The 55,174-nt window shown below is 63.7% G+C and carries 58 protein-coding genes and 1 pseudogene (2 of these 59 running past the window's edge); 22 read left to right on the top strand and 37 right to left on the bottom strand.

What is annotated here, in order from left to right; genetic code table 11:
* The 23 genes and pseudogenes from tatB to ACWHXP_RS24320 all read right to left on the bottom strand — a co-directional run.
* Window positions 1-384 carry the 5' portion of a Sec-independent protein translocase protein TatB gene (tatB, locus tag ACWHXP_RS24430; RefSeq protein WP_134136891.1) on the bottom strand. It extends 141 nt beyond the left edge of the window, so only the first 384 of its 525 coding nucleotides appear in the window; the start codon lies at window positions 382-384; its stop codon lies off the left edge, out of view.
* 122 nt (window positions 385-506) lie between these two features.
* Window positions 507-716: a Sec-independent protein translocase subunit TatA gene (tatA, locus tag ACWHXP_RS24425; RefSeq protein ID WP_039783860.1), complete on the bottom strand. Its 210-nt coding sequence runs from the start codon at window positions 714-716 to the stop codon at window positions 507-509.
* A 71-nt stretch (window positions 717-787) separates the two neighbouring features.
* Window positions 788-1,168, bottom strand: a complete 381-nt coding sequence (locus tag ACWHXP_RS24420) for a histidine triad nucleotide-binding protein (RefSeq protein ID WP_134223463.1) — start codon at window positions 1,166-1,168, stop codon at window positions 788-790.
* 45 nt (window positions 1,169-1,213) lie between these two features.
* Window positions 1,214-1,552, bottom strand: coding sequence for a phosphoribosyl-ATP diphosphatase (locus tag ACWHXP_RS24415; protein ID WP_069374928.1), 339 nt, complete (start codon window positions 1,550-1,552; stop codon window positions 1,214-1,216).
* A gap of 116 nt (window positions 1,553-1,668) precedes the next feature.
* A pseudogene (gene hisI, locus ACWHXP_RS24410) lies at window positions 1,669-2,052 on the bottom strand (phosphoribosyl-AMP cyclohydrolase); the annotation flags it as partial.
* The gene (hisF, locus tag ACWHXP_RS24405; RefSeq protein ID WP_034330780.1) at window positions 2,049-2,813 is read right to left on the bottom strand and encodes an imidazole glycerol phosphate synthase subunit HisF; all 765 of its coding nucleotides are present in this window, start codon (window positions 2,811-2,813) and stop codon (window positions 2,049-2,051) included. The pseudogene hisI and the gene hisF, both read right to left, overlap by 4 nt.
* 1 nt (window position 2,814) lies before the next feature.
* Window positions 2,815-3,612 carry a 1-(5-phosphoribosyl)-5-[(5-phosphoribosylamino)methylideneamino]imidazole-4-carboxamide isomerase gene (gene hisA, locus ACWHXP_RS24400; RefSeq protein ID WP_039783854.1) on the bottom strand — a complete coding sequence of 266 codons (798 nt, stop codon included), beginning with the start codon at window positions 3,610-3,612 and terminating at the stop codon, window positions 2,815-2,817.
* Between the two features lie 78 nt (window positions 3,613-3,690).
* A complete protein-coding gene (hisH, locus tag ACWHXP_RS24395; protein WP_034330775.1) occupies window positions 3,691-4,329 on the bottom strand; it encodes an imidazole glycerol phosphate synthase subunit HisH in 639 nt (212 codons plus the stop codon).
* A 61-nt stretch (window positions 4,330-4,390) separates the two neighbouring features.
* Window positions 4,391-4,987, bottom strand: coding sequence for an imidazoleglycerol-phosphate dehydratase HisB (gene hisB, locus ACWHXP_RS24390; protein WP_013235995.1), 597 nt, complete (start codon window positions 4,985-4,987; stop codon window positions 4,391-4,393).
* 72 nt (window positions 4,988-5,059) lie between these two features.
* On the bottom strand, window positions 5,060-6,166 hold the full coding sequence (hisC, locus tag ACWHXP_RS24385; protein WP_489635827.1) for a histidinol-phosphate transaminase: 1,107 nt from the start codon (window positions 6,164-6,166) through the stop codon (window positions 5,060-5,062).
* Window positions 6,147-6,980 (bottom strand): DNA-methyltransferase, encoded by an 834-nt coding sequence (locus ACWHXP_RS24380; protein WP_489634848.1) that lies wholly within the window; start codon window positions 6,978-6,980, stop codon window positions 6,147-6,149. The genes hisC and ACWHXP_RS24380 overlap by 20 nt, the downstream gene beginning before the upstream one ends.
* 4 nt (window positions 6,981-6,984) lie before the next feature.
* Window positions 6,985-8,301, bottom strand: a complete 1,317-nt coding sequence (gene hisD / locus ACWHXP_RS24375; RefSeq protein WP_220405708.1) for a histidinol dehydrogenase — start codon at window positions 8,299-8,301, stop codon at window positions 6,985-6,987.
* 39 nt (window positions 8,302-8,340) lie between these two features.
* Window positions 8,341-8,991: an ATP phosphoribosyltransferase gene (gene hisG, locus ACWHXP_RS24370; RefSeq protein WP_008332468.1), complete on the bottom strand. Its 651-nt coding sequence runs from the start codon at window positions 8,989-8,991 to the stop codon at window positions 8,341-8,343.
* Between the two features lie 30 nt (window positions 8,992-9,021).
* Complete coding sequence (murA, locus tag ACWHXP_RS24365; RefSeq protein ID WP_489634849.1) at window positions 9,022-10,272, bottom strand: UDP-N-acetylglucosamine 1-carboxyvinyltransferase; 1,251 nt, start codon at window positions 10,270-10,272, stop codon at window positions 9,022-9,024.
* A 9-nt stretch (window positions 10,273-10,281) separates the two neighbouring features.
* Window positions 10,282-10,518, bottom strand: coding sequence for a BolA family protein (locus tag ACWHXP_RS24360; protein WP_039783960.1), 237 nt, complete (start codon window positions 10,516-10,518; stop codon window positions 10,282-10,284).
* Between the two features lie 47 nt (window positions 10,519-10,565).
* The gene (locus ACWHXP_RS24355; protein ID WP_034330737.1) at window positions 10,566-11,330 is read right to left on the bottom strand and encodes an ABC transporter permease; all 765 of its coding nucleotides are present in this window, start codon (window positions 11,328-11,330) and stop codon (window positions 10,566-10,568) included.
* A complete protein-coding gene (locus tag ACWHXP_RS24350) occupies window positions 11,327-12,247 on the bottom strand; it encodes an ABC transporter ATP-binding protein (RefSeq protein WP_039783846.1) in 921 nt (306 codons plus the stop codon). Before ACWHXP_RS24350 ends, ACWHXP_RS24355 begins: the two co-directional genes overlap by 4 nt.
* Before the next feature lie 326 nt (window positions 12,248-12,573).
* The gene (locus ACWHXP_RS24345; RefSeq protein ID WP_034330732.1) at window positions 12,574-12,867 is read right to left on the bottom strand and encodes an STAS domain-containing protein; all 294 of its coding nucleotides are present in this window, start codon (window positions 12,865-12,867) and stop codon (window positions 12,574-12,576) included.
* A 45-nt stretch (window positions 12,868-12,912) separates the two neighbouring features.
* Entirely contained in the window at window positions 12,913-13,554 is a 642-nt protein-coding gene (locus ACWHXP_RS24340) for an MlaC/ttg2D family ABC transporter substrate-binding protein (RefSeq protein ID WP_209532728.1), read from the bottom strand.
* 293 nt (window positions 13,555-13,847) lie between these two features.
* Window positions 13,848-14,585, bottom strand: a complete 738-nt coding sequence (locus tag ACWHXP_RS24335) for an MlaA family lipoprotein (protein ID WP_121040429.1) — start codon at window positions 14,583-14,585, stop codon at window positions 13,848-13,850.
* A gap of 5 nt (window positions 14,586-14,590) precedes the next feature.
* Entirely contained in the window at window positions 14,591-15,067 is a 477-nt protein-coding gene (gene mlaD / locus ACWHXP_RS24330; RefSeq protein WP_034330727.1) for an outer membrane lipid asymmetry maintenance protein MlaD, read from the bottom strand.
* A gap of 73 nt (window positions 15,068-15,140) precedes the next feature.
* Window positions 15,141-15,920 (bottom strand): lipid asymmetry maintenance ABC transporter permease subunit MlaE, encoded by a 780-nt coding sequence (gene mlaE, locus ACWHXP_RS24325; protein ID WP_121040431.1) that lies wholly within the window; start codon window positions 15,918-15,920, stop codon window positions 15,141-15,143.
* Window positions 15,917-16,720: an ABC transporter ATP-binding protein gene (locus tag ACWHXP_RS24320; RefSeq protein WP_204727065.1), complete on the bottom strand. Its 804-nt coding sequence runs from the start codon at window positions 16,718-16,720 to the stop codon at window positions 15,917-15,919. The genes mlaE and ACWHXP_RS24320 overlap by 4 nt, the downstream gene beginning before the upstream one ends.
* A 410-nt stretch (window positions 16,721-17,130) precedes the next feature.
* Here ACWHXP_RS24320 and ychF point away from each other — a divergent pair, with 410 nt between their 5' ends.
* Entirely contained in the window at window positions 17,131-18,222 is a 1,092-nt protein-coding gene (gene ychF / locus ACWHXP_RS24315) for a redox-regulated ATPase YchF (protein ID WP_088756877.1), read from the top strand.
* Window positions 18,223-18,686: 464 nt separating this feature from the next.
* On the opposite strand, the gene ACWHXP_RS24310 is transcribed toward ychF, so the two are convergent.
* Window positions 18,687-19,604 (bottom strand): LysR family transcriptional regulator, encoded by a 918-nt coding sequence (locus ACWHXP_RS24310; protein WP_039786340.1) that lies wholly within the window; start codon window positions 19,602-19,604, stop codon window positions 18,687-18,689.
* A 129-nt stretch (window positions 19,605-19,733) separates the two neighbouring features.
* On the opposite strand from ACWHXP_RS24310, the gene ACWHXP_RS24305 reads away from it, so the two are divergent.
* From ACWHXP_RS24305 to ACWHXP_RS24275, 7 genes are all read left to right on the top strand, one after another.
* On the top strand, window positions 19,734-20,492 hold the full coding sequence (locus ACWHXP_RS24305; RefSeq protein ID WP_489634850.1) for a 5-oxoprolinase subunit PxpA: 759 nt from the start codon (window positions 19,734-19,736) through the stop codon (window positions 20,490-20,492).
* Between the two features lie 30 nt (window positions 20,493-20,522).
* Window positions 20,523-20,771 (top strand): acetyl-CoA carboxylase, encoded by a 249-nt coding sequence (locus ACWHXP_RS24300; RefSeq protein ID WP_039786338.1) that lies wholly within the window; start codon window positions 20,523-20,525, stop codon window positions 20,769-20,771.
* A gap of 10 nt (window positions 20,772-20,781) precedes the next feature.
* Window positions 20,782-22,170, top strand: a complete 1,389-nt coding sequence (locus ACWHXP_RS24295; RefSeq protein WP_489634851.1) for an acetyl-CoA carboxylase biotin carboxylase subunit — start codon at window positions 20,782-20,784, stop codon at window positions 22,168-22,170.
* Between the two features lies 1 nt (window position 22,171).
* Entirely contained in the window at window positions 22,172-23,071 is a 900-nt protein-coding gene (locus ACWHXP_RS24290) for a 5-oxoprolinase subunit B family protein (protein ID WP_489634853.1), read from the top strand.
* Window positions 23,061-24,038, top strand: a complete 978-nt coding sequence (locus ACWHXP_RS24285; RefSeq protein WP_489634854.1) for a 5-oxoprolinase subunit C family protein — start codon at window positions 23,061-23,063, stop codon at window positions 24,036-24,038. The genes ACWHXP_RS24290 and ACWHXP_RS24285 overlap by 11 nt, the downstream gene beginning before the upstream one ends.
* A 199-nt stretch (window positions 24,039-24,237) precedes the next feature.
* Complete coding sequence (locus ACWHXP_RS24280) at window positions 24,238-25,569, top strand: purine-cytosine permease family protein (protein ID WP_489634855.1); 1,332 nt, start codon at window positions 24,238-24,240, stop codon at window positions 25,567-25,569.
* A gap of 291 nt (window positions 25,570-25,860) precedes the next feature.
* The gene (locus ACWHXP_RS24275) at window positions 25,861-26,982 is read left to right on the top strand and encodes a Fic family protein (RefSeq protein ID WP_489634856.1); all 1,122 of its coding nucleotides are present in this window, start codon (window positions 25,861-25,863) and stop codon (window positions 26,980-26,982) included.
* Here ACWHXP_RS24275 and ACWHXP_RS24270 read toward each other — a convergent pair.
* The 6 genes from ACWHXP_RS24270 to ACWHXP_RS24245 all read right to left on the bottom strand — a co-directional run bounded on the left by ACWHXP_RS24270 (window position 26,961) and on the right by ACWHXP_RS24245 (window position 34,913).
* On the bottom strand, window positions 26,961-27,794 hold the full coding sequence (locus tag ACWHXP_RS24270; protein WP_489634857.1) for an ABC transporter ATP-binding protein: 834 nt from the start codon (window positions 27,792-27,794) through the stop codon (window positions 26,961-26,963). The genes ACWHXP_RS24275 and ACWHXP_RS24270 overlap by 22 nt on opposite strands.
* Window positions 27,791-29,581: a branched-chain amino acid ABC transporter ATP-binding protein/permease gene (locus ACWHXP_RS24265; RefSeq protein ID WP_145604872.1), complete on the bottom strand. Its 1,791-nt coding sequence runs from the start codon at window positions 29,579-29,581 to the stop codon at window positions 27,791-27,793. Before ACWHXP_RS24265 ends, ACWHXP_RS24270 begins: the two co-directional genes overlap by 4 nt.
* A gap of 10 nt (window positions 29,582-29,591) precedes the next feature.
* Entirely contained in the window at window positions 29,592-30,644 is a 1,053-nt protein-coding gene (locus ACWHXP_RS24260; RefSeq protein WP_489634858.1) for a branched-chain amino acid ABC transporter permease, read from the bottom strand.
* A gap of 156 nt (window positions 30,645-30,800) precedes the next feature.
* Window positions 30,801-32,861 carry a phenylacetic acid degradation bifunctional protein PaaZ gene (paaZ, locus tag ACWHXP_RS24255; protein WP_489634859.1) on the bottom strand — a complete coding sequence of 687 codons (2,061 nt, stop codon included), beginning with the start codon at window positions 32,859-32,861 and terminating at the stop codon, window positions 30,801-30,803.
* 213 nt (window positions 32,862-33,074) lie between these two features.
* Window positions 33,075-34,220 carry an ABC transporter substrate-binding protein gene (locus tag ACWHXP_RS24250; RefSeq protein ID WP_204727025.1) on the bottom strand — a complete coding sequence of 382 codons (1,146 nt, stop codon included), beginning with the start codon at window positions 34,218-34,220 and terminating at the stop codon, window positions 33,075-33,077.
* Window positions 34,221-34,292: 72 nt separating this feature from the next.
* Window positions 34,293-34,913, bottom strand: coding sequence for a TetR/AcrR family transcriptional regulator (locus ACWHXP_RS24245; protein ID WP_034330702.1), 621 nt, complete (start codon window positions 34,911-34,913; stop codon window positions 34,293-34,295).
* 317 nt (window positions 34,914-35,230) lie between these two features.
* On the opposite strand from ACWHXP_RS24245, the gene ACWHXP_RS24240 reads away from it, so the two are divergent.
* From ACWHXP_RS24240 to ACWHXP_RS24180, 13 genes are all read left to right on the top strand, one after another.
* Window positions 35,231-35,833: a phenylacetic acid degradation protein PaaY gene (locus tag ACWHXP_RS24240; protein WP_121040448.1), complete on the top strand. Its 603-nt coding sequence runs from the start codon at window positions 35,231-35,233 to the stop codon at window positions 35,831-35,833.
* A 127-nt stretch (window positions 35,834-35,960) separates the two neighbouring features.
* Window positions 35,961-36,947, top strand: coding sequence for a 1,2-phenylacetyl-CoA epoxidase subunit PaaA (gene paaA, locus ACWHXP_RS24235; protein ID WP_039786318.1), 987 nt, complete (start codon window positions 35,961-35,963; stop codon window positions 36,945-36,947).
* A gap of 93 nt (window positions 36,948-37,040) precedes the next feature.
* Window positions 37,041-37,325 (top strand): 1,2-phenylacetyl-CoA epoxidase subunit PaaB, encoded by a 285-nt coding sequence (gene paaB / locus ACWHXP_RS24230; protein WP_008332574.1) that lies wholly within the window; start codon window positions 37,041-37,043, stop codon window positions 37,323-37,325.
* A gap of 12 nt (window positions 37,326-37,337) precedes the next feature.
* Complete coding sequence (gene paaC / locus ACWHXP_RS24225; protein ID WP_489634860.1) at window positions 37,338-38,090, top strand: 1,2-phenylacetyl-CoA epoxidase subunit PaaC; 753 nt, start codon at window positions 37,338-37,340, stop codon at window positions 38,088-38,090.
* A complete protein-coding gene (gene paaD, locus ACWHXP_RS24220; RefSeq protein ID WP_121040454.1) occupies window positions 38,087-38,620 on the top strand; it encodes a 1,2-phenylacetyl-CoA epoxidase subunit PaaD in 534 nt (177 codons plus the stop codon). The genes paaC and paaD overlap by 4 nt, the downstream gene beginning before the upstream one ends.
* Before the next feature lie 36 nt (window positions 38,621-38,656).
* Complete coding sequence (gene paaE / locus ACWHXP_RS24215; RefSeq protein ID WP_259433349.1) at window positions 38,657-39,727, top strand: 1,2-phenylacetyl-CoA epoxidase subunit PaaE; 1,071 nt, start codon at window positions 38,657-38,659, stop codon at window positions 39,725-39,727.
* Between the two features lie 61 nt (window positions 39,728-39,788).
* A complete protein-coding gene (paaG, locus tag ACWHXP_RS24210) occupies window positions 39,789-40,580 on the top strand; it encodes a 2-(1,2-epoxy-1,2-dihydrophenyl)acetyl-CoA isomerase PaaG (protein WP_489634861.1) in 792 nt (263 codons plus the stop codon).
* A gap of 1 nt (window position 40,581) precedes the next feature.
* Window positions 40,582-42,120, top strand: a complete 1,539-nt coding sequence (locus ACWHXP_RS24205; RefSeq protein ID WP_489634862.1) for a 3-hydroxyacyl-CoA dehydrogenase — start codon at window positions 40,582-40,584, stop codon at window positions 42,118-42,120.
* Window positions 42,113-42,601, top strand: a complete 489-nt coding sequence (paaI, locus tag ACWHXP_RS24200; protein WP_489623879.1) for a hydroxyphenylacetyl-CoA thioesterase PaaI — start codon at window positions 42,113-42,115, stop codon at window positions 42,599-42,601. Before ACWHXP_RS24205 ends, paaI begins: the two co-directional genes overlap by 8 nt.
* Before the next feature lie 35 nt (window positions 42,602-42,636).
* A complete protein-coding gene (gene paaK, locus ACWHXP_RS24195) occupies window positions 42,637-43,977 on the top strand; it encodes a phenylacetate--CoA ligase PaaK (protein WP_489634863.1) in 1,341 nt (446 codons plus the stop codon).
* A gap of 40 nt (window positions 43,978-44,017) precedes the next feature.
* Window positions 44,018-45,220 (top strand): 3-oxoadipyl-CoA thiolase, encoded by a 1,203-nt coding sequence (pcaF, locus tag ACWHXP_RS24190; protein WP_204727021.1) that lies wholly within the window; start codon window positions 44,018-44,020, stop codon window positions 45,218-45,220.
* A 198-nt stretch (window positions 45,221-45,418) separates the two neighbouring features.
* Complete coding sequence (locus tag ACWHXP_RS24185; protein WP_489634864.1) at window positions 45,419-46,318, top strand: class I SAM-dependent methyltransferase; 900 nt, start codon at window positions 45,419-45,421, stop codon at window positions 46,316-46,318.
* Window positions 46,319-46,539: 221 nt separating this feature from the next.
* Complete coding sequence (locus tag ACWHXP_RS24180; RefSeq protein ID WP_489634865.1) at window positions 46,540-47,658, top strand: DUF484 family protein; 1,119 nt, start codon at window positions 46,540-46,542, stop codon at window positions 47,656-47,658.
* An 8-nt stretch (window positions 47,659-47,666) separates the two neighbouring features.
* Here ACWHXP_RS24180 and ACWHXP_RS24175 read toward each other — a convergent pair whose 3' ends face one another.
* From ACWHXP_RS24175 to ACWHXP_RS24145, 7 genes are all read right to left on the bottom strand, one after another.
* The gene (locus ACWHXP_RS24175; RefSeq protein WP_489634866.1) at window positions 47,667-48,554 is read right to left on the bottom strand and encodes a DMT family transporter; all 888 of its coding nucleotides are present in this window, start codon (window positions 48,552-48,554) and stop codon (window positions 47,667-47,669) included.
* A 201-nt stretch (window positions 48,555-48,755) separates the two neighbouring features.
* Complete coding sequence (locus ACWHXP_RS24170) at window positions 48,756-49,016, bottom strand: YfhL family 4Fe-4S dicluster ferredoxin (protein WP_034330680.1); 261 nt, start codon at window positions 49,014-49,016, stop codon at window positions 48,756-48,758.
* A gap of 83 nt (window positions 49,017-49,099) precedes the next feature.
* Complete coding sequence (gene coaD / locus ACWHXP_RS24165; protein ID WP_006461533.1) at window positions 49,100-49,582, bottom strand: pantetheine-phosphate adenylyltransferase; 483 nt, start codon at window positions 49,580-49,582, stop codon at window positions 49,100-49,102.
* Between the two features lie 36 nt (window positions 49,583-49,618).
* Complete coding sequence (gene rsmD, locus ACWHXP_RS24160; protein ID WP_489634867.1) at window positions 49,619-50,290, bottom strand: 16S rRNA (guanine(966)-N(2))-methyltransferase RsmD; 672 nt, start codon at window positions 50,288-50,290, stop codon at window positions 49,619-49,621.
* A gap of 80 nt (window positions 50,291-50,370) precedes the next feature.
* Window positions 50,371-51,693, bottom strand: coding sequence for a M16 family metallopeptidase (locus tag ACWHXP_RS24155; protein WP_134136930.1), 1,323 nt, complete (start codon window positions 51,691-51,693; stop codon window positions 50,371-50,373).
* A gap of 37 nt (window positions 51,694-51,730) precedes the next feature.
* The gene (locus ACWHXP_RS24150; protein ID WP_489634868.1) at window positions 51,731-52,390 is read right to left on the bottom strand and encodes a nucleotide-binding protein; all 660 of its coding nucleotides are present in this window, start codon (window positions 52,388-52,390) and stop codon (window positions 51,731-51,733) included.
* Between the two features lie 136 nt (window positions 52,391-52,526).
* Window positions 52,527-53,906, bottom strand: coding sequence for a M16 family metallopeptidase (locus ACWHXP_RS24145; RefSeq protein WP_121040478.1), 1,380 nt, complete (start codon window positions 53,904-53,906; stop codon window positions 52,527-52,529).
* A gap of 169 nt (window positions 53,907-54,075) precedes the next feature.
* On the opposite strand from ACWHXP_RS24145, the gene ftsY reads away from it, so the two are divergent.
* On the top strand, window positions 54,076-55,174 hold the 5' portion of the coding sequence (ftsY, locus tag ACWHXP_RS24140; protein WP_134136932.1) for a signal recognition particle-docking protein FtsY. 122 nt of this gene lie beyond the right edge of the window; 1,099 of the gene's 1,221 nt are visible here — the first part of the coding sequence; its start codon is at window positions 54,076-54,078; its stop codon lies beyond the right edge, outside the window.

The raw sequence follows: 55,174 nt of genomic DNA, 5'->3' as shown, positions 1-55,174 counted from the left end.
GCGGCGGAAAGCCTTGGCCTTGATCGCATGCAGGGAGGGGTCGGGCGTGCGGGTCCAGCTGCTGCCGGCACTGCTGCTGTCGGACACGGAGGAATCGTCGCCGCCGTTCCAGGCGTCATTGATCGACGCTTCCGTATCGGACATGCTTTTATGAATGCTGTTGCTGACGTCGCTGGCGGCGTCCTGCACATCCTTGTGCATCTTGCGCAGCTCGTCGAGTTCCATCTCGCGGCTGACTTCGGACTTGACGTCGTTGATGTAGCGCTGGGCGCGGCCGAACAGGGTGCCGGCCATGCGCGCCACCTTGGGCAGGCGCTCGGGGCCGATCACGACCAGCGCGACCACGCCGATCAAGGCCAGCTTGGTAAGGCCGATATCAATCATGAGTCTGTGTGGACATTAAGAGGACAACGCGGGCGCGCCATGCGCTTGAAGACGGGAGTGCCCGCTGCAAATCACGATGCGGGCCCATGCAAGCCCGCCAGGAGGGCTGGCGGGCGGCCTGATCAGCTGCCGGACTTGTCCTTTTCCTTGGCCTGCACGTCGATGGCCGGGTCCTTCTTGGCCGGATCTTCCTCGCCACCCTTGACGCCATCCTTGAAGCCCTTGACTGCCTTGCCCAGGTCGGAACCCATGTTGCCGAGCTTCTTGGTGCCGAAGACCAGCATCACGATCACCAGAACAATCAGCCAATGCCAAATACTGAACGAACCCATTCTCTTCTCCTAAGCGGACATCCCTGCCCTGTGTACAAGTGAAACCTGCCAGCCCCCGGGCCGGCGAATCCTTATTGTTGCACGAACCGTACCCGCCAGGGATGCGGGCCGCCAATCACGTGCATGTGCAGATGGTACACCTCCTGGCCGCCGTCCGGTCCGGTGTTGACCAAGGTCTTGAAACCGCCGGTGGGCTTGCCTTCGTCATCGACGCCATAACCGCAGCCCTGCTCGGCCGCCAGGCGCGGTGCCAGGGCCAGCATCTTGCCCAACAAGGCTGCATGCTGCTCACCGCAATCGGCCAGCGTTGCCACATGCTGGCGCGGAACGATCAGGAAATGCACCGGCGCGGCCGGGTTGATGTCGTGGAAGGCGATCAGGTCCTCGTCCTCGTAGATCTTCTTCGAGGGAATCTGGCCTGCTGCGATCTTGCAGAAAATACAATTATCCAACGCCGTACTCCTGGGAAACAAGGGGATGGGAAGTGCGCAGGACGCTCAGTCCTTGCGGGCAGCCTTTTCTTCCAGGCCCGAGAGGCCTTCACGGCGCGCCAGTTCGTTGAGCACATCCTGCGGGCTCAGATCGAACTGCGCCAGCAGGACCATGGAATGGAACCACAGGTCGGCGCATTCGTAGAGCACCTTGGACTTGTCGCCCGAGACGCGGGCATCCTTGGCGGCCATCACGGTTTCGGTGGCTTCCTCGCCGATCTTCTTGAGGATGGCGTCATCCCCCTTGGAGAACAGCTTGGCGACGTAGGATTTCTCCGGATTGCCACCGTTGGCCAGCTTGCGCGACTCGATGACTTCGGCCAGTCGCTTCAGGGTTTCACTCATGATGGGGTCTTGTCGCTGTCCACGGGCTTGGGGATGGTCTTGCGCACGCGCTTGGGCTTGGCGGCCGGCTCAGCGGCCACTGCGGCCGCGGGGCCACCGCCGGCACCCGGCTGCAGATCCTTCAGCACCGGCTCCACCGTGACCCATTCGCCGCTGTCAGCGCTGCCTTCGAATTTCTGGAAGAAGCAGGAATGACGGCCGGTATGGCAGGCAATGCCGGCCACCTGCTCGACCTTGAGCAGCACCACGTCTTCGTCGCAGTCCAGGCGGATTTCGTGCACTTTCTGGAAGTGACCTGATTCTTCACCTTTGTGCCAGAGCTTCTTGCGCGAGCGACTCCAGTAGACCGCCTGGCCGATCTCCACGGTGCGCGCCAGCGCCTCGCGGTTCATCCAGGCGAACATCAGCACATCATTGGATCCGACTTCCTGGGCGATCACCGGCACCAGGCCGACTTCGTCCCATTTGACCTTGTTGAGCCATTTGGCGCTGATGCTCATGCCAGCCTCATGGAAATGTTCTGGTCGGCCATGAAGCGCTTGGCTTCCTGCACGGTGTGCTGGCCATAGTGGAAGATGCTGGCGGCCAGCACCGCATCGGCCTTGCCCTTGGTGATGCCGTCGGCCAGGTCCTGCAGGCCGCCCACGCCACCGGAGGCGATCACGGGGATGCTGACGGCTTCGGACACCGAACGCGTCAGGTCGAGGTCGAAACCGCTCTTGGTGCCGTCACGGTCCATGCTGGTCAGCAGGATCTCGCCCGCACCCAGCTGCGCCATCTTGCGCGCCCATTCGACCGCATCCAGGCCGGTGGCCTTGCGTCCGCCGTGAGTGTAGACCTCCCACTTGCCGTCACCGGCGCGCTTGGCGTCGATGGCCACCACGATACATTGGGAGCCGTACTTGTTGGCGGCATCGGCCACCAGCTGCGGATTGGTCACGGCCGAGGTGTTGATGCCGACCTTGTCGGCCCCGGCGTTGAGCAGGCGGCGCACATCTTCCACCGCGCGCACGCCACCACCCACCGTCAGGGGGATGAAGACCTGCGAGGCCACGGCTTCGATGATGTCCAGGATCAGGTCGCGGCCATCGGAGGACGCGGTGATGTCGAGGAAAGTCAGCTCATCGGCACCCTGCTCGTCGTAGCGGCGCGCGATCTCGACCGGGTCGCCGGCATCGCGCAGCTCCAGGAAATTGACGCCCTTGACCACGCGACCAGCGGTCACGTCCAGGCAAGGGATGATGCGTTTTGCAAGGGCCATGTTATTTGCTGCCGGAGAGGCGGTTGGCTTCCAGTTCGCGCGTCAGTTCATCCGCACGATCCTGGCCGCTGCGCAGGTCCAGCGTCCCTTCGTAGATGGAACGGCCGCAGATGACAGCTTCGATGCCTTCATCCTCGACCCGGCACAGCGCCTCGACGTCGCCGACGTGGTGCACGCCGCCGGAGGCGATGATGGGAATGGTCACGGCCTGCGCCAGGCGCACCGTGGCCTCGATGTTGACGCCGCCCATCATGCCGTCGCGGCCGATGTCGGTGTAGACGATGGCTTCGCAGCCATAGCCTTCGAACTTCTGCGCCAGGTCCACCACTTCGTGGCCGGACAGCTTGCTCCAGCCATCGGTGGCAACCTTGCCGTCCTTGGCATCCAGGCCCACGATGATCTGGCCGGGGAAGGCGCTGCAGGCGTCATGCAGGAAGCCGGGATTCTTCACCGCGGCGGTGCCGATGATGATGTAGGAGAGACCATCGTCCAGGTAGCGTTCGATGGTGTCCAGGTCGCGGATGCCGCCACCGAGTTGCACCGGGATTTCCTCGACGTCGTTCTCTTCGGCGAAGCTGGCGACCGCCTTGAGGATGGCCTTGACCGCCGCCTCGTTCTTGGGCTTGCCGGCGAAGGCACCATTGAGGTCCACGAGGTGCAGGCGGCGCGCGCCCTGCTTGAGCCAGTGCAGGGCCATTTCCGCCGGATCTTCGGAGAAAACGGTGGCTTGTTCCATATCACCTTGTTTGAGGCGTACGCAATGACCGTCTTTCAGGTCGATGGCGGGTATGAGCAGCATGGCTAGGGGATGACTAGTCAGTAAAAAAGAAGGGTTGGCGACGGTCTGCGGCGAGGTTCTTGCCGGAAAGGCAAAAAATCAAGGTTTCCAGTGTACGAAATTCCGATACAGCTGCAAACCCGCCGAGGCACTTTTTTCCGGGTGGAACTGGGTTGCAAAAATATTATCGCGGGCCACGGCACAGGCGAAGTCACGGCCATACGGCGTTTGGCCGACGATGTGCGACGATTCGGCCGGGACGGCGTAGTAGCTGTGGACAAAATAGAAGAAGGCATTATCCGCAATTCCTTCCCACAGCGGATGGGCGCTGGTCTGATGCACATGGTTCCAGCCCATCTGCGGCACCTTGAACAGCGATCCATCATCCTGGCGCACGCCTTCGAGCTCGAAGCGCACCACCTTGCCGGGCAGCAGGCCCAGGCCGGGGGTGTCGCCTTCTTCACTCCAGTCGAACAGCATCTGCTCGCCCACGCATACGCCGAACAGCGGCTTGGTGCGGGAAGCTTCAAGGACCGCATCTTGCACGCCCGATTCACGCAGGCTGCGCATGCAATCGGGCATGGCGCCCTGGCCGGGCAGGACCACGCGGTCGGCGGCGCGGATATCGGCGACTTCGCCGGAGATGCGGACGTCGGCTTCAGGCGCGACATGGCGCAGCGCCTGCGCCACCGAGCGCAGGTTGCCCATGCCGTAATCGACTACAACAATTTTATTCATGGCGACATTGAACGGCGCTCGCGCGCCGGGAAACCCAGATGAGTTAGCGATACCCTGCGTTTTACAGGCTGCCCTTGGTGGACGGAATCGTACCCGCAGCGCGCGGATCAAGTTCCACGGCCATGCGCAGCGCACGGCCGAAGGCCTTGAACACGGTTTCGGCCTGGTGGTGGGCATTCACGCCACGCAGGTTGTCCACGTGCAGCGTCACCTGCGCATGATTGACGAAACCGTGGAAGAACTCGCTGGTCAGGTCCACATCGAAGGAACCGATCATCGAGCGGGTAAAGGGAATGTGGTATTCCAGGCCGGGACGGCCGGAGAAATCGATCACCACGCGCGACAAGGCTTCGTCCAGCGGCACGTAGGCGTGGCCGTAGCGGCGGATGCCCTTCTTGTCGCCGATGGCCTTGGCAAAGGCCATGCCCAGGGTGATGCCCACGTCTTCCACCGTATGGTGCGCGTCGATGTGCAGGTCGCCCTTGGCGTGGATGTCCAGGTCGATCAGGCCATGGCGGGCGATCTGGTCCAGCATGTGATCCAGGAAGGGCACGCCGGTATCCAGCTTCTGCTGGCCGGTGCCATCCAGGTTGATCGCAACGCGGATCTGCGTCTCGTTGGTATTGCGGACGACTTCGGCGGTTCTCGGTGTAGACATGGTCGGGGTTGGACGGGGTTCTATCGTTGGTAATGCGTGATGCCTGCTTGCCTGCGGTGGACCTTCAAACCTTCACTGCTCGCGCAGTGCATCTTTCAGGGCCGTCAGGAAGATGGCGTTTTCTTCATCCGTACTGACGGTAATGCGCAAACAGTTTTGCAGCAATACGTGCATTCTACCGGCATTTTTGACAAGTACCCTGCGCGCCAGCAAGGCGGCACAGACTTTATCGGCGTCCGGGACGCGGATCAGGATGAAATTGGCCACCGAAGGGAACACCTCCACGCCCTCCAGCGCCGCCAGTTCGGCCGCCAGCACGCTGCGCGCCTCACGCAGCTGCGCCGCCTGCGCCTCCAGCACCTGCAGGTGTTCCAGCACGAACAGCGCGACGGCTTCGGTGAGCATGTTGACGTTGTAGGGCGGACGCACCTTGTCCAATTCGCGCAACAGCGCCGGGGCCGCCGACAGGTAGCCCAGGCGGATGCCGGCCAGCCCCAGCTTGGAGACCGTGCGCATCACCACCAGGTTGTTGTGCTGCGGCAATGCCGGCATCAGCGTCGATGTAGCGAAAGGCTGGTAAGCCTCGTCCACCACCACCAGGCCATAGGGTGCGGCGGCTTCGATGATGCGCAGCACGTCGGCCATCGGATAGAGCGTGCCGGTCGGATTGTTGGGATAGCCCAGCCAGGTGACGACGGGCTTGTGTTGCTCGATGGCTGCCAGCATCGCGGGCAGGTCCAGCGTCAGGTCCGCGCGCAGTGGCACGCCCACATAATCCAGCCCGGCCATTTTTGCCGAGACGCCATACATGACGAACCCCGGTTCCGGTGCCAGGATGGTCCGCCCCGGAATGGCACAGGCCACCGAAAGCATGGTGATGAGCTCATCCGAACCATTGCCCAGCAGGACGTCATAGCCCGCCGGCACACCCAATTGCGCGCAGATGGCCGCTTTCAGGCGGGTATAGGACGGCACCGGATAACGGTTGAGCTCCAGCGCTGCCAGCCGCTGCGCCAGTTCTTCACGCAAGGCCGGCGGCAGCAGGTAGGGATTTTCCATCGCATCGAGCTTGACCATCCCTTCGGCCGACGGCACGTGATAGGACTGCCAGCCGCGCACCAGCGGACGGATCACGTTGGCTACCAGGTCGTCCACGGTCTCAGGCTTGGAGGGATTCATCATCTTGGCTCGCAGGCGCCGGCGCATCGAGCGCGTCGAGACGCTGGTGGATCAGTTCGCAATAATCGGGATTGAGTTCAAAGCCGGTGAAGTGGCGACCGCAACGGCGCGCAGCCACGGCGGTAGTGCCGCTGCCCATGAAGGGATCGAGCACCACGCCGCCCGGCGGGCAAGACGCCTTGACCATGCGCTCCACCACTTCCAGCGGTTTCTGGGTGGGATGGTCGGCGCGCTCTTTATGTTCACGATGCAGGCGCGACACACTCCATACATCCTTGGGGTTGTAGCCCATTTCCAGCCACTTGGCCCCGACGAAGATGGAGCGTGAACGCGCCTTCTTGGTCTGGGCATCGTAGGGAATGCGGATGGCGTCGAGATCAAAGAAATAATCCTTGGCCCGCGCGAAGAAACCGATGGTGTCATGCACCGAGGAATAGCGCCGGGTGCTGCCGCCCATGGAGGGCACGCGGCGATCCCAGATGATCTCGTTGATCATGGTCATGCGCTGCTTGAGCATCACGAAGATTTCCGGCGAATTGCGCCAGGTCAGGAAGATGTAGAGGCTGCCATTGGGCTTCAACTTGGGCAGCGCGGCATCGATCCACTGCTCGGTCCACGACAGATAAGCGGCCGTATCGAGCTTGTCGGAATCGTTGCCGTAATCCTTGCCCAGCCCATAGGGCGGATCGGCGATCATCAGGTCGACGCTGCCATCGGGAATGCGCGCCAGGCCAGCGGTGGCCGAGAGCGCATCCTCGCAGAATACGCGGTCCAGCCAGCCGGCACCTGCGAGGGGGTCGGTGGCGGAGGTCATCCTGTCACTTCCTGAGCCGCAGTTCGGCCGAGCGGGCGTGCGCCTGCAAGCCTTCACCGTAAGCCAGTTCGGCGGCGATCTTGCCCAGCGTCTGCGCGCCCTCTTCCGAGACGCGAATGATGCTCGAACGCTTCTGGAAGTCATACACGCCCAGTGGCGAGGAGAAGCGTGCCGTGCGCGACGTCGGCAGCACGTGGTTGGGACCGGCGCAGTAGTCGCCCAACGATTCGGAGGAGAAGCGCCCCAGGAACATGGCACCGGCGTGACGTATCCGGTCCGCCCACTGCTGCGGCTCCTGGGCGGAAATCTCCAGGTGCTCGGCGGCGATCATGTTGGCGATCTCGCAGGCTTCTTCCATGTCGCGCACCTTGACCAGGGCGCCACGGTCGGTCAGCGAAGTGCGGATCACGTCCTTGCGTGGCATGTCTTCCAGCAGGCGGTTGATCGAGGCTTCCACCTTGGCGATGTAGTCCGCATCCGGGCACAGCAGAATGGATTGCGCCAGCTCGTCGTGCTCGGCTTGCGAGAACAGGTCCATGGCGATCCAGTCGGGATCGGTCGCGCCATCGCAGATCACCAGGATTTCCGAAGGACCGGCGATCATGTCGATGCCCACCACGCCGAACACGCGGCGCTTGGCGGCGGCCACATAGGCATTGCCGGGACCGACGATCTTGTCCACCTGCGGGATGGTGGCGGTGCCATAAGCCAGCGCGCCCACGGCTTGCGCGCCACCGATGGTGAAGACGCGATCGACACCTGCGATGGCGGCCGCGGCCAGCACCAGTTCATTCTTCACGCCGTCCGGAGTCGGCACGACCATGATGACTTCCTGCACGCCGGCCACCTTGGCCGGAATCGCATTCATCAATACCGACGAAGGATAGGCGGCCTTGCCGCCCGGCACGTAGATGCCCACGCGATCCAGCGGCGTGACCTTCTGGCCCAGCTCGGTGCCATCGGCTTCGCGATACAGGAAACCATCCGATCCGCATTCCTTCTTCTGGCGCTCGTGATAAGCGCGCACGCGGTCGGCGGCGGTCTGCAGCGCATGGCGGCGCGCCTCGGGCAGTCCGGCCAGTGCGGCTTGCAGCGCATCCTTGCCGATTTCCAGGCCGGCCACGGAAGCGGCCTGCAGGCGGTCGAAGCGCTGGGTGTATTCCAGCACGGCCACATCGCCGCGCGCCTTCACATCGGCCAGGATGGTCGCTGCGGCGCGGTCGATGGCCTCGTCTTCGCTGGCTTCAAAGGCCAGCACGGCCGACAGCTTGTCACGGAAGCCGGCTTCGGCGGAATCGAGTTTTCGGATGGCAATGCTCATGGTCTCACCTGCTCTGCGAAGATATCTGGGGTCGGGGATTTACTTGGCCTTGGACGCCTTCTCGAAGGCATCGAGAATCGGCTGCAGGCGCTCGCGCTTCAACTTCAGCGCGGCCTGGTTCACCACCAGGCGCGAGGAGATGTCGATGATGTGCTCGACTTCCACCAGCTTGTTGGCACGCAGGGTGCCACCGGTGCTGACCAGGTCGACGATGGCATCCGACAGGCCCACCAGCGGGCCCAGTTCCATCGAGCCATACAGCTTGATCAGGTCCACGTGCACGCCCTTGGCGGCGAAGTGTTCGCGCGCGGTATTGACGTACTTGGTCACCACGCGCAGGCGCGCGCCCTGGCGCACCGCATTGGCGTAGTCGAAACCTTCCTGCACCGCCACCGACAGGCGGCACTTGGCGATGTTCAGGTCGATGGGCTGGTACAAGCCTTCACCGCCGTGTTCCATCAGCACATCCTTGCCGGCCACGCCGAAATCGGCCGCACCGTATTGCACGTAGGTCGGCACGTCCGAGGCGCGCACGATGATGACGCGCACGTCGGGGTCATTGGTCGGCAGGATCAGCTTGCGCGAGGATTCGGGATCCTCGGCCACGGTGATGCCCGCGGCCTTGAGCAGCGGCAGGGTCTCTTCGAAGATACGGCCCTTGGACAGCGCCAGCGTCAGTTGTTGGGTCATGATGGTGTGCGTTTTCTGGGGTCCGTCAATTTACTTGATACGTTCGATATCGGCACCGATGGCCGACAGCTTGGCTTCCATGCGGTCATAGCCGCGGTCGAGATGGTAGATGCGTTCCACCACGGTCTCGCCTTGCGCGGCCAGCCCGGCGATGACCAGCGAGGCCGACGCGCGCAGGTCGGTCGCCATCACTGGCGCACCGAGGAATTTTTCCACGCCGGTGATGATGGCGGTATTGCCTTCCACATCGATGGCCGCACCCAGGCGATTCAATTCCTGCACGTGCATGAAACGGTTCTCGAAGATGGTCTCGGTGACGTGGCTGGTACCTTCGGCCAGGCAGTTCAAGGCCATGAACTGCGCCTGCATGTCAGTCGGGAAACCCGGATATTCGGTAGTGCGGAAGCTCACCGCCTTGGGACGGCGCGCCATCTGGATGCGGATCCAGTCTTCACCCGAAGTGAGGATGGCACCGGCTTCGCGCAGCTTGTCCAGTGCGGCATCCAGCAATCCGGCACGGGTGCGGTGCAAGGTCACGTCGCCACCGGTGGCGGCGACAGCGCACAGGAAGGTGCCGGTCTCGATGCGGTCCGCGATGACTTCATGTTCGGCACCGTGCAGCTTCTCCACGCCCTGGATGACCAGGCGGTCGGTTCCGATGCCCTCGATCTTGGCACCCATCTTCACCAGCAGGTGAGCCAGGTCGCCCACTTCCGGCTCACGCGCGGCGTTTTCCAGCACGGTCTCGCCATCGGCCAGGGCCGCGGCCATCAGGAGGTTCTCGGTGCCGGTCACGGTGATCATGTCGGTGACGATGCGTGCGCCCTTGAGGCGCTTGGCCTTGGCATGGATGTATCCGGCCTCGATATGAATTTCCGCGCCCATCGCCTGCAGTCCCTTGATGTGCTGGTCCACCGGACGTGAACCAATGGCACAACCGCCGGGCAGCGACACCTTGGCCTGGCCGAAGCGCGCCAGCAAGGGGCCCAGCACCAGGATCGAGGCACGCATGGTCTTGACCAGTTCATACGGCGCTTCCGGGCGGGTGATGTCGTTGCCGTTGAGGACCAACTGCTCGCCGTTCTCGCGCACGCGCAGGCCCATCTGGCTCATCAGCCTGGTAATGGTGACCACGTCCTGCAGGTGCGGCACATTGGAGAGCACCAGGTCGCCATCGGTGAGCAGGCCCGCGCACAGGATGGGCAGGGCGGCGTTCTTGGCACCGGAAATGGTGACGTCACCGGAGAGGCGCTTGCCGCCACGGATCAAAAGCTTGTCCATCGTGTTGCCTTATTTCTGGAATTCTTCGGGAGTCAGGGTCTTCATCGACAGCGCGTGGATTTCTTCACGCATGCGGTCGCCCAGGGCGGCATAGACCAGCTGATGGCGCTGGATCAGGCGCTTGCCGGTGAAAGCCTCGGCGACGATGACGGCGGTGAAGTGCTGGCCGTCGCCCTCCACTTCCAGGTGCTGGCAGTCGAGGCCGGCGGCGATATAGCTTTTGACGAGTTCAGGTGTGGGTAGCATGGTGAGGCTCTTCACAGGAATGGGGGAGATGGCGGGGCGCGGCGTGTTCAATGCGAACCTGCGCGCAGCTTGTAGCCGCTCTTGAGCATGCGTACGGCCAGGGTCGACAGCGCCACGAAGAACACGGCGACGATACCGAGGCTGGTCATGGGGGGAATGTCGGACTGGCCGAAGAAGCCGTAGCGAAAACCGTCGATCATATAAAAAAACGGGTTGAAATGCGATACCGCCTGCCAGAACGGGGGCAGCGAGTGTATCGAATAGAACACGCCGGCCAGGAAGGTCAGCGGCACGATCAGGAAATTCTGGAACGCCGCCAGCTGGTCGAACTTCTCCGCCCAGATCCCGGCAATCAGGCCCATGGTGCCCAGGATGCCTGCACCCAGCAAGGCGAACACCAGGATCCACAGGGGGGCGACGAAGTCCAGGTGACCGAACCAGACGGTGACCACGAACACGCCCGCACCCACCATCAGGCCACGCACCACGGCCGCCAGCACGTAGCCGCCGAACAATTCCCAGTGGGACAGGGGTGTCAAGAGCACGAACACCAGGTTACCGGTGATCTTGGACTGGATCAGCGAGGAAGAGCTGTTGGCAAAAGCATTCTGCAGCACGCTCATCATCACCAGGCCCGGCACCAGGAAGCCGGTGTAGTTCACGCCCGGATAGACCTGCACGCGGTCCTGCAGGACGTGGCCGAAGATCAGCAGGTACAGCAGGGCCGTGACGATGGGCGCAGTGATGGTCTGGGTGGCGACCTTCCAGAAACGCAGGATTTCCTTGTAGAACAGGGTGCGGAAACCGATCATTTTTCATCTCCCATGATCTGGATGAAGACGTCTTCCAGGTCGGCCTGCTGCAATTGCAGATCATCGATCTCCGCGCCCGAGGCGCGCAGCGTGGCCAGGATGGGTTCGACTTCCTTGTAGTCATTCACGCGCAGCGTGTACTTGTTGGCGGCATTGCCGGCCAGCAGCTCCTCTGGATGGGTGACCAGCGCCTTGAGGCCATCGGGCAGGCTGCCGCGCTTCAGTCGCAGCACCATCTGCGAACCGGAGATGCGGCGGATCAGCGCATCGGTCGAATCCAGCGCCACCACCTTGCCGAACTTGAGCATGGCGATGCGATTGCACAAGGCCTGGGCTTCTTCCAGGTAGTGCGTGGTTAGCACGATGGTATGCCCCTCGCGGTTGAGGCGGCCGATGAACTGCCACAGGGTCTGGCGCAGTTCCACGTCCACCCCGGCGGTCGGCTCATCGAGCACGATGACCGGCGGCTTGTGCACCAGCGCCTGGGCCACCAGCACGCGCCGCTTCATGCCGCCGGAGAGCGCGCGCATGTTGGTATCGGCCTTGTTGGTGAGGTCGAGGTTGTCCATGACCTCGTCGATCCACTTGTCATTGTTGGTCAGGCCGAAATAGCCGGACTGCATGCGCAAGGTCTCGCGCACGGTGAAAAAGGGATCGAAGACCAGTTCCTGCGGCACCACGCCCAGGTTCATGCGCGCGCCGCGATAGTCGCTGACCACGTCATGCCCGTGGATGGTGACCGAGCCGGAATCGGCCCGGTTCAGGCCGGCGATGATGGAAATCAAGGTGGTCTTGCCGGCGCCGTTGGGGCCGAGCAGACCAAAGAATTCACCTTCTTCGATTGCCAGCGACACACCACCCAGCGCCTGCAGGGACTGGTAGCGCTTCTTGATGTCTGTGATTTGGAGAGCGGCCATTGCCTCGCCCGTTCAATACGTTACTTGCCAGAAAGAAATAAGGAGCCAGGAGTTCCACCGGGGAATCCGCTGTCCGCCTCGCCTCGGCCGCGCCATCCTCCCGACGGGGAGGCGTATGACGCAGTCATGTTGTCGTTGCGCTATGAAATAGCCGGAATGTTTTGCCGATGCCGACGGGCGGGAGAGTGCCTGGCGGAAACGTGATCCGCTGCCAACGCTGCCAGCGCGCCTGCAAAACCTTCGATTATAGGGGAATTCGATATTCCGGGCCGCCGTAGCCCGGGCTTCCCGGCACCCGGGAGCCCGGGCCGCGAGGGAAAATGCGATCAGTGATGTCGATCGGTAGCGGAGGTCGGTGCGGCTGCACCTTGCAACAGGGCGGTCACGCCGTAGAGATCGGCCAGGCTCTGCAGGTTGGCAGGCAAGGGACCGAAATCCAGCGCGGCGCCACGGCCGGCAGCGGCACGCCGCCAGGCCAGCAGGGTCGCCACGGCCGAGGAATCGACCACGGCCACCTCGCTGACGTCAATGCTGGCCTGGCCGGCGGCGATGGCCGACAGGCCTTCGCGCAGGACGGTGCTGGCATTGGTGAAGGTCAGCGAGGCGCCGGGCTTGAACATGGTGCGTTCTTTCGGTTCAGGAGATGGGTCGATGAACGGAACAGCTTACTTCTTGCCGTTGCCGCGTGCGGCCAGCTGCTGGTTCTTGTCGGTCAGCGCCTTGATCAGGCCGTCGATGCCGCCCTTGCTGATCTCGTTGGAGAAGGTGCCGCGGTAGGCTTCCACCAACCAGGCGCCCAGCACGTTGACGTCATACAGCTTCCAGCCATCGGGCTTCTTTTCCAGGCGATAGCTCAGCTGGATCGGCTCACCGCCGCGCGAGGAGATTACCTGCGAGTTCACTTCCACTTCGGTATCGGTCGGGGCGGCGCGCAGCGGCTTGAATTCGATCTTCTGGTCACGCACCTGCGACAGCGCGCCGGAGTAGGTGAACACCAGCAGACTGCGGAACTGGGTGATCAGCTGCTTCTGCTGCTCCGGGGTAGCCTGGCGCCAGTAGCGGCCGGCGGCCAGCTGGGTCATGCGCTCGAAGTCGACGTAGGGGAGGATCTTCTGTTCCACCAGCTGCATGATGCGGGTATTGTCGCCGGACTGGATATCCTTGTCATTCTTGGCAGTATCCAGCACTTCCGAGCTGATGCGCTTGACCAGCGCATCCGGGGCTTCCTGGGCGGACGCTGCGCCGGAGAAGGACAGCGCGGGAACCGCGAAGGCAGCGATAGCGAAAAGTTTGGTAAGCATCTTCATAAGTCGGTTTTCCATTCGAGTCAGCAGAAGGTGCCGGGGCTGCCCCGGCTGCATCGCAATGAGTCGCGATGCGTACGCCGACGGCAGCCGGCATGTCCTTCGAATGCCCGCCCGGGAGCGGGGTTCCCGTGCCGTCACAGTTCGGCACGGATGTTACAGATTGCCCTCGGAGGGCAAAGAAACTGGGCAGACAGCGCAGATTGGGCAATTGGCCCACATTTCAAGACAAGACTGCGGCACCGCAAGCGAGACCGCGGCCTCCCCGCTGGTCAGCGGGGCAAGGCCGGCGGCCATCAGGGCTTGATCGCTTCTTCCTTTTGCTCGCGGCCGCTGGAGCCACCATTGATCTGACTCTGGCGACGTTGCAGGTAGGCGTCGCGCACGAAGTCGTACTTGTCCAGCGCGGCATCTTCCAGCAGGGTCGAGGCATCCAGCAACTGGGCGCGGCGGTCGACGATGCGGACCACGGCACCGACGTTGCGCCAGCGGGTCGGACGCTTGTAGGTCCACAGGTCGCCGTACAGGTCCACCGGCATGCCGGCAGTGTCACGCAGCGTGGACGGGCCGAAGAACGGCAGCACCACGTACGGGCCGGAGCCGACGCCCCACTTGCCCAGGGTCTGGCCGAAATCGGACTTCTCGCGCGGCAGGCGGGCTTCGGTCGCCACGTCCAGCACGCCACCCAGACCGAAGGTGGTGTTGATGGCCACACGCATGAAGGTCGAGACGCCCTGCTCGATCCGGCCCTGCAGCAGCTGGTTGATGGACGACCAGACATCGCCGATGTTGCCGAAGAAGTTGCCCACGCCATGCTGGATCGGGGTCGGTACCACGGTGTCGTAGGCTTGCGCGGCCGGCTTCAGGGCCACCTTGTCGACCGTGTCGTTGAAACTGAACATGGTGCGGTTGAAGCCTTCCAGCGGATCGTTCGGATTGTTGCTGGTGCTGGCGCAGCCGGTCAGAGCTGCCGCCGCCAGGGTCAGGGCGCCGAGACGGCCTGCGTAGACGGTGCTGATGGCTTTTTTATTCATTTGATTCATTTGGAATCATCCTTTCCCTCTGCCGCCTTGCTGTACAGGAATTGACCGATGAGGTTTTCCAGAACGATGGCGGATTGTGTCATCTTAATCGTATCGCCCGAGGCCAGGTTAGCAGTATCGCCGCCTGGCTCGATCCCGATGTATTGTTCACCCAACAGACCCGAGGTCAGGATCTTGGCCGAGCTGTCCTTGGGGAATTTGTAGCTTTCGTTCATGTTCAGCGTGACCACGGCGCGGAAGGTCTGGTCATCGAAGCGGATCGAATCCACCCGGCCCACGACCACACCGGCGCTCTTGACCGCCGCACGCGACTTCAGGCCGCCGATGTTGTCAAAATTGGCCTTGAGGGCATAGGTCTTCTGGCCGAAGGACATCGAGCTCATGTTGCCGACCTTGAGCGCCAGGAACGCCAGCGCGGCCACACCGGCCAGCACGAAGATTCCTACCCAGGCATCCAGAGATTTACGTTGCATATTGAACCCTTTTTCTACCCTTTTATTCACATCATTGCGCCCCGACCGGGCGCTTGTCCAAGCACTGCGGCACTCAGCTGAACATCAGTGCAGTCAGCAGGAAATCCAGGCCCAGTACGGTCAGCGAGGCGATCACCACGGTCCTGGTGGTGGCCCGGGCCACGCCTTCGGGGGTCGGCTGCGCTTCATAGCCCTGGAACAGCGCCACGAAGGTCACGGCGATACCGAAGACGATGCTCTTCAATACGCCATTGGCGATGTCATTCCACACATCCACGCCGCCCTGCATCTGCGACCAGAAGGCGCCTTCATCCACGCCGATCAGCAGCACGCCGACCACATAGCCGCCCAGCACGCCGACCGCACTGAAGATGGCCGCCAGCACCGGCATGGCGATCACGCCAGCCCAGAAGCGCGGGGCCACCACGCGTTGCAGCGGGTTCACGGCCATCATTTCCATGGCAGAAAGTTGCTCGCCGGCCTTCATCAGGCCGATCTCGGCGGTCAGCGAGGTCCCGGCGCGGCCGGCAAACAGCAGGGCCGTCACCACCGGCCCCAGTTCACGGGTCAGCGACAAGGCTACCAACAGACCGAGCGCCTGTTCCGAACCATACTTGTTGAGCGTGTAATAGCCCTGCAGTCCCAGCACGAAGCCCACGAACAGGCCCGACACCGTGATGATCACCAGCGAGTAGTTGCCGATGAAGTGGATCTGGTCGGTGATCAGGCGCGGGCGGCGCAGCAGGCCCAGGGAGGCGCCCAGCATATTGATGAACATGCGTCCGGCGAAGCCGACCCCGACCACGAATTCGCGCACGCTGCGGCCGAGGCCGCTGACGAAACCGGCGATCATGCTGCACCTCCCAGGCCCAGGTCCTCGGCCAGCGATTTGCCGGGATAGTGGAAGGGCACCGGGCCGTCCGCCTGGGCGTGGACAAATTGCTTCACATAGGGATCGGTGGATTCACGCATTTGTTGCGGTGTCCCCTGCGCCACGATCTTGCCGGCCGACAGGAAATACACATAGTCGGCAATGGCGAAGGATTCATTGACGTCGTGCGATACCAGGATCGAGGTCGAGCCCAGGGCATCGTTGAGCCGGCGAATCAGATTGGCGGTCACGCCCATGGAAATCGGATCGAGCCCGGCGAAGGGTTCGTCATACATGATCAGGGCCGGATCAAGCGCGATGGCCCGTGCCAGCGCCACCCGGCGCGCCATGCCGCCGGAGATCTCGGCGGGTTTGAGCGAGGCGGCATTGCGCAGGCCCACGGCGTTGAGCTTCATGAGCACCAGGTCGCGGATGAGCGTTTCATCCAGATCGGTATGCTCGCGCAGCGGGAAGGCCACGTTGTCGAACACCGTCATGTCGGTAAAGAGCGCGCCGTTCTGGAACAACATGCCCATTTTGCGACGCAACACGTAGAGTTGTTTGGTCGCCAGCGACGGCACGTTCTCGCCATCGACTTCCACCCTGCCCTCCTGCGGCTGCAGCTGCCCGCCGATCAGGCGCAGGATGGTGGTCTTGCCGGATCCGGAACCGCCCATCACCGCCACCACCTTGCCACGCGGGAAGTCCATCTGCAGACCGGTCAGGATAGGCCGGTCGCCATAACGGAAGTGCAGATCGCGGATTTCGACGATATTAGTCAAAGCAGGCAAAGGGATTCGTTGAGGATTTGGGAAAACCGACATTGTAGAGCAAATTTTACAAATCGCTTTCAAGAAGGCAATACAGCCTGTAAATGGCGGGAGCCGAAAAGCCCCGTTCTTTACAAGTTACCTGCATGTTCACTACAAATAACTACAATTTCCGCCAACCAACTAGATGACGATTGAGTCATTTAAATATTGCATCGGCAAAAAATTTCTCATTGCGTGGTGCGTCTGCAACGAAATGGTGCAATGCAAACAATTTTCCGAGACGCGAATCAAGGCTCGCATGTTACCAGTGATGGGGAGATACCACAGCGCGGGGGTGCGGAAGGATGCTGCATCGCAAAGCTGGGGCTTGGGGCGTGCGGCTTGCTACAATGTCGGTTTTGCTTTCGGAAGAATCTGTCATGAGCCTCAAATGCGGCATCGTGGGTCTGCCCAACGTCGGTAAGTCCACTCTTTTCAACGCGCTGACCAAGGCGGGCATCGCCGCCGAGAACTATCCGTTCTGCACCATCGAGCCCAACGTCGGCATCGTGGAAGTGCCCGATCCGCGTCTGAAGGCGCTGGCCGAGATCGTCAAGCCCGAGCGCATCCTGCCGGCGACGGTGGAATTCGTGGACATCGCCGGCCTGGTGGCGGGTGCCTCCAAGGGTGAAGGTTTGGGCAACCAGTTCCTGTCGCACATCCGCGAGACGGACGCCATCGTCAACGTGGTGCGTTGTTTCGAAGATCCGAACGTGATCCACGTGGCCGGCCGCGTGAGCCCGCTGGACGACATCGCCGTGATCCAGACCGAACTGGCACTGGCCGACATGGGTACGGTCGAGAAGGCCATCCACCGCGAGCAGAAGAAGGCCCGTTCCGGCGACAAGGATGCCGCCAAGCTGGTGGCCCTGCTGGAGCGCATCATGCCGGCGCTGGACGAAGCCAAGCCGGTGCGCGCGCTGGGCCTGGATGCCGAAGAGATGCTGCTGATCAAGCCGCTGTGCCTGATCACGGCCAAGCCGGCGATGTACGTGGCCAACGTCTCCGACAGCGGTTTCACCGACAACCCGCTGCTGGACCAGCTGACTGCCTATGCCAAGGAGCAGAACGCGCCCATCGTGGCCATCTGCGCGGCCATCGAAGCCGAGATCGCCGACCTGGACGACGCCGACAAGGCCGACTTCCTGGCCGACATGGGCATGGAAGAGCCGGGCCTGGATCGCCTGATCCGCGCGGCCTTCAAGCTGCTGGGCCTGCAGACTTACTTCACCGCTGGCGTCAAGGAAGTGCGCGCCTGGACGGTGCCGGTGGGCGCGACCGGCCCGCAGGCGGCTGGCGTGATCCACACCGACTTCGAACGCGGCTTCATTCGTGCGCAGACCATTGCCTTTGAGGACTTCATTGCCTTCAAGGGTGAGGCCGGTGCCAAGGAAGCGGGCAAGATGCGCGCTGAAGGCAAGGAGTATGTGGTCAAGGATGGGGATGTGATGAATTTCTTGTTCAACGTGTGACGCCTTCCCGATCGACGCGAGTCGACCTCAATAAAAACCCCGAATTGATTCGGGGTTTTTTATTAGAACTCATTTCATAAATAGGCGTGAGATGCGTTCTGCCCAGAAAGGGCGCTGGCAAGGCGCGCGACGCGTCGTGTGGCGGTGCCACACGCAAGGAGCGCAACGCGGCCAGCGCCCTTTCTGGGCAGAACCCGTAGGGAGCGGCCCGTTTGGGCGAATTGCTGCGTTACGAATTTGGGTCAAGACGTCCAGTCTTGACCCAAATTCGCGCCTTGCACTTCATCCCAAACGGGACTCGCTCGCACTCACGCCTATTTATGAAATGAGTTCTAACAGCCGCCTTGCGGCTTGATTCAATGTCGTACCAACATGTAGTACTTCCACTTGAAACGCCTCCGGCTCGCGATCAGGATTCCAGCCACTGATCGGCAAGTGCGTCCGGATGCTCGCCTTGCCGGCCCTTATCTCCTCCCACTACTCAACTGCGGCGTCAAAAACGACTGCCTGAAATACTCCCGCACCGCCTCCATGGCTGGCGTAAACGTCACCCCCTTGCGCCAGGCCAGCCCCACATTCATGGCAGGCACGTGATCCATCAGCAGCACCGTCTCGATCCGCAATCCCTCCAGCGACCAGGGCCGATACACCAGGTCCGACAGAATGGCTACCCCCGAACCATTGGCCACCATGCTGCGCACCGCCTCGATGGAACTGGTGCGCATGATGATGTTGGGCTTGCGTCCGCTTTGATTCCAGTAACGCAGCGCGGTCTTGTCGGCCTCGTCCACCGTCAGCAGGATGAAGGGCTCATTGGCCACTTCGGACAAATTCACCACCGTGCGCTCGCCCAGCGCGTGCCGTGCCGGCAGCCACAGGCGGCGCACTGATCCGAACAAGGTCTCATAGGCAATCTCGCGGTGACGCAGATTGGATGTCAGCACCACCGCCATGTCGATCTCGCCCTCCACCAGGCTCTGCTCGATCTCCGCGCGCTCCTTCTCATGCACGTGGATCTTGATGCCCGGATAGGATTGCGACAGCCGTTGCAGATGGTGCGGCAAAAAATATCCCAGCACCGTGTAACTGGCCGCCACCCGCAAACTGCCGCTGGCCGTGTTGTCCGGCAAGGGACTCTTCATCGCATCGTCCACGCTGCGCAGGATCGAATACGCATGGTTGAGGAAATGCCGCCCGCTGTCGGTGAGGATCATCCCCTGCGGAGAACGGATGAACAGCGGTGCCCCCAGCAAAGCCTCCAGTTCCTGGATGGCACTGGTGACCGAGGATTGCGAAATGTGCAGATGGATCGCCGCCTGCGAAATCTGCCCCACTTCCGCTGTGGCCACGAAATAACGGATCTGCCGGAGGGTGATGGCCATGTTTGACGCCCTTCATAAGCTATCGGATTTTTCGATATCAAGCCCTCTGATAATACATCTGTCCAATACCGTTGACGATTTCTATACTCGGTTTCATGTGCTGATTCCGACAGCACCGGAGACCACCAGATGAAGACAATCGACCTGAATTCGGACATGGGCGAAGGCTTCGGCCCCTGGACCATCGGCGATGGCGTCGATGCGGCCATCATGCCCCTGATCAGTTCAGCCAACATCGCCACCGGCTTTCACGCGGGCGATCCCAACACCATGCGGCGTACGGTGGAACAGGCCCGGCAACACGGCGTTGCCATCGGCGCACATCCTGGCTTTCGCGACCTGGTCGGCTTCGGCCGCCGCCATCTCAACGCGCCGGCCATCGAACTGGTCAACGACATGCTCTACCAACTCGGTGCCCTGCGTGAGTTCGCCCGCCTCAACGGCATGACCCTGCAGCACATCAAGCCGCACGGCGCGCTCTACATGCACCTGGCCCGCGATGAAGAAGCCGCCCGCGTCTTCGTGCAGACGCTGCGCCAGCTGGACCCGAACTTGCTTCTCTTCTGCATGCACGGCTCGGCGGTCTGGCGCGTGGCGCAGGAACTGCAGCAGGCGGTGGTCTGCGAGTTCTATGCCGACCGCGATTACGACAACAGCGGCTCCATCGTCTTCACTCGCCGCGTCGGTGCGCTCGATCCGGCCCAGGTCGCAGCAAAGGTGCTGCGGGCGTGTCGCGAAGGTGTGGTGCGGACGGTCGAAGGCCGCGACATCCCCATCGCCTTCGACTCCGTCTGCATCCACAGCGATACCCCTGGTGCACTGGCGCTGGTGCAGGCCACGCGCAAGCGCCTGGATGCGGCCGACATCGCCATTGCCGCGCCGCGCTGATCCCCCCATTCGTTACGAAGGAGAAAAGTCATGGCAGTCCACGAAGTGCACTCCCCCTTGCCCGGCACCTTCTATCGCCGGTCCAGCCCCGATGCCCCACCCTATGCAGAGGCAGGCGACGTCATCGAAGCCGGCCGCGTGATCGGCCTGATCGAAGTGATGAAACAATTTACGGAATTGCAGGCCGAGCAAGGCGGCAAGCTGCTGGCCTTCCACGTCGGCAACGGCGACCCGGTCGAACCCGGCCAGCTGGTCGCCGTGATCGAGACCGCAGACTGAGGCCGGCATCATGACGACTTCCCTGCGCAAACTCCTCATCGCCAATCGCGGCGAGATCGCGGTGCGCATCATTCGTGCCGCACAAGCCCTGGGCATCAAGACGGTAGCTGCCTGTAGCGAAGCCGATGCCGATTCGCTGGCCGCGCGCATGGCCGACGAAGTCCAACTCATCGGCCCGGCCCGCGCCGACCGCAGCTATCTCAATATGGACGCCTTGCTGAAGGCGGCACGCGACAGTGGTGCCGATGCCATCCATCCTGGCTATGGTTTCCTCTCCGAAAACGCTGCCTTCGCCGAAGCCGTCAGCGCGGCCGGATTGATCTTCGTGGGACCGGAGGCCGATACCATCCGCCGCATGGGCGACAAGGCCGAAGCGCGTCGTACCGCGGCCGCCGCCGGGGTGCCGGTGGTGCCGGGCTCGGCGGGCGAACTGGAGGATATTGCCAGCGCGCTGGCCTGTGCCGACGAGGTCGGCTATCCGCTGCTGATCAAGGCCTCTGCCGGAGGCGGCGGCCGTGGCATCCGCATGGCGCGCGATGCCGCCGAACTGGCGCGGGAGTTCCCGCTGGCGCAAGGCGAGGCACAGGCTGCCTTCGGTTCCGGTGCGGTGTATCTGGAGCGTTTCATCCGCCGTGCGCGCCACATCGAAGTACAGATCCTGGGCGATGGCCAGCGAGCCGTTCACCTGTTCGAACGCGAATGCTCGCTGCAACGGCGTCGCCAGAAGGTCTTCGAAGAAGCCCCCTCACCTGCGCTCACGCCGCAACAGCGGCAGGCCCTCTGCGACAGCGCCGTGCGTCTGGCCGCCCGGCTGCGCTACCGCGGTGCCGGGACGCTCGAATATCTGTTCGACGACGAGAGCGGCGAGTTCTTCTTCATCGAGATGAATACCCGCATCCAGGTCGAGCATCCCGTCACCGAGATGATCACCGGCATCGATCTGGTCCAGGCCATGTTGCGCATCGCCGGTGGCGAGCCGCTTGGCCTGCAGCAGTCCGACATCCGCATGCAAGGCGCAGCGCTGGAGATGCGCATCAATGCCGAAGATCCCGAGCGCAATTTCTTCCCCTGCCCCGGCACTGTTGCCGAACTGCAGTGGCCGCAGGGCGAGGGCATCCGAGTGGAGAGCCATCTCTATGCGGGCTATCGCATCCCGCCGTATTACGACTCGCTGCTGGCCAAGCTAGTGGTCCATGGCAAGGACCGCGCGCAGGCCATCGCCCGCGCCCAGGCGGCGGTTGCTGCCACGCACATCACCGGCATGGCCAACACCTTGCCCCTGCATCAGTGGTTGCTGGCCGATGCCCGCGTGCAGGCCGCCCGCTTCGATACCGGCGCGCTGGAAAGCTGGCTGGCCGAACGTGCCAACGCGCGCACCGCGCAACTTGAGGAGGCCTGAAATGAACCGCCCACAGACCGCCCCTGCCACGCCCATTCGCTACAGCATTGCAGGTGACGAACATCTCTTTGCGGAAGTATCGGAGTCGATGTCACTGGAAGCCTTCTTCCGCGCCATGGCCATCACGCGCGCAGTGGAACGGCTGGCATTGCCCGGCGTACTCGATGTCTGCCTGGCCAATGCCTCCTTCCAGATCCGCTTCGATCCCGACCTGATCCATCCGCTGGCCCTGCTGGAACAGGTCAAGGCGCTGGAAAGCAGCACCACGGCCGAGCGCCGCATCGACACGCGCATCATCGAAGTTCCGGTGCTGTATGACGATCCCTGGACCAATGAAACCCAAGCGCGCTTCCGCGACCGTCACCAGGATCCCGCCTCCACCGACCTGCAATACGCAGCGCGCATCAATGGCTACGAGGAAGTGCAAGCCTTCATCGCAGCCCACAGTGGCACGCCGTGGTTCGTCTCCATGGTCGGCTTCGTGGCCGGCCTTCCCTTCATGTACCAGATGGTCGAACAGGACCGGCAACTGCAAGTCCCCAAGTACCTGCGTCCGCGCACCGACACCCCGAAGCTGACACTGGGACACGGCGGCTGCTTCGGGTGCATCTACTCGGTACGCGGTGCGGGCGGTTACCAGATGTTCGGCGTCACGCCTGCGCCAATCTACGATCCGCAACAGGGCCTGCCCTACCTGCAGGAATCGATGGTGTTCTTCCGCGCTGGCGACATCGTGCAATTCAAGGCCATCGATCGCAGCGCGTATGACGCCGCCATCGCGGCCGTCGATGCCGGTCGTTTCGACCTGCGCATCCGCCCGGCGCGATTTGATCTCGATGCCTTCCAGGCCGATCCCCAGGCCTGCATCCATGCTCTCAAGGAGGCCCTCCATGACGATTAAGGTGAAACAGCCCGGCCTGGCGACCTCGGTGCAGGATGGTGGCCGGGAAGGCTACTACCATCTGGGCATCCCGCCCTCTGGGGCGCTGGACCAGTACGCCCTGCGCAGCGCCAACCTGCTGGTCGGCAACCACGCCACCACCTCCGCGCTGGAGTGCAGCCTGCTCGGACCGCAACTGGAATTCCGGTCTGACGCCCTGGTCGCCGTGACCGGAGCGCGCATGCAGCCGCGTGTGGATGGCAGCGAACGCCCGCTCGATACCGCCTTCATGGTGCGCAGCGGCCAGGTCCTGAGCTTCGATTATCCGAAAGCGGGCGCACGCAGCTATCTCGCCATCGCCGGCGGCATCGATGTGCCGGTGGTGCTGGAAAGCCGTTCCACCTATGCGCTGGGTGCGCTGGGCGGATGGCAGGGACGCAAGCTGGTCAAGGAGGATGAACTGCCGCTTGGCCAGGCCTCGCCGAAGGCGGTCGAGGGGCGTTCCCTGCCGCTGTCGCTGGTGCCGGTCTTCGATCGAGAAGCCACGCTGCGCGTGGTGCCGGGGCTGTATATACATCGTCTCACCGAGGAGGCCGTGGAGCGCTTCTTTGCCGATACCTGGACCGTCGGCTCGGAAGCGGATCGTATCGGCTACCGCTTCAAGGGTGGCCAGGCGATGCAGTTCAAGCCACGCGAACAGCCCTTCGGCGCCGGCTCGGATCCCTCCAACATCGTCGATGCCTGCTATCCCATCGGCTCGATCCAGATCCCCGGGGGCCTGGAACCCATCGTCCTGTTGCGGGATGCGGTCTCCGGCGGCGGCTACGCCACCATCGGCACGGTCATCAGCGCCGACCTCGACCTGATCGGGCAACTGCAGCCCAACCACAAGGCGCAGTTCGTGCGGGTGACGCTGGAGCAGGCCCTGGAGGCCCGCCGCCAGTACCAGCAGCGCTTCCAGCGCCTGAGCAGCCTGCTGGGCAGCTGACACTTCCGCGCAGGTCACACCGCGTTTGACGCTTGTCCCCAGGCCAGTCCGCACAGGCGGCTGCCCTGGGGCCGGGCCCGGCTTTGCCTTCCCATTCGTACTCGCAGTCGCAGCAACTTGCAGCAACTTGTTGGAACGTCCTTCTTGCCTCTCATCCGCCTCATTGAATCATTGCTTCAACGTCTCTGGAGAAACTGACATGGCCGGCCTATCACACACGCAGAACAAGGAAACCGATCTCTCCACCCACAGCGTTCCCGCCAGCGCGCGCATGGGCAAACTGTCGCTGACGATGGCCTGGTGGGCCGTCTGCAGCGCGATCTTCTACATCGTCGTGGGCGCATCGCTGGCGCTGACCTACGGCGCGCGCAATGCCCTGATCGGCATGGTGCTCTCGGTCATCAGCTACGGACTCATCAACGCCTGCATCAGCCGCTACGCCATGCGCACCGGCCTGTCGGTGGCCCTGTTCTCGCGCATCCTGTTCGGCCGGCTCGGGGCCTCGCTGGCCACGCTGATCTTCTTTTCCACCGCGATCTATTACGCCGTCTTCGAGGGCTCGGTGATTGCGGTGGCCCTGCATCATCTTTATCCCTCGCTGCTCTATCCGGTCGCCGCGCTGATCGTGGTGCTCTACAGCGTGCCGCTGGTGTTTGGCAGCGTGCAGAACTGGCTGGACAAGTTCAACGGCGTACTGCTGCCGCTCTATCTGCTGGGTCTGCTGATGGCGCTGGTGCTGGCGGTGAGCCAGTATGGCTACCAGCCGCAGTGGCTGGACTTCGGCCCGGCAGTGCCGCCGGCAGATGGCTGGTGGAGCTGCTTCACGTATTACATGGGCGTGTGGGTATTGATGATGTTCACCTTCGACTATGCCCGCTTCGGCAAGCCGGAAGATGCGACGTATCACGGCCGCTTCAATTTCGGGATGCCCTTCTACCTGGTCACCATCCTGCTCAATGGCGCCGCCGGCATCTACCTGGCCAGCAGCATTCCGCAGGATGGCCCGCTGTCCGAGGTGTCGGTGGTGATGGCCATCCTCAAGCTGATGGGCTTCTGGGGACTGCTCTTCGTCTGGGTCACGCAGACGCGCATCAATACCGCCAACTACTATCTGGCAACGGTCAACATGCAGGCCTTCTTCGGCAACCTGCTGGGCCTGCACGCCTCGCGCCTGGTGTGGTCGGTGGTGGTCGGCGCAGTGGTCTATGCGCTGATGCTGGCGGACGTGTTTTCCTATCTGCTCAAGGCACTGGCCTATCAGGGCGTGTTCGTAGTGGCCTGGGTGGGCGTGGCGCTGGCGCATATTCTCACCGTACCCGATCACGCTGGCACCGGTGAAGGGTCGGCCGGCATCAATCGTGTCGGACTGGGGGCGTGGTTCTGCGGCGTGGTGCCGGGCTTCGTGCTGATGGAGATGGCAGGCTTCTGGCCATCGCTGTCGGCACCGCTGACCTTCGTGGCGTCAATGGGGGTGTATGCCCTTTGGCAGCAGCGGGGACGCGCGGGCAAGACCTGGCAGACGGCGAAGTGATTACGTTCCTGCGCAACACGAGGGCGGCCATGGCCGCTACCACCGCCCCGGCTCAGAAAAATTCGGCGTGATCCTGATGCCCGGCGACATCGCCCTTTACTGGCTGAACCTGGGACCGCACGGCGAATTCCTCGGACGCGAGGCCATCACCTGGGAACTGCTCGCCGAACTCTAAACCCTTGGCAACCTGAGCGCAGCCCTCAAAAACCCTGCCTGGCCGTCGTCCATTCACCGCATTTTTTTCGGCAAACAGACTTGCCCCCTGCGGCGAATACCCTCCATAATCACCGCATGAAACACGGTGATTACACTTACCTCTGGCAGGCTCCCGACTGGCCCCGATGGCGCTACGACCTCAACGTCCTGGCCGCACCACTGGCCGAGGTGAGTCATGCGCAAGGCCTGCTGCTGGGCCGGCTGGCCGATGTGGGACTGGGGCTGCGTGATGAAGCCAACCTGCTGGCCCTGACCGAGGACGTCCTCAAAACCAGCGCCATCGAAGGTGAACAGCTCAATCTGGCCTCGGTCCGCTCTTCCGTGGCACGTCGCCTGGGTGTCGACATCGGTGCCTTGGCCCCGGTGGATCGCCACGTGGAAGGAGTGGTCGACATGATCTTCGACGCCACCACGCATCACCGCAAACCACTGACGGCCAAGCGTCTCTTCGGCTGGCATGCGGCCTTGTTCCCGACCGGCTATTCAGGGATGAGCGAAATCATCGTCGGCGACTGGCGCGATGATGCCCAAGGTCCCATGCAAGTAGTCTCCGGTCCACTGCATCGACAGAAAGTCCATTATGAAGCGCCCCCGGCCCGACGCCTGGCGCGCGAGGTGACGCGCCTGCTCAACTGGATCAATACCGCGAATCCGGTAGAGCCCGCCCTGCTGCGCGCGGGCCTGGGGCATCTTTGGTTTGTCACCCTGCATCCTTTCGATGACGGCAACGGACGTATCGCCCGGGCCATCGGCGACCTGCTGCTGGCCCGCGCTGACGGCAGCCCGCAGCGCTTCTACAGCCTGTCGGCGCAAATCCAGCGCGAACGCAAAGCCTATTACGAGATCCTGGAACGCACGCAAAAGGGCGACATGGATGTCACCCCCTGGCTGCTGTGGTTCCTGCAGATGCTGTCAGCTGCGGTGAGCCAGGCGCATCGCACGCTGGATGCGGTACTGGTGAAGGCCCGCTTCTGGCAGAGAATCGCGGGCACCCCGCTCAATGGCCGTCAGGTCAAAGTGCTCAACCGTCTGCTCGATGGTTTCGAAGGCAAGCTGACCAGCAGCAAATGGGCGGCGCTGGCGAAGTGCTCTTCCGACACCGCCCTGCGCGATCTCAATGAACTGGTCGCGCTGGACCTGCTGCACCGTTCGGCCGCAGGGGGCCGCAGCACGAGTTACGAACTCACGTTGCGCTGAATCAGCTCCACCGGCTCGCGCGCCACCCCCAGATAACTCTCCACGATCCTCTTGTCCGCCGCCAGCGCCCCCGCCGGCCCTTCACAAACGATCTCCCCCATCTCCAGCACATACCCGTAATCGGCCACCTGCAAGGCCGCCCGCGCATTCTGCTCCACCAGCAAGGTGGCCACGCCGGTGCTGCGCAACTGGCTGATGATGGAAAGAATTTCCTTGGTGATCAACGGTGCCAGCCCCAAACTGGGTTCATCCAGCATCAGCACCTGCGGCTTGGCCATCAGGGCGCGGCCCACCGCCAGCATCTGGCGTTCGCCACCGGACAGCGTCCCGGCCGCCTGCTTGCGCCGTTCCTTCAACCGCGGGAACAAGGCATAGACAAACTCCTGCTGATCCAGATAGCCGGACTCGCCATTGCGCCGCCGCTTGTACGCACCCAGCAGCAGATTGTCCTCCACGCTCATGGACGTAAACAATTCACGCTTTTCCGGCACCAGCGACAGCCCGCGCGCCACGCGCTCCTCCACCTCCATCTGGCTCACGTCCTCGCCCTGGAAAGCGATCCGCCCGCTGGCCGCCGCACCCGCCGGCATCGCGCCCATCATGGCATTGAGCAAGGTCGATTTGCCCGCCCCATTGGGCCCGATCACGGTCACGATCTGCCCGGCCCGCAGCGACAGCGCAGCCTCGGTCAATGCTGGCACCTTGCCATAGCGCGCCGAGAGCCCGCTGACTTCCAGCAACAGCGGCGCGCTCGCCGCACGCACGTCAGATTCCACACTGGCAGCGTTCATCATGGTCGCGGCGGTCATCATTGGGCTCCTCCCAGATAGGCTTCCAGCACCGCCGGGTGGACCTGGATCTGGGCCGGCGTGCCCTCGGCAATCTTGGTGCCGAATTCCATGACCACGATGTGGTCCGTCAATTGCATCACGAAGTCCATGTCGTGCTCCACCAGCAGCACCGCCATCCCCTCGCCGCGCAGCTTGTCCAGCAATGCCGCCAGCGCCTGCTTCTCTTTCAGGCGCAGACCGGCCGCCGGCTCATCCAGCAACAACAGCGCCGGATCACAGCACAGCGCCCGTGCAATCTCCAGGATGCGCTGCTGGCCCAGCGCCAGGCTGCCCGCAGGCCGGTCAATCAGGTCGCCCAGGCCGACACGCTCCAGCTGCCGCCGCGCCTCACTGAGAATGCGCGCTTCCTCCTTGCGATTGGCACGCGCCAGGCTGGCCAGGATGCCGCGCTGGGGCGCGAACTCGCCGCGCCGGAACGCGCCCATGGCCGCGTTCTCCAGCACGCTCATGCCCGGCACCAGCCGCACATGCTGGAAAGTGCGCGCAATGCCACGGCTGGAGATCTCGCGCGAGGACAAGCCCGCCAGCGACTGCCCGCGGTAATTGAGCTTGCCACTTGTGATGGAGAGCACACCGGTCACCAGATTGAAGGTCGTCGACTTGCCCGCGCCATTGGGCCCGATCAGTCCCACGATCTCTCCGGCCTTCACCGAGAAACTCACATCATTGACCGCCACCAGTCCACCGAACTGCTTGCGTGCCGCCTCCACTTCGAGGATCACTTCGCCCCGCGCCGGCTTGGGAATCTGCGTCAATGGCGCAGCATCCGCCGGCAGCTGACGCGGCAGGCGACGCCCGAATCGCGCCTGCAGACGCGGCCACAAGCCCTCGTTGGCGAACTGCAAAAAGATCACCAGCGCGATGCCGAAGACGATGGCCTCGAAATTGCCGCCGGTGCCCAGCACCCCCGGCAACCACTCCTGCAGGAAATTGCTCAGCACCGCCAGCAGGCCCGCACCGAGGATCGCTCCCCACACATGGCCGGCACCACCGACCACCACCATCAGCAGGTAGTCGATGCCGTATTTCAAACCGAAGGGCGTGGGATTGACCGCCTGTTGCAGGTGCGCGTAGAGCCATCCGGAAATGCCGGCCAGCACTGCCGCGTAGACGAAGATGACGATCTTCAGTCGCGCCGTATCGACGCCCATGGCTTCCGGCATGACGGTGCCGAACTTGAGCGCACGCACCGCACGCCCCGCCCGCGAATCGAGGAAATTGACCACCGATACCAGCGCCAGGATCACCACGGCCCAGATCAGCAGATACATCGAGGCCCCGTTGCCGAAGGTGAACTGGCCGATGGCAATCGGCGGGATGCCGTTGATGCCGTCATGCTTGCCCAGCATCTCCAGGTTGCCGAACAGGTAGTACAGCGACAGGCCCCAGGCAATCGTGGACAGCGGCAGGTAATGGCCGGAGATGCGCATGGTGAGCGTGCCGATCAGGAAAGCCGACAAGCCGGTCAGTCCGATTCCCGCCAGCAAACCGACCCAGGGCGAGAGTCCGAACTGCGTCGTGAGATACGCAGTCGTGTAAGCACCGATGCCGACAAACGCCGCCTGCCCGAACGAGATCAATCCCGCCACGCCGGTCAGCAACACCAGCCCCAGCGCGACGATGGCATACAGGCCCACATAGGACAGCAGCGTGACCCAGAACGGCGGCAGGCCCAACTGCGGCAGCACCAGCACGATGGCGAAGAACAGCACCGGCAAGGCGGCGCGATGCGATGTGAATGCAGTCATGGCGGCGTCCTCAGGCTTCTTCGTCGATGTGGTGGCTGGTCAGCGAGCGCCACAGCAGGATGGGAATGATGACCGTGAAGACGATCAGCTCCTTGAAGGCACTGGCCCAGAAGGAAGAAAAACTCTCGATCAGTCCGACCGACACCGATCCCAATGCCGCAATCGGATAACTGGCCAGCCCGCCGAAGATGGCTCCCACAAAGCCTTTCAGGGCGATGATGAAACCGGACTCATAGTTGACGATGGTGAAAGGCGCAATCAGGATCCCGCACAGCGCACCGATCCCAGCCGACATCGCGAAGGACAGCTTGCCCGCCTGGTTGATGCCCACCCCCACCAGCCGCGCACCGAGACGATTGACGGCAGTGGCGCGCAGGGCCTTGCCGGTCAGGGTGCGCTCGAAGAAGACGTAGATCACGGCGATCAGGGCCGCCACCGTCACCAGCACGATCACGCTCTGCCCCGAGACCGGGCTCTCGCCCAAGTTGAATTGCATCTCCGTGAAAGGCTTGGTGTTGGTCCCCTCGGGGCCGAACATCAGCAGTCCCAATCCGACCATGGCCAGATGCACGCCGAGTGAGACGATCAGCAACACCAGCACGCTCGAATGCGCCAGCGGCTGGTAAGCCACGCGATAGATCATCGGCCCCATCGGCACCACGATCAGCAGCGTCAGCAGGATCTGCCAGGGCATGGCCAGCGCTTGCAGATCGACGTAACGCGTCAGTGCGTAGAGCACCAGCGGCAGGCCGATCTGCATCGCCAGCAGCGACGGCAGGCGGCGCAGAAAACGCGCGCGCGTTGCGGCCAGGCGCAGCGCGTTGCCGCCTTCAACGGCCAGCGTCACACCGCCCAGCGCCACCAGCAGCAAGGCGGTGCCGGGGGCCTGCCCGTTCTGGATGGCCGCCAGAGTCAATGCGCCGAAGGCGACGAACTCGCCCTGCGGCAGGAAAATCACCCGTGTCACTGAAAACACCAGGACCAGCGCCAGCGACAGCAGCGCATAGATCGCGCCGGTCGTGATGCCGTCCTGGATCAGCACGGTCAGAATGCTGGTATCCACTTGTCTCCTCCTGTTGATGCCGGCCGCCGCAGATCGGGCTGCGACTGGCCGGGATAGGCCCGGTTCTTGTCAGAGATGAACCTTTGGGGCTGCTTTCTTGTGTCTGGCGCGGAATACCGGATGGAGCATGAAGCTTTCTGCAAAAAACCGGATGGCTCAAGCCTGCGGCTTCTTGGCCACCAGGGTCAGGATGTCGTAGGACGCCACCAGCTCGCCGTCCTGGTTGCTCACCTCCACATCCCAGGCCACCACGCCCTGCCCCTGGCCGTTGGCATCCTTCTTGTTGCGGTCGATCTTGCGCTTGCAGGTCAGGCGCGCCGAGATGGTGTCGCCGATGCCCACCGGCTTGACGAAGCGCAGCGTATCGAGTCCGTAGTTGGCCAGCACCGGACCCGGCGCCGGCGAGACGAACAGCCCGGCGGCCGCCGACAGCACGAAGTAGCCATGCGCGATGCGCTTGCCGAACGGCGACTGGCGTGCCGAGATGTCGTCGAAGTGCATGTAGAAATGGTCGCCCGAGAGGCAGCCGAAATTGACGATGTCGGCTTCGGTGACGGTACGGCGGTGCGTAGCCAGCGAGTCGCCAATCTGCAGATCCTCGAAGTAGTGGCGGAAGGGATGGATATCCGATTCGCGCACCTTCGCACCCCGCACGTGTTCGCCCACGACTGCGGCCAGCATGGTCGGCGAGCCCTGCACCGCCGTGCGTTGCAGGTAATGCTTCACGGCGCGCGAGCCGCCCAGTTCCTCACCGCCACCGGCGCGGCCAGGACCACCGTGCTTGAGCTGCGGCAGGGGCGAACCGTGGCCGGTGGATTCCGGAGCCGCTTCGCGATCCAGCACCAGCAGACGGCCATGCCAGGCAGCGGCCGCAGGAATGGCACGCGCCGCCACCGATGGACTGCGCGTGACCAGGCTGGCCACCAGGCTGCCGCGTCCGCGTGCGGCCAGCGCCAGGGCTTCATCGAGATCGTCATAAGGCATCAGCGTGCTGACCGGACCGAAGGCCTCCACTTCATGCACCGGGCTGCCGGCGGAGGTATCGCGCGCCAGCAGCAAGGTTGGCGCGAAGAACGCACCCTCGCCCACGCCTTCGCCTTGCGGCAGGAAGCTGTTACCCGCACCCAGGATCAGCTCGGCACTATGTTTCAGCAAGGCCACGCGCTCTTCCACATCACGTTGCTGTGCGCGTGAGGCCAGCGGCCCCATGCGCACCGACTCCATTGCGGGGTCGCCGATCACGGTCTTGGACAGGCGCGCGACGAGTTTTTCCGAAATTGCATCTAAGTGCTGGCGCGGCACGATGGCACGGCGGATGGCGGTACATTTCTGGCCGGCCTTGGTGGTCATCTCGCGCGCCACTTCCTTGACGAAGAGATCGAATTCCTCATCGTCGGCATTGACGTCAGGGCCAAGAATCGCGCAGTTCAGCGAATCGGCTTCGGCATTGAAGGGAATGGAATTCGCAATCAGGTTGGGATGCGCACGCAACTTGGCCGCCGTATCGGCCGAGCCGGTAAAGGTCACCACGTCCTGCGCCTGCAGGCGGTCGAGCAGGTCGCCGGTGCTGCCGATGACCAGTTGCAGGCTGCCTTCGGGCAGCAGGCCGGATTGCTGGATCAGGCGCACCGCCGCTTCAGCCAGGTAGCTGGTGGCGGTGGCGGGCTTGACGATGCAGGGCATGCCGGCCAGGAAGGTCGGGGCGAATTTTTCCAGCATGCCCCAGACCGGGAAGTTGAAGGCATTGATATGCACCGCCACGCCGCCGCGCGGTACCAGGATGTGCGTGCCGGCGAAGCGGCCCTGCTTGCCCAGCGAGATGGCCGGGCCTTCGTGGACCAGGTTGGACGAGGGGAATTCATTGGTGCCGATGCTGGCATAGGTGAACAGCGTGCCGCTGCCGCCTTCGATATCGATCCAGCTGTCGGTGCGGGTCGCGCCCGTGTGGGCGGAGACGGCGTAGAGCGTTTCCTTGTGCTCGACCAGGTACTTGGCCAGCGCCTTGAGGATCGCTGCACGTTGCTGGAAGTCCAGCTGCATCAGCGCCGGCAGGCCCTTCTTGCGGGCATGCTCCAGCGCTTCGCCGAAGTCGATGGATTCCTGGTGGGTGCTGGCGACGGTGTGGCCATTGACTGCGCTGTGCAGTGCCTGGGCCGGGCTTTCACCGAACCAGCGGCCGGCGATGAAACTCTGGAGCAGAGGGGGACGGGTAGTCATCGGGGACTCCTGATTTGCATAGTGGATGAGCTTTACAAAATGAGGCAGCAGCAGCGATTACATCCGTCACCACCGGCCGTTCGACCTGAGTAGCGGCGCCGCCGCGTATCGAAGGCGTGGCTACGTTACAAACTCCGCAGCGCCTTCGATACGGCCCGTCGGGCCTACTCAGGTCGAACGGTCAGCGGTGCGCGAGCGTATTCGTTGTTGCTCTCAGGGCTGGTACTGCCAGGCGCCATCAACGATCTTGACCATCACCGAAGCCCGCTGGTCCAGGCCCAGGTGATCGGTGGCCGACATGTTGTAGACGCCGTGCACACCGGTGACTTCCTTGGTGGCTTCGAGCGCATCGCGCAGGGCGGCGCGGAATTCCGGCGTGCCCGGCTTGCCGCGCTTCAATGCCACCGGAATGGCCGACTGCAGCAGCACGCCCGCATCCCAGGCATAGCCGCCGAAGAGCGAGACGCTGTCCTTGCCGTGCGCCGCTTCATACTTGGCGGTGTAGTCCAGCGCCACCTTGCGGATGGGATTGGCCGCAGGCAGTTGCGCCGCTACCAGCACGGGACCGGCCGGCAGCAGGGTGCCGTCGAGCATCTTGCCGCCCACGCGCAGGAAGTCGGCATTGGCCACGCCGTGGGTCTGATAGATCTGGCCCTTGAAGCCGCGCTCCTTCAAGGCACGCTGCGGCACCACGGCCGGGGTGCCGGAGGCGGCGATGAGGATGGCATCCGGCTTGGCCGCCACCAGTTTCAGGGCTTGCGCGGTGGCCGAGGTATCGTTGGGGGCGAAGCGTTCATTGGCCACCAGCTCCAGTTTCTTGAGGCCGGCGGCTTTCTTGAATTCTTCGTACCAGCCTTCGCCATAGGCGTTGGAATAACCGATGAAGGCAATGCGCTGGTAGCCGCGCGCCACCATGTCCTTGGCGATGGCCAGCGACATCATGATGTCGTTCTGCGGGGTCTTGAAGACCCACTTCTTCTTGGCGTCCATGGGCTCGACGATGCGCGCGGCCGCGGCCAGCGAGATCATCGGCGTCTGCGCTTCGGCGGCCACTTCGATCATCGAGATCGAGTTGGGGCTCACCGACGAACCGACGATCACATCCACATTGTTTTCGGAGACGAAGCGGCGTGCGTTCTTGACCGCCTGCGTGGTGTCTGAGGCGTCATCGAGGACGATGTAGTTGATCTTCTGCCCGCCGATGGTGGCAGGCAGAAGTGCGATGGTGTTCTTTTCGGGGATGCCCAGCGAAGCGGCCGGGCCGGTGGTGGATACGGTGACGCCGACGTTGATGTCGGCGTGTGCGACGAGCGCGCAGCCGGCCAAAGCCAGCGCCAGCAAAGGGCGAGCAAACTGCATGGAGGTCTCCTTGATGATTTTGTCATTGTGGTGCTGCATGCCTGCAATGACGCTACCGATCAAGGGCTCACGTCATCGTTTCTTCTTCCCGGTGCCTTCCAGGCTGACGGCACCGATTCCGCCAAACAACAAATCGGACACGACCACGGCCATGCGTTCATGGGTCAGTTCGCCATCGGGCTTCAACCACATGAACATCCAGTTGATCATGCCGAACAACAGCATGGCCAGCGGCTTGGCCATGCGGCTGCGATCCAGTTCCGGCCGCACCGCGCACATGGCCTCGGCCACCGCCTTGACCACCTTGCGCTCGCCGCTGAGGATGCGCTTCTGGTCTCCCGGTTCCAGGAAACGCACGTCCTCGGTCAGGACGCGATGCTCGTTCTGGGCATCGCGGTATTCCTCCACGAAGCGCTGGATCAGCAGGCGCAAGCGCGGCTCGGGGTCCAGCTCCTGCTGCGCGACTTCATCGACCAGCGCACAGAGGCGATCGATGTGGTCTTCGCAGATGTGCATCAGCAACTGGTGCTTGTCGGCAAAGTAGTGATACAGCGACGCCTTGGACAGGCCACACGCCAGCGCCACCTCATTCATCGATGTGCCCACGAAACCATTGCGCGCAAACAAGGCTGCCGCCTGTTCGATGATGGTCTCGCGCTGGTTGTCGTATCCCGCTGCTCGCTTGCGTGGCATAAATGCTTCCTCGTCGATATTTCCGCAAAGTCATGATTGTGCCGTAAATCAAAACTCTTACGAAACATCTATCGGAGACATCCCGCTCTGCCAGCCTCCCTGCCCTGCCTCAACTTCCCTGCCTGCTGACCACGGTCAGAAAAAATCTTCAAAACATTATTGACCAACCGGTCGGTCGAAATTATTATTCCTCAAAAAACAGCGGCAGGCAAATGCTTTTTTCCATGCGTTTCAACCGGGAAAGACAAGCAAAGTTCAGCACGCTGCAACCACAAGCTGCTGGCGCCTGCAGTGAAAGCGCCGGCCAAGGAGACGCTGTGCCCTGTTATTCGATCGAAGGCGTGATCCCGGTGGTCGACCCGGCCGCCTATGTCCATCCCACGGCGGTGCTGATCGGCGACGTCATCGTCGGCCCCGATTGTTACGTCGGCCCGGCCGCCTGCCTGCGCGGCGACTTCGGCCGCATCGTGCTGGAACGCGGCGCCAACGTGCAGGACACCTGCGTGGTCCACGGCTTCCCCGGCCACGCGACAGTGGTGGGCGAGAACGGCCACATCGGCCACGGTGCGGTGCTGCACAGCTGCACCGTCGAACGCGATGCGCTGGTGGGCATGAATGCGGTGGTGATGGATGAGGCAGTGGTGGGCGCACAGTCCATCGTGGCGGCCTGCGCCTTCGTGCGCGCCGGCATGCAGATTCCCGCGCGTACCCTGGTGGCCGGTTTGCCGGCCAAGGTGGTGCGCGACCTGACGGAAGAAGAGATGGCCTGGAAACGGGCCGGTACCGAGACGTATCACGACCTCGCCAAGCGCAGCCTGAAGAGCCTGCGGGAGGTCAGCCCCCTGGCGCAGATCGAAGAGAACCGGCCGAGCCTGGCCGCGCCCTTCGTCGAACCGCTGATCGCGGCCAGACGGGCCTAGCAGACGGCAGCATATTTTTTCAGTTTCAAGATTCACGCTTACACCTCACGCAGACGCAGGGCCGGTCCCTGCGGCAAGGACCGTGTTCGTCCTGCCTCCGCGTGATCCACCTTCATGGAGAAGCAGCATGTATGCACAACTCGTAGAAACCGGACTGGCCAAGGTGCGCAGCGCCGATGACATGTCCCCCGAAGAACAGGCTTTCCAGGCGCGCATCGATGCGGGCGTCAAGATCGAGCCCAAGGACTGGATGCCCGAGGCCTATCGCAAGACGCTGGTACGCCAGATCTCGCAGCACGCCCACTCGGAAATCGTCGGCCAGCTGCCCGAGGCCAACTGGGTCACGCGCGCCCCGACCCTGGAGCGCAAGGCCATCCTGCTGGCCAAGATCCAGGACGAAGCCGGGCACGGCCTCTACCTCTACAGCGCGGCAGAAACCCTGGGCGTGTCGCGCGATGCGCTGCTGGGCGACCTGCATTCCGGCAAGGCCAAGTACTCCAGCATCTTCAACTATCCGACCCTGAGCTGGGCCGACATGGGGGCCATTGGCTGGCTGGTGGATGGCTCGGCCATCATCAACCAGATCCCGCTGTGCCGCTGTTCCTATGGTCCCTATTCGCGCGCCATGGTGCGCGTATGCAAGGAGGAATCCTTCCACGCCCGCCAGGGGTACGACATCATGCTGGCGCTGTGCCGTGGCACGCCCGAGCAGAAGCAGATGGCGCAGGATGCGCTGAACCGCTGGTGGTGGCCGGCGCTGATGATGTTCGGTCCCTCCGATGCGGAATCGGTCAACAGCGCGCAATCGATGCAGTGGCGCATCAAGCTCTTCTCCAATGACGAACTGCGCCAGCGCATGGTCGACCAGACCATCCCGCAGATCGAATACCTGGGCCTGACCGTGCCCGACCCCGATCTCAAGTGGAACGAAGAACGTGGCCGCTACGACTTCGGTGAAATCAACTGGGACGAATTCCACAACGTCCTGCGCGGCAATGGCCCCTGCAACCGCGAACGCCTGGCCACCCGCAAGAAAGCCTATGACGACGGTGCGTGGTTCCGCGATGCGCTGGTGGCGCACGCCGACAAGCGTGCCGCGCGCAAGGCGGCGTGATTCGCCCATCGTCTGTTTCTGAATCGCTTCATCTCACAACCTGCCAGTGGCCGCCCGACATCACCGGGCGGCCCGCCAACAAGGAAACGCATCATGAGCAAGGAATGGCCTCTCTGGGAAGTCTTCATCCGCAGCCAGCACGGTCTGGCCCATAAACACGTCGGCAGCCTGCATGCCCCCGATGGCGAGATGGCCATCAACAATGCGCGCGACGTCTACACCCGCCGCAACGAAGGCGTGGGCATCTGGGTGGTGCGTGCCGCCGACATCGTCTCCTCCAGCCCCGGCGACAAGGCCCCGCTGTTCGAACCGGCCAACAGCAAGGTGTATCGCCACCCGACCTTCTTCCCCATGCCGGCCGAACTGAAGAACCTGTAAGAGGCGCGCACCATGACCCACAAAACCGATTACGTGCGACGCCTGGGCGACAACGTCCTGGTGCTCTCGCAACGCCTCTCCGAATGGTGTGGCAAGGGCCCGGCCCTGGAAGAAGACATGGCCTTGATCAACGTCTCGCTGGACCTGATCGGCCAGGCGCGCCTGTGGCTGGCCTACGCCGCTGAACTGGAAGGTGCAGGACGTAACGAAGACCAGCTGGCCTTCCTGCGCGATGCCCATCAGTTCCACAACCTGCTGCTGGTGGAGCTGCCCAATGGCAGCTATGCCGATACGCTGGCACGCCAGTTCCTCTTCGACGTGTGGCATTACTTCCTGCTTGAGGGACTCTGTGAAAGCAGCGATGCGCGCATCGCCGAGATCGCGCAGAAGTGCTTCAAGGAAGTCACCTATCACGTACGCCGCAGCACCGACCTGATGATCCGCCTGGGTGATGGCAGCGAAGAAAGCCATCGCCGCATGCAGGACGCCATCGATGCGCTGTGGATGTACACCGGCGAACTGTTCACCACCGACGCGCTGGACCAGGCCATGCAGGCCGAGGGCATCGCACCGGATCTCGCAGAACTGCAGCAGAAGTGGCAGCAGCACGTCACCGAGGTGATGCGCGAAGCCACACTGCAACTGCCAGCGTCCGGACTGTGGATGCAGAGTGGCGGCAAGCAGGGACGGCATACCGAACACCTGGGCTACCTGCTGGCGGAGATGCAGTTCCTGCAGCGCACCTATCCGGGAGCGAGCTGGTGAACGAGCTGGCCTCCCGCGCGCAGACGCTGCAGGCGAGCATCTGGGAATGGCTGGAGGCCATTCCCGATCCGGAGATTCCGGTCATCTCGGTGGTGGACCTGGGCATCGTGCGTGCCGTCGAGGTTTCCGATGACGATGCCGAGGCAGCACGCTGCACCGTGGTCATCACCCCGACCTACTCCGGCTGCCCGGCCATGGGCGTGATCGCGCAGGACATCAGCACGGCACTCAAGCAGCACGGACTGGCCGAGGTGGCCATCCGCACGCAGCTGGCACCGGCCTGGAACACCGACTGGATGAGCGAGAAAGGCCGCCGCAACCTGCAGCAATACGGCATCGCGCCCCCGGCGCAGCAGGTCATCGACATTCGCGGCATCAGTATCCGGCGACAAGCTGCACCGCAGGTGCAATGCCCGCATTGCGGTTCGATGCAGACGGTCTGCGTGAGCCAGTTCGGCTCCACCTCCTGCAAGGCGCTGTACCAGTGCAAGGACTGCCGCGAGCCGTTCGATTACTTCAAGGCGCATTGAGCCGCGCTCAATGTCCCAGAACAAAGGCACAAGATCATGAGCAAATTCTATCCACTGACCATCTCGGGCGTGAAACAGGAAACGCGCGATACCATCGTGGTCTCCTTCGCCGTCCCGCCCGAATTGCAGGACACGTTTTCCTACCAGCAAGGCCAGCACCTGACGCTGCGCTCGCACATCGAGGGCGAGGAATTGCGCCGCTCCTATTCGATCTGCGCGGCCACCCAGGAAAAGCAGTTGCGCGTGGCCATCAAGCGCGTACCGGGCGGGCTGTTCTCGAACTGGGCCAATGAATCCTTTGTCCCGGGACAAAGCATCGAAGTGATGCCGCCCATGGGCCACTTCAACGTCCCGCTGGATGCGGCCAACCGCAAGCACTACCTGGCCTTTGCGGCGGGCAGCGGCATCACGCCGATGATCTCCATCATCAAGACCACCCTGCTGGCCGAGCCGCACAGCCGCTTCACGCTGGTCTATGCCAATCGCGCTTCCTCCTCGGTGATCTTCAAGGAAGAGATCACCGACCTCAAGGATGCCTACCTCGAACGCCTCAACGTGATCTGGGTGATGAGCCGCGAACAGCAGGACGTGGAATTGTTCAACGGCCGCATCGACCGCAGCAAGTGCGATGCCTTCTTCGCCTCCTGGATCGACCTAAAGGACGTGGATGCCGCCTTCCTGTGCGGCCCGGAAGAAATGGTGCAGGCCGTCTCCGATTCGCTGCAGGCGCATGGCCTGCCCAAGGCGCAGATCAAGACCGAACTGTTCGCCGCCAGCGCGCCCACGCGTGCGCATGCTTCGCGCCCGGTCGTCGGCAAGAAGGAATGCGAAGTCACGGTGATCGTCGACGGTTATCACAACGTCTTCACCATGGACAAGGAAAAGGAATCCGTGCTCGACGCAGGCCTCAAGCACGGCATCGACCTGCGCTACTCCTGCAAGGGCGGCGTGTGCGCCACCTGCCGCTGCAAGGTGGTCGAGGGCAAGGTCGACATGGATGCCAACTACGCGCTCGAAGACTACGAGATCGCGCGCGGCTTCGTCCTGAGCTGCCAGTCCTTCCCGGTCAGCGACAAGCTGCTGCTGGACTTCGACCAGGACAACTGAGCCAGCCACGCCCGCACGATGCGGCCCTCCCTTTGATCAGCCCCTGAACTTTCCTGAGCCCATGAGCGACTCCACCATCCTCTTCGAGAACCATGACGGCATCGCCGTCATCACCCTGAACCGCCCTGACAAGCTCAACAGCTTCACCGTGGCCATGCACCTGGAATTGCGCGAGGCCATCGCCACGCTGCAGGCCGACACCAGCGTGCGGGTGCTGCTGCTCACCGGTGCCGGTCGCGGTTTCTGTGCCGGCCAGGACCTGGGCGACCGCGCCGTCAAACCCGGCGACGGCGCCGTCGACCTGGGCGAATCCATCGACAAGTACTACGGTCCGCTGGTGAAGTCACTGCGTGCGCTACCTTTCCCGGTGATCTGCGCCGTCAATGGCGTGGCCGCCGGTGCGGGCGCCAACCTGCCGCTGGCCTGCGACATCGTGCTGGCCGCGCGTTCGGCCAGCTTCGTGGAAGTGTTCTGCAAGCTGGGACTGATCCCCGATACCGGCGGCACTTATTTCCTGCCGCGCCTGGTAGGCACGGCGCGCGCCATGGGCATGGCACTGCTGGGCGAGAAGATCAGCGCCGAGCAGGCCGAACGCTGGGGCCTGATCTGGAAGTGCGTGGACGACGACAAGCTCATGGAAGAAGCCTATGCCATGGCCACCCACTTCGCCCGCGCCCCGACCAAGGGACTGGCCGCCACCAAGGCCACGCTGTATGCCAGCCCGGCCAATACGCTGCCCGAACAGCTGGACCTGGAACGCGACACCATGCGTGCCCTCGGCCACAGCCGCGATTACCGCGAGGGCGTGAACGCCTTCCTGGAAAAGCGCGCGCCGCAATTCACGGGGCAATGACATGAGCGCAGCAGTGTCTCCGCACGCCCTGCCCGCCACGGCCCGCGTCGCTGTCATCGGCAGCGGCACCATGGGCGCCGGCATTGCGCAGGTGGCGGCAGTCGCCGGCCATCCGGTGCAGCTCTACGACAGTCGCGACGGTGCCGCGGCCAAGGCCATCGCCGACATCCGCGCCAGCCTCGACAAGCTGGCCAACAAGGGCAAGATCACGCACGAACAGGCGCAAGGCGCGAGCGACCGGCTGTCGGTAGCCCACGCGCTGCAGGAAATGCGCGATGCGCGCCTGGTGGTGGAAGCCATCGTCGAACAGCTGGCGGCCAAGCAGGAACTGTTCGGCAAACTGGAATCCATCGTCGATGCGCAGTGCATCCTGGCCAGCAATACCTCCTCGATCTCGATCACCCAGATCGCAGCCACGCTGCGCCATCCCGAACGTCTGGCCGGCATGCATTTCTTCAACCCGGTGCCGATGATGGCGCTGGTGGAAATCATCCGCGGCGTATGCAGCGATGCCACCGTGGTGCAGTGCCTGCATGACACCGCGCTGGCCTGGGGCAAGGTGCCGGTGGTGGCCGCCTCGACACCGGGCTTCATCGTCAACCGGCTGGCGCGTCCCTATTACGCCGAAGCCTTGCGCGTGCTCAATGAGCGCGGTGCACAACCGGCGACCATCGACGCCATCCTGCGCGAGTCCGGCGGTTTCCGCATGGGGGCGTTCGAACTGATGGACCTGATCGGGCATGACGTCAATTTCGCCGTCACGCAATCGGTGTTCCAGGCGTATTTCAATGATCCGCGTTTCACGCCGTCGCTGATCCAGCAAGAGCTGGTGCACGCCGGCTTCCTCGGGCGCAAGAGCGGACGCGGTTTCTATCGCTATGGCGCGGCGCCGGAAACGCCACAGCCAGTCACCGTCCCGGCATTCGGCACGCCCACGGTACCGCTGCAATTGTTCGGTACGCATCCGCTGGTGGAAGTAATCCGCGCGCGCTATCAGGGCCGCGTGGAGTACTGCGAGGCGCGCGCCGACCAGCTGCTGATGAAGGCCGGCCCCGGCCGCCTCTACATGACCGGCGGCCGCACCGCGACCCAGCAATCCTACGACTACAACATGCCCGACGTGGTGCTGGTGGACCTGGCACTGGACTATGCCACGGCCCCGCGCCTGGCCCTGACCCGCGCCGACCAGTGCCGCGACCGTGCCTGGGAGGCGGTGGCCGGCGTGCTGCAACACTGCGGCTTTGCCCTCTCGCCGCTGCAGGACGTGCCGGGCATGGTGGTCATGCGCACCGTCTGCATGCTCATCAACGAAGCGGCGGACGCCGTCAGCCAGGGCGTGTGCAGCAAGCAGGACGCCGACCTGGCCATGCAGAAGGGCGTCAACTATCCGCGCGGCCCGCTGGCCTGGGCCGATGCCATCGGCGTCGACACCGTCGCCAATGTACTGCGCCAGCTCAGTGCCACCTATGGCGAAGACCGCTACCGCGTCTCGCCCCTGCTCCAACGACTGCAAGCATCCGGGAGGAAATTCCATGAGTGAAACCGCATTGTCATTCCCATCTGCCGAGATGGATCCGCAAGCCCTGGCCGAGGCCACGGTACAGGCCATGTTCCCGCGCGACAACGCTTCCCAGGCGCTGGGCATGAGGATTCTGGAAGTCGCGCCCGGCCGCGCGCGCATGAGCATGCTGGTGCGCAGCGACATGCTCAATGGCCACGCCACCTGCCACGGCGGTTTCATCTTCGCGCTGGCCGACAGCAGCTTTGCATTTGCCTGCAACAGCCGTAATCTCAACACCGTGGCATCGGGGTGCAGCATCGAATACGTGGCACCGGCCCTGCGCAATGACGTCCTGACTGCCGAGGCACAGGAACGTACGCTGGCCGGCCGCACCGGGGTCTACGACATCACCGTGAGCAACCAGGACGGCAAGATCATCGCGCTGTTCCGGGGCAAGTCCTATCGCATCAAGGGCGAGGTGATCACCGGATTGCCGGCGGCACGACAAGACCACGCATAAAAGAACACCCATACCAACAGAGACAGGAGACCACCATGACCACCCGCACTCCACAACCCGGCGATCTGGAACCCATCGAAACCGCCAGCCGCGACGAACTGCAGGCGCTGCAGCTGCAACGCCTGAAATGGTCCTTGCAGCACGCCTATGACAACGTGGCGCACTACCGCAATGCCTTCGACCAGGCCGGCGTGCATCCGGACGATCTCAAGAGCCTGTCGGATCTGTCCAAATTTCCCTTCACCACCAAGCAGGACCTGCGCGACCACTATCCCTTCGGCATGTTTGCCGTACCGCGCGAACAGGTGGTGCGGGTGCACGCTTCCAGCGGCACCACCGGCAAGCCGACCGTGGTGGGCTATACGCAGAACGACATCGATACCTGGGCTACCGTGGTGGCGCGCTCCATTCGCGCCGCCGGCGGCCGGCGTGGCGACATCGTGCAGATTTCCTATGGCTACGGGCTCTTCACCGGCGGCCTGGGCGCGCACTATGGTGCCGAAAAACTGGGCTGCACCGTGATCCCCATGTCGGGTGGCCAGACCGAGAAGCAGGTGCAGCTCATTCGTGATTTCAAACCCAGCATCATCATGGTCACGCCCTCCTACATGCTCAACGTGATCGAGGAGTTCCAGCGCCAGGGACTGGATGCGGCGGCCAGCTCGCTGAAGGTCGGCATCTTCGGCGCCGAGCCCTGGACCGATGCCATGCGCCGCGAGATCCAGCAGCGCGCCGGCATCGATGCAGTGGACATCTACGGCCTCTCCGAAGTGATGGGGCCGGGCGTGGCCAGCGAATGCATCGAGAGCAAGGATGGTCCGGTGATCTGGGAAGACCACTTCTATCCCGAGATCATCGACCCGGATACCGGCGAAGTGCTGCCCGATGGCTCTGAAGGCGAACTGGTCTTTACCTCGCTGACCAAGGAAGCGCTGCCGATGATCCGCTACCGTACCCGCGACCTCACACGCCTGTTGCCGCCGACCTCGCGCGCGATGCGCCGCATCGGCAAGATCACCGGACGTTCGGACGACATGCTCATCATCCGTGGCGTGAACGTGTTCCCGACCCAGATCGAGGAACTGATCCTGAAGCTGCCGCAACTGGCCCCGCAATACCAGCTGCAGATCGAACGCCACGGCCACATGGACAGCATGTGCGTCTTCGCCGAGCTGCGCGAAGATGCCTCCAACGAACACGTGGAGGCGCTGGAGAAGGAGCTGCAGCGCAGCATCAAGACCTATGTCGGCATTTCGACCAAGGTGACGGTGGTGCCGGCCGGCATGATCGAGCGCACTTCGGTGGGCAAGGCCAAACGCGTGATCGACCATCGCAAGAAGGCGGAAGCCCCCGCCACCTCGGCCGTTCCGGCCTGATGCCCGGCCCTGAAACCCTTGATCCAGGAAGAAAAAACTTATGGAAGCATTGATCTGTGACGCCATCCGCACGCCCTTCGGCCGCTATGGCGGTGCATTGGGCGCGGTACGCGCCGACGACCTGGCGGCCGCGCCCATTCGCAGCCTGATGGAGCGCAACCCCGGCGTGGACTGGCGCTGCGTCGACGACATCCTCTATGGCTGCGCCAACCAGGCCGGCGAAGACAACCGCAACGTGGCCCGCATGGCCGGTCTGCTGGCCGGCTTGCCCATCGAGGTGCCGGGCACCACCCTCAACCGCCTGTGCGGCTCCAGCCTCGATGCAGTGGGCATGGCTGCACGCGCCATCAAGTCGGGCGAGGTGCAGCTGATGATCGCCGGCGGCGTGGAGAGCATGACGCGCGCGCCCTTCGTGATGGGCAAGGCGGAATCGGCCTTCTCGCGCAGTGCCGCGATCTTCGATACCACCATCGGCTGGCGCTTCGTCAATCCGCTGATGAAGGCGCAGTACGGCATCGACTCGATGCCCGAGACGGCCGAAAACGTCGCCACCGATTTCAACATCAACCGGGCCGACCAGGACGCCTTTGCGCTGCGCAGCCAGCAACGCTGGGCGGCAGCGCAGGAGGCCGGTTTCTTCGCGGGCGAGATCGCACCGCTGGCCATCCCGCAGAAGAAGGGCGATCCGCTCATCGTCACCACCGACGAACATCCGCGCCCGGACACCACCTTGGCCACGTTGGCCAAACTCAAGGGCGTGGTGCGTCCCGATGGTACGGTCACGGCCGGCAATGCCTCCGGCGTCAACGACGGCGCCTGCGCGCTGCTGCTGGCCTCGCCCAAGGCGGCCGACCTGTATCGCCTGAAGCCGCGTGCGCGCGTGCTGGGCATGGCCACCGCCGGTGTCGCGCCGCGCATCATGGGCTTCGGCCCGGCCCCGGCGGCACGCAAGGTATTGGCGCAAGTCGGGCTGACGCTGGCGCAGATGGATGTGATCGAACTCAACGAAGCCTTTGCCGCACAGGGACTGGCGGTGACGCGCGATCTGGGCTTGCCCGACGATGCCGCACACGTCAATCCGAATGGCGGTGCGATTGCCATCGGCCATCCGCTGGGGGCTTCCGGCGCGCGGCTGGTGACCACCGCCCTCAACCAGCTGGAGCGCGCCGGCGGCCGCTATGCGCTGTGCACCATGTGCATCGGCGTGGGCCAGGGCATCGCGCTGGTGATCGAACGGGTGTGAGCCCACGAGACTGGCCCGTGCGCGCATGTTTGCTCGCTTGCAACATGCCGCGCACGGCAGCAGCACTTCACGAAGCTGACATCGGGATCGGGTAAAATGCCCGGCCACGGCAGGCCTTTGCCGAGCTCCGGAGCTCGCCGCCCTGCCCCCGAATCCACCCCGCCGGCCTGCGCGCCGGCCCTTCGCCAGTGCAGCATCATGAGCAAGCAAGCCAACAGCGCCCCCGGCCGCCAGCCGAACCGGGCCAAACCCACTGCCGAGAGCGCCCCGCAGGCGCATGAGATCCGCCCCGGCCAGTCCATCGAACTGCTCAAGGAACTCCACATCCTCACGCGCGACGGCAAGCTGAACCAGGACAGCCGCCGCAAACTGAAACAGGTCTACCACCTCTACCAGTTCATCGAACCGCTGCTGCAGGAAGTGCTGGACGATCATCCCGACGTGAGCCTGGTCGACCATGGCGCGGGCAAATCCTATCTCGGCTTCATCCTCTACGACCTGTTCTTCAAAAGCCTGCAAGGGGCACCGCGCATCTACGGCATCGAAACGCGCGAAGAGCTGGTGCGCAAGTCCGAAGAACTGGCCGCACGCCTGGGCTTTGGCGGCATGTCCTTCCTGAACCTGTCGGTGGCCGATTCCATCACCTCGCCCAGCCTGCCGGAACAGATCGATGTCGTTACCGCCCTGCACGCCTGCGACACCGCCACCGATGACGCCATCCATTTCGCGCTGGCCAAACAGGCCCGCTTCATCGTGCTGGTGCCGTGCTGCCAGGCCGAAGTGGCCTCGGTGCTCAACCGCAACAAGGGCAAGTCGCTCGCCAATTCGCTCACCGAGATCTGGCGCCATCCGCTGCATACGCGCGAATTCGGCAGCCAGGTCACCAACGTGCTGCGTTGCCTGCAGCTGGAAGCGCATGGCTACAAGGTCAGCGTGACCGAGCTGGTGGGCTGGGAACATTCGATGAAGAACGAGTTGATCATTGCGCAATACCGCGACCTGCCGCGCCGCCGTCCGGCCGAGCGCCTGCAGGAAGTGCTGCGCACGCTGGGGCTGGAAGAGATGGGCGAGCGCTTCTTCGCGCCCCTGGCCGCCTGAGCCGGCGCCAGCAGGCAAGCGGACGGGAACGCTTCTTGCTGCACAGGAATGACAGCGGGACGGGCTTCATTTGCCGCCGTCCCTGCCGATAACGTCGGATTGGATCACGGCAATCGCAATACAGGCAGTCAGGCCGCACGCGCGACATCGCGGCCGCAGGGAGACCGGGCAACCGGATTGGGCAAGGGGCCGGCCGGACGCCGGAAAATGCAGATGAGCACATGAAAGCCACCATCGATATGGAATCGCTGATTGCCGACAACGAGCAACTGAGGAGCGAGCTGCAGGAGCTGCTGCAGCAGGCGCACATCAACCAGTCCATCATCGAACGCCATCAGGCCTTCGACCTGAAACTGATCGGCGCCAGCGAATTCCGCGAACTGATTGACGTCATCCTGACCGTGATGCCCGGCGTGTTCAGCCTGGAGACGGTGACGCTGTCCCTGATCGATGGCGACTACGCGATCCAGCGCATCCTGCGCGACCTGCAGATCGGCGTGAACGAATTCCCCAAGCTGCTGTTCCTGAAGGCCCCGCTGCACTTCATCGACGAGGATGATCCGCTGGACGATGAAAAACCGCGCCTGGGCCAGTACGTGCCGGCGCTGCACGGCGCGCTGTTCCCGCATTACCAGCCGGTGAGCGTGGCGGTGCTGCCGCTGGTGCGCCAGCACCGGCTGCTGGGCTACCTGTCGCTGGGCAGCGCCTATGCCGAGCGCTTCACCCGCAGCCTGGCCACCGACTTCATCCAGCGCCTGGCGACCGTGGCGGCCATCTGCCTGGAAAACGTCATCAACAACGAGCGCCTCAAGCACATCGGCCTCACCGATCCGCTGACCGGCGTGAACAACCGCCGCTACATCGAGCAGCGCATGCAGGAAGAAGTGGCACGCAGCCAGCGTGACCGCTCGGCGCTGTCTTGCCTGTTCATCGACATCGACCATTTCAAGCGCGTCAACGACCAGTTCGGCCACCAGAGCGGCGACGATGTGCTGCGTGAAGTGGCCGCGCGCATCAAGAAGGAACTGCGCCTGTCGGATGCGCTGGGGCGCTTCGGCGGGGAAGAATTCGTGGTGCTGCTCACGCACGCCACGCGGGACGACGCCGCACGCATCGCCGAGCGTATCCGCGCCGGCATCTGCAGCCGTGGCGTGATGATCGAAGGCTCGCGCGATCCGCTGCGCATCAGCGCCTCCATCGGCGCGGCCTCGCTGTCACCGCCCGACCGCAGCCGTCCCGCCGCCGAGGTCAAGCAGGCCATGCTCAAGGCCGCCGACCAGGCGCTCTACCAGGCCAAGGAAGCCGGGCGCAACCGGGTCATGCTGGCACCGGCCGAATGAGCGGCTGATCAGGCCGGCTGCACCGCCACACGGCGATCGCGCACGATCCACGGGGCGGCGATGATGAGTACGCCGCCGATCAGATCCTGCGGCCGCAGCTCGGCCGCGCCCAGCATCCAGGCAGAGAAAGTCGCCACCAGGATTTCGGCCAGCATGATGACGGCCGCGATGTTGGCCGGCAGCCGCGCCACGCCATATTGCAGGCTCAGGTTCGACACCAGGAACAGCACCGCCCACAGCGCCACCACCGGCGCAGCCGCCATCGGCAGGGGCAGCGGCCAGGCCACCACCCCGGCCGCCGACAGCACCACGCCCAGCAGGCTGGCAAAGACGCCGCTCCCCACCAGCATCGCCACCGCCCGCGTGCCATCGGAGAAACCGTGCAGACGACGCAGGAGCACGTTGGTCACTGCAAAGAGCAGGCCCGAGGCCACCGCCATCCAGTCCGGCAGGCTCTGCGGCAGCGGCAGGCCCAGGCGCGGCTGGTACAGCACGATGAAGGCGCCGCCCAATCCCAGGGCCACGCGTGCCAGCGAACGCGGGGTGATGGCTTCGTGCAGCACCAGGCGCGCCAGGATCACGGTCCACACCGGCATCAGGTAGAACAGCAGGATCACCCGCACCACGTCGCCATAGGCCACCGCCATGTTGAAGGAGGCATTGGTCAGCCCCGTGGCCAGCCCCACGCCCAGCAGGGCCGGATGGCGCCACAGCAGCGGCAGTTCGCGATGGCGCAGGGTCAGCAGCAAGAGCGCACAGCCGCTGAAGATGGCGGCCGTGGCCCAGACCGGATGCAAGCCCATGCCTTCCAGCGCGCGCGTGCCGGTCCAGGACAGGCCCCAGATGAAGGTGTTGAGCAGCAAGGCGGCGACGGCGGATTTGGGAAGGGAGTGCATGTCGTGTTCAGGAGGAGGCGCGTCAGTCAATCCGGCAGGCAAGCCAATGTACGTGCGCAGTGGCAGACGGTGGTTGGCCGGCGCTGATAGCGGGTATTAATCCAGGCTTAATGCTCCACACAAGGAGCATTAACAAAATCAAAATGCCGTTCAGTGCAGCACTGAACGGCATTCAATTGCAGCACGACCGCAGCCGGAACATCAGCTGCGCTTGGCCTCGGCCTGCAGGCGTTCGTACTTGTCCATCAACTGCTCGCGGCTTTCGCGCCAGGCCGGATTGAACGGGATGCAGGCCACCGGGCAGACCTGCTGGCACTGCGGCTCCTCGAAATGGCCCACGCATTCGGTACATTTGTCCGGATCGATCTCATAGATCTGCGGCCCCATGTAGATGGCCTCGTTGGGGCATTCCGGTTCGCAGACGTCGCAGTTGATGCAATCGTCGGTAATCATCAGTGCCATTGCCGCACCTCGCTTGCTTGAAACATCATTGCACTACCTTTTGCTTGCCTGTTGCCTGGCTTGAATCCTGACCATCGCCGGCATCATTGCTTGGCGATCTTTTCCTTGAGCCACTTCTCTACCGAGGGGAACACGAACTTGGACACATCGCCGCCCAGCTGCGCAATCTCGCGCACGATGGTGCCGGAGATGAACTGGTACTGGTCGGACGGGGTCAGGAACAGCGTTTCCACGTCCGGCAGCAGGTAGCGGTTCATGCCGGCCATCTGGAATTCGTATTCGAAGTCCGAGACCGCGCGCAGGCCGCGCACGATGACGCGCGCATTGTTCTGGCGCACGAAATCCTTCAAGAGGCCCGAGAAGCTCTCCACCTGCACATTGGGATAATGCCCCAGCACTTCGTTGGCAATCGACAGGCGCTCTTCGAGCGAAAAGAAGGGCTTCTTGTTCTTGCTGTCGGCTACGCCCACGACCAGCTTGTCGAACAATCCGGAAGCGCGGCGGACCAGGTCCTCATGACCGCGCGTCAACGGATCGAATGTCCCCGGATATACAGCTGTGACCATGGTGTCTCCTCTCCGGCTATTGAATCAGAAGGCGCATTATGCCTCAATTTGGGTGCCGCTTTTGCGTTGCAATAAATGATAGAAGACCATGCCGGCCTTGTCGGCGCGGACCACTTCCCAGTCCTGCATCCATTCGGGGGCCTGCTCGCCGTCGAGCGGATATTCGGCTTCGGCATAAACCAGTCCGGAGGGCGTGAGCAAAGGCATGCAGGCTGGCAACACTTTTTCCAGCCAGCCCTGGTGATACGGCGGATCGATGAAGACCAGGCCGTAGCCCGCGGGCTCGCGCTGGGCCGCGCTCTGCACGGCGGCCAGGGCGTCGCCACGGACGATGGCCAGCTTGTCGGCCTTGAGCTTGTCGCGGTTGGCTTCCAGCTGGCGCACGGCCGGGCTGCTGTTTTCCACCATCACCACGCGGCGCGCGCCACGGCTGGCGGCTTCGAAACCGAGGGCGCCGGAGCCGGCGAAGAGATCCAGGCAGGCCACTTGCTCCCAGGCGCCATCGATGAGATGGGTGATCCAGTTGAAGACGGTCTCGCGCACGCGGTCGGGCGTGGGACGCAGGCCTTCGGCGTCCAGCACCGGCAGCGGCGTGCGCTTCCACTGGCCGCCGATGATGCGCACCTGGTGCGGGCCACGGTTGACGGGCCGGGATGGCTTGCCGCCCTTGGAGGGCGCGCCATGGGAGGGGAGACTGCTCTTGCGCATGACTTTCCTTGCTGCTGACGGCGGGGCCGTCGACGGGATCGGAGGATCCCGTGATTCTCGAACGAAATGAACTAAATGATTTACTCGGCAGCTTCACCAACGATGACGGTGGACAATTCTTCCGGATGCACATGCTTGCGGAAGGCCGCGCGCACATCCTGCACGCTCACCGCGCGGATGCGTTCGATCCAGTGGTCCAGGTAATCCAGCGGCAGGCCATAGAAGCCGATCACCGAGAGGTTCTCCAGCAGCTTGGCATTGCTGTCGATGCGCAGGGCGAAGCCACCGGCGAGGTTGTCCTTGGCGGCCTTCAGTTCGGCGGCGGTCGGGCCTTCCTGCAGGAATTTGTCCAGCGTGGCGCGGGTCACGCGCAGCGCTTCGGCGGTCTGCTCCTTCTTGGTCTGCAGGCCGATCTGGAACGGACCCGGCTGCGCCAGCGGCGAGAAATAACTGTAGACGCTGTAGCTGAGACCGCGCTTCTCGCGCACTTCATCGGTCAGGCGCGAGACGAAACCGCCGCCGCCCAGCACGTAGTTGCCCACCGTGAGTGCGAAGAAATCATTGTCGCCGCGCTGGATGGCCGGGGCACCGATGAGGATGTGCGATTGCGAAGCCGGATGGGCGATGCGGCGCTCCACGCCCTTGGGCGCAGCCACTTGCGGCAGGGCCGGCAAGGCGCTGCCCTGCGGCAGTTCACGCGTGAGGGCGCTGGCGATGCTGCGCGCCTGCGCTTCGGTGATGTCGCCGATCAGGGCAATCACGGCGCGGTTGGCCACGTAGTGGGCGCGATGGAAGGCCAGCAGGTCCTCACGGGTGATGGCCTGCAGACTGGCTTCGCTGGCATCGACGGCATAGGGATGGCTGCCGTAGGCGGCTTCCATGAAGGCCTTCTCGGCGATGGTTTCGGGCTTGGTCAGTTCTTCCTTCAGATTGGCGATGGCCAGCGCACGGTCACGCTCCAGGCCCGCCTGCGGGAAGGCCGGATGGGCCAGCATGCGGCCCAGCAAACCCAGCGCGGCATCGCGCTCGGCGGGCGAGGACAGGCTGCGCAGGCTCACGCCGGCACGGTCCTGCCCGGCACCGCCATGCTGCTGGGCGGCGACATCGGCAAAGCCGTCGAGGATCTGGGCTTCGGTGAGTGCCGGCGCGCCGTTGGCGGCCTCCACGCCGCGCGTGAGGCTGGCCACGGTCAGCTCGGCCAGGCCGGCCTTCGCGGCGGGATCACGGCGCTGGCCGGCATCGAACTGCACGCTCACATCCAGCATGGGAATGGAGTGATTGGCCACGAACAGCACGCGCGCGCCATCGGGCTGGGTCCAGGACTGGATGGCCAGGGCCGCCGAAGCGGGAGCGCTGCAGAGGAAGGCCAGCGGGAGCAGCAGGAGAGGAAGAATTTTTTTCATGGAAACGGAAATCGAAAGCGACGGGGCAAGCGTGATGTCAGGCGTTCTGTTCAGGTTCAGGTGTAGCGGCGGGCTGTCCGCCCAGCCACTGCAGGATGGGCTGCCACTGGTCGAGATCGCGCTGCACGCGCGAGGGCGCGATATCCCACAGGGTCAGACCGTGTGCAGCCAGTTGCACGTAGTTCTGGGTATCGCGCAGATGGCCCAGCACCGGCAGCTTCAGGCCCTCGATGAAGCGCTGCAGCTGCTCGGCCGAGCGGGTGCGGGCATCGACCCGCATGCCGACGATGCCGACATCGATCTGGCCATCGCGCACCGCCTTTTCATTGGCCAGGCGGCGCAGGAAATCCTGGGTGGCCAGGATGTCGAAAATCGAGGGCTGCAGCGGCACCAGGATCTTGTCGGCCAGCTTGAGGGTATCGTTGAGACGCCAGCCATGCAGCCCGGCGGGCGTGTCCAGCACCACGTGGGTGCTGCCCTTGGGGGGCTTGGCGACGTAGTCCTCGTTGATGTCCCAGGTGCTGATGGGGCGCGCCTGTTCCGGACGGATCGACAGCCAGGCGCGCGAAGACTGCTGGCGGTCGATGTCGCCCAGCATGACGGCATGGCCAAGACTTGCGAAATAACCGGCCAGGTTGGTGGCCAGGGTGGTCTTGCCTACGCCTCCTTTGGGGTTGGCGACGACGATGACGGGCATGGTTTTCTCCGTAAAGAACAGAAGCCGATCGATCAGGAAAGGAAGAACTCAGCGACTTGGGCATCCCATTAAGCCTGCGTTAATGCCGTTCGATACAGCATTCATCCCGGCTTAATGGTGCAAAAAACGTCAATCCTCAATGCAACAGGCCGGGCGGCGGCGCGGCGGGCTTCTTGCCGTTCAGCGGCAGCGGGACCAGCGTGGCGACCGTGAGCGTATCGTCCTTGAAGTATTTCTGGGCCACCGCCTGCACCTGGGCGGCGGTCACGCTTTTGAGGCGGTCGATGATGCGGTCGATGTTCTTCTGGCCCAGGCCGGTGGTTTCCATCATGCCGATCTCCATGGCCTGGCCGAAAACGGAATCGCGCTTGTAGACCTGCGAGGCGATCAGTTGCGTCTTGACGCGCTGCAGTTCCTGCTCGGAGACGCCTTCGCTGGCGATGCGCTGCACTTCGGCGCGCAGCAGGCCTTCCAGCTGTTCGGTGGAAACGCCGTTGGCCGGGCTGCCTTCCAGCGTGAACAGCACCGGGCCGCGTGCTACACCGCTGTAGCTGGCACCGACTGCAGTGGCCTGGCTGGCGGTGCGGATCAGGTTGGCTGTCAGGCGGGCATTGTCATAGCCATCCAGCACGGCGGAGAGCACGTCGAGGGCGTAGGCTTCCTGGTCGGCTTCCACATTGCGCAGGGCGGGCACCTTCCAGGCCATCACGACATAAGGATTTTCAGCCGGTGCCTTGACGGTGACGCGGCGCAAGCCCAGTTGCTCGGGCTCGTTCTGCGGCTTGCCCTGGGGCACGGGGTGGGACGGGATCTTGCCGAAATATTTTTTGGCCAGGGCCAGCACGCGCTGGGCGTCGACGTCCCCGGCCACCACCAGGGTGGCGTTGTTGGGGGCGTACCACTGGCGATACCAGCCGGCGATGTCCTGCACCGTCATGTGCTGCAGGTCGTCCATCCAGCCGACCACGGGGTGGTGATAGGGGTGGGCGGTCCAGGCGGCGGCGTTCAGGGCTTCATTCAGCAGGCCCATGGGCTGGTCATCGGTGCGCCAGCGGCGTTCTTCCATGATGACGCGGATTTCCTTGGCGAATTCCTTGGCGTCGAATTGCAGGTTGGCCATGCGGTCGGCTTCGAGCGCCATCACCTTTTCCAGATGGCTCTTTTCGATCTGCTGGAAGTAGGCGGTGAAGTCATTGGCGGTGAAGGCGTTTTCCTGCCCGCCCAGCTCGGCCACCAGGCGGCTGAATTCGCCGACCTTGTGGTTCTTGGTGCCCTTGAACATCATGTGTTCCAGCGCATGCGATACCCCGGTGGTGCCGTTGAGTTCATCGATGCTGCCGACCTTGTACCAGACCATCTGCACCGCCGTGGGGGCGCGCCGGTCTTCCTTGACGACCACTTTCATGCCGTTGGCCAGCACGAATTCGCGCGCCGGCTCGGCCCGCACCTGCGCCGCCGTAGCGGCCAGGAGGCTCAGCAGGGCGGTGGCCAGGAGGGCTCTGATCTTCGATTTCATGGGCTGTGCTCTGATAAAATGCAGTATTCATTGACCCTGGCGGCCATGCGCGGGTCTTGTGGAAGGGCAATTGTAACCTGTCCACTGCGGTTGTCAGGGCAGCCACGCGCCTGCCGTCCCGCCCTCCCCCGCCCCGGCCGCAGCTACCATCCAGCCTATCCGCCATCCGATGTTCAGTTTTTTCAAAAGAAAACCCAAACCGGAAGCGCAACCCGCGCTGCCGCCCCAGGCCGAACCGGCAGCCCAGCCGGCCCCGGTGGTTCCGCCCCCGACTGAATCCGTTGCTCCTGCTCCTGCCGCTCCCGCTGCGGTTCAGCCACCAGTTGCCGCGCCTGCACCGGTAGCACCCCCAGCCCCGACGCCGATCGCTGACCCGGAGCCTGTGCCCCAACCCTTGACTGCCCCGGCCGCCCCCCCGGAGCCGGTGGCCGCCGTCGAAGAGGCCGCCGAAGAAGTCGAGATCGTCGCCGCGCCGGAACCGGCCCCAGAGGTCAAGCGCTCGTGGCTGTCGCGCCTGAAGGCCGGGCTGTCCAAGACCTCGAGCAACCTGACCACGCTGTTCGTGGGTGCGCGCATCGATGAAGACTTGTACGAGGAACTGGAATCGGCCCTGCTGGTATCGGACGCCGGCGTGGAAGCCACCCAGTGGCTGCTGGCCGAACTGAAGAAAAAAGTCAAAAACGAGCGCCTGACCGAAGCCGCCCAGGTGCGCACCGCCCTGCGCACCCTGCTGATCGACCTGCTGCAGCCGCTGCAGCGCCCGCTGGTGCTGGGCCGCGACAAGCCGCTGGTGATGATGATTGCCGGCGTCAACGGTGCCGGCAAGACCACCACCATCGGCAAGCTGGCCCTGCATCTGCAGGCGCACGGCCAGTCGGTGCTGCTGGCCGCCGGCGACACCTTCCGCGCTGCGGCCCGCGAGCAGTTGGCGGTCTGGGGCGAGCGCAACAACGTCCAGGTGATCGCGCAGGAATCCGGTGATCCGGCCGCCGTGGCGTATGACTCGGTGCATTCGGCGCAAGCCCGAGGCACCCATGTGGTGATGGTCGATACCGCCGGCCGCCTGCCGACGCAATTGCACCTGATGGATGAACTCAAGAAGATCAAGCGGGTCATTGCCAAGGCGATGAACTCGGCACCGCATGAAGTGCTGCTGGTCATCGACGGCAACACCGGCCAGAATGCGCTGGCCCAGGTCAAGGCCTTCGATGATGCGCTGGGGCTGACCGGCCTGGTGGTGACCAAGCTGGATGGCACCGCCAAGGGCG

The organism is Herbaspirillum sp. Her2, assembly GCF_057961375.1.
Note: the sequence above shows the minus strand (reverse complement) of the source record. Positions and strands in the feature narration are given on the sequence as shown.

Excerpts from the sequence above, each read along its gene's own strand:
- tatA (WP_039783860.1), bottom strand. The coding sequence starts at position 716 with ATGGGTTCGTTCAGTATTTGGCATTGGCTGATTGTTCTGGTGATCGTG.
- ACWHXP_RS24415 (WP_069374928.1), bottom strand. The coding sequence starts at position 1,552 with ATGAGTGAAACCCTGAAGCGACTGGCCGAAGTCATCGAGTCGCGCAAG.
- hisF (WP_034330780.1), bottom strand. The coding sequence starts at position 2,813 with ATGGCCCTTGCAAAACGCATCATCCCTTGCCTGGACGTGACCGCTGGT.
- hisA (WP_039783854.1), bottom strand. The coding sequence starts at position 3,612 with ATGCTGCTCATACCCGCCATCGACCTGAAAGACGGTCATTGCGTACGC.
- hisH (WP_034330775.1), bottom strand. The coding sequence starts at position 4,329 with ATGAATAAAATTGTTGTAGTCGATTACGGCATGGGCAACCTGCGCTCG.
- hisB (WP_013235995.1), bottom strand. The coding sequence starts at position 4,987 with ATGTCTACACCGAGAACCGCCGAAGTCGTCCGCAATACCAACGAGACG.
- hisC (WP_489635827.1), bottom strand. The coding sequence starts at position 6,166 with ATGAATCCCTCCAAGCCTGAGACCGTGGACGACCTGGTAGCCAACGTG.
- ACWHXP_RS24380 (WP_489634848.1), bottom strand. The coding sequence starts at position 6,980 with ATGACCTCCGCCACCGACCCCCTCGCAGGTGCCGGCTGGCTGGACCGC.
- hisD (WP_220405708.1), bottom strand. The coding sequence starts at position 8,301 with ATGAGCATTGCCATCCGAAAACTCGATTCCGCCGAAGCCGGCTTCCGT.
- hisG (WP_008332468.1), bottom strand. The coding sequence starts at position 8,991 with ATGACCCAACAACTGACGCTGGCGCTGTCCAAGGGCCGTATCTTCGAA.
- murA (WP_489634849.1), bottom strand. The coding sequence starts at position 10,272 with ATGGACAAGCTTTTGATCCGTGGCGGCAAGCGCCTCTCCGGTGACGTC.
- ACWHXP_RS24360 (WP_039783960.1), bottom strand. The coding sequence starts at position 10,518 with ATGCTACCCACACCTGAACTCGTCAAAAGCTATATCGCCGCCGGCCTC.
- ACWHXP_RS24355 (WP_034330737.1), bottom strand. The coding sequence starts at position 11,330 with ATGATCGGTTTCCGCACCCTGTTCTACAAGGAAATCCTGCGTTTCTGG.
- ACWHXP_RS24350 (WP_039783846.1), bottom strand. The coding sequence starts at position 12,247 with ATGGCCGCTCTCCAAATCACAGACATCAAGAAGCGCTACCAGTCCCTG.
- ACWHXP_RS24345 (WP_034330732.1), bottom strand. The coding sequence starts at position 12,867 with ATGTTCAAGCCCGGCGCCTCGCTGACCTTCACCAATGCCAGCACCGTC.
- ACWHXP_RS24340 (WP_209532728.1), bottom strand. The coding sequence starts at position 13,554 with ATGAAGATGCTTACCAAACTTTTCGCTATCGCTGCCTTCGCGGTTCCC.
- ACWHXP_RS24335 (WP_121040429.1), bottom strand. The coding sequence starts at position 14,585 with ATGAATAAAAAAGCCATCAGCACCGTCTACGCAGGCCGTCTCGGCGCC.
- mlaD (WP_034330727.1), bottom strand. The coding sequence starts at position 15,067 with ATGCAACGTAAATCTCTGGATGCCTGGGTAGGAATCTTCGTGCTGGCC.
- mlaE (WP_121040431.1), bottom strand. The coding sequence starts at position 15,920 with ATGATCGCCGGTTTCGTCAGCGGCCTCGGCCGCAGCGTGCGCGAATTC.
- ychF (WP_088756877.1), top strand. The coding sequence starts at position 17,131 with ATGAGCCTCAAATGCGGCATCGTGGGTCTGCCCAACGTCGGTAAGTCC.
- ACWHXP_RS24310 (WP_039786340.1), bottom strand. The coding sequence starts at position 19,604 with ATGGCCATCACCCTCCGGCAGATCCGTTATTTCGTGGCCACAGCGGAA.
- ACWHXP_RS24305 (WP_489634850.1), top strand. The coding sequence starts at position 19,734 with ATGAAGACAATCGACCTGAATTCGGACATGGGCGAAGGCTTCGGCCCC.
- ACWHXP_RS24300 (WP_039786338.1), top strand. The coding sequence starts at position 20,523 with ATGGCAGTCCACGAAGTGCACTCCCCCTTGCCCGGCACCTTCTATCGC.
- ACWHXP_RS24295 (WP_489634851.1), top strand. The coding sequence starts at position 20,782 with ATGACGACTTCCCTGCGCAAACTCCTCATCGCCAATCGCGGCGAGATC.
- ACWHXP_RS24290 (WP_489634853.1), top strand. The coding sequence starts at position 22,172 with ATGAACCGCCCACAGACCGCCCCTGCCACGCCCATTCGCTACAGCATT.
- ACWHXP_RS24285 (WP_489634854.1), top strand. The coding sequence starts at position 23,061 with ATGACGATTAAGGTGAAACAGCCCGGCCTGGCGACCTCGGTGCAGGAT.
- ACWHXP_RS24280 (WP_489634855.1), top strand. The coding sequence starts at position 24,238 with ATGGCCGGCCTATCACACACGCAGAACAAGGAAACCGATCTCTCCACC.
- ACWHXP_RS24275 (WP_489634856.1), top strand. The coding sequence starts at position 25,861 with ATGAAACACGGTGATTACACTTACCTCTGGCAGGCTCCCGACTGGCCC.
- ACWHXP_RS24270 (WP_489634857.1), bottom strand. The coding sequence starts at position 27,794 with ATGATGACCGCCGCGACCATGATGAACGCTGCCAGTGTGGAATCTGAC.
- ACWHXP_RS24265 (WP_145604872.1), bottom strand. The coding sequence starts at position 29,581 with ATGACTGCATTCACATCGCATCGCGCCGCCTTGCCGGTGCTGTTCTTC.
- paaZ (WP_489634859.1), bottom strand. The coding sequence starts at position 32,861 with ATGACTACCCGTCCCCCTCTGCTCCAGAGTTTCATCGCCGGCCGCTGG.
- ACWHXP_RS24250 (WP_204727025.1), bottom strand. The coding sequence starts at position 34,220 with ATGCAGTTTGCTCGCCCTTTGCTGGCGCTGGCTTTGGCCGGCTGCGCG.
- ACWHXP_RS24245 (WP_034330702.1), bottom strand. The coding sequence starts at position 34,913 with ATGCCACGCAAGCGAGCAGCGGGATACGACAACCAGCGCGAGACCATC.
- paaA (WP_039786318.1), top strand. The coding sequence starts at position 35,961 with ATGTATGCACAACTCGTAGAAACCGGACTGGCCAAGGTGCGCAGCGCC.
- paaB (WP_008332574.1), top strand. The coding sequence starts at position 37,041 with ATGAGCAAGGAATGGCCTCTCTGGGAAGTCTTCATCCGCAGCCAGCAC.
- paaC (WP_489634860.1), top strand. The coding sequence starts at position 37,338 with ATGACCCACAAAACCGATTACGTGCGACGCCTGGGCGACAACGTCCTG.
- paaE (WP_259433349.1), top strand. The coding sequence starts at position 38,657 with ATGAGCAAATTCTATCCACTGACCATCTCGGGCGTGAAACAGGAAACG.
- paaG (WP_489634861.1), top strand. The coding sequence starts at position 39,789 with ATGAGCGACTCCACCATCCTCTTCGAGAACCATGACGGCATCGCCGTC.
- ACWHXP_RS24205 (WP_489634862.1), top strand. The coding sequence starts at position 40,582 with ATGAGCGCAGCAGTGTCTCCGCACGCCCTGCCCGCCACGGCCCGCGTC.
- paaI (WP_489623879.1), top strand. The coding sequence starts at position 42,113 with ATGAGTGAAACCGCATTGTCATTCCCATCTGCCGAGATGGATCCGCAA.
- paaK (WP_489634863.1), top strand. The coding sequence starts at position 42,637 with ATGACCACCCGCACTCCACAACCCGGCGATCTGGAACCCATCGAAACC.
- pcaF (WP_204727021.1), top strand. The coding sequence starts at position 44,018 with ATGGAAGCATTGATCTGTGACGCCATCCGCACGCCCTTCGGCCGCTAT.
- ACWHXP_RS24185 (WP_489634864.1), top strand. The coding sequence starts at position 45,419 with ATGAGCAAGCAAGCCAACAGCGCCCCCGGCCGCCAGCCGAACCGGGCC.
- ACWHXP_RS24180 (WP_489634865.1), top strand. The coding sequence starts at position 46,540 with ATGAAAGCCACCATCGATATGGAATCGCTGATTGCCGACAACGAGCAA.
- ACWHXP_RS24175 (WP_489634866.1), bottom strand. The coding sequence starts at position 48,554 with ATGCACTCCCTTCCCAAATCCGCCGTCGCCGCCTTGCTGCTCAACACC.
- ACWHXP_RS24170 (WP_034330680.1), bottom strand. The coding sequence starts at position 49,016 with ATGGCACTGATGATTACCGACGATTGCATCAACTGCGACGTCTGCGAA.
- coaD (WP_006461533.1), bottom strand. The coding sequence starts at position 49,582 with ATGGTCACAGCTGTATATCCGGGGACATTCGATCCGTTGACGCGCGGT.
- rsmD (WP_489634867.1), bottom strand. The coding sequence starts at position 50,290 with ATGCGCAAGAGCAGTCTCCCCTCCCATGGCGCGCCCTCCAAGGGCGGC.
- ACWHXP_RS24155 (WP_134136930.1), bottom strand. The coding sequence starts at position 51,693 with ATGAAAAAAATTCTTCCTCTCCTGCTGCTCCCGCTGGCCTTCCTCTGC.
- ACWHXP_RS24150 (WP_489634868.1), bottom strand. The coding sequence starts at position 52,390 with ATGCCCGTCATCGTCGTCGCCAACCCCAAAGGAGGCGTAGGCAAGACC.
- ACWHXP_RS24145 (WP_121040478.1), bottom strand. The coding sequence starts at position 53,906 with ATGAAATCGAAGATCAGAGCCCTCCTGGCCACCGCCCTGCTGAGCCTC.